This is a genomic window from Clostridium hydrogeniformans DSM 21757, assembly GCF_000686705.1.
In the GTDB taxonomy this organism is placed as follows: Bacteria; Bacillota; Clostridia; order Clostridiales; family Clostridiaceae; genus Clostridium_Z; species Clostridium_Z hydrogeniformans.
On the sequence record NZ_KK366004.1, the window covers coordinates 368364 to 426034 of the forward strand.

At 29.6% G+C, this 57671-nt stretch carries 55 protein-coding genes (1 of these 55 only partly in view); 53 read left to right on the forward strand and 2 right to left on the reverse strand.

The annotated features are described in order from the left end of the window. Positions 1–22 precede the first annotated feature (22 nt). The 46 genes from BR69_RS0114965 (at position 23) to BR69_RS0115200 (ending at position 46538) form a co-directional block, all read left to right on the forward strand. Entirely contained in the window at positions 23–841 is an 819-nt protein-coding gene (locus BR69_RS0114965; RefSeq protein WP_027633903.1) for a flagellin N-terminal helical domain-containing protein, read from the forward strand. 125 nt (positions 842–966) lie between these two features. Then, complete coding sequence (locus BR69_RS0114970; protein WP_027633904.1) at positions 967–2712, forward strand: motility associated factor glycosyltransferase family protein; 1746 nt, start codon at positions 967–969, stop codon at positions 2710–2712. 4 nt (positions 2713–2716) lie between these two features. Beyond that, positions 2717–4465, forward strand: a complete 1749-nt coding sequence (locus tag BR69_RS0114975; protein ID WP_027633905.1) for a motility associated factor glycosyltransferase family protein — start codon at positions 2717–2719, stop codon at positions 4463–4465. Positions 4466–4481: 16 nt separating this feature from the next. Continuing rightward, positions 4482–5558 carry a nucleotidyltransferase family protein gene (locus BR69_RS0114980; protein ID WP_242840702.1) on the forward strand — a complete coding sequence of 359 codons (1077 nt, stop codon included), beginning with the start codon at positions 4482–4484 and terminating at the stop codon, positions 5556–5558. A 1-nt stretch (position 5559) separates the two neighbouring features. Then, positions 5560–6264: an acylneuraminate cytidylyltransferase family protein gene (locus BR69_RS0114985; protein ID WP_027633907.1), complete on the forward strand. Its 705-nt coding sequence runs from the start codon at positions 5560–5562 to the stop codon at positions 6262–6264. Then, positions 6261–7292: an N-acetylneuraminate synthase gene (neuB, locus tag BR69_RS0114990; protein WP_027633908.1), complete on the forward strand. Its 1032-nt coding sequence runs from the start codon at positions 6261–6263 to the stop codon at positions 7290–7292. The genes BR69_RS0114985 and neuB overlap by 4 nt, the downstream gene beginning before the upstream one ends. Before the next feature lie 4 nt (positions 7293–7296). Then, positions 7297–8448: a UDP-N-acetylglucosamine 2-epimerase gene (gene neuC / locus BR69_RS0114995; protein WP_027633909.1), complete on the forward strand. Its 1152-nt coding sequence runs from the start codon at positions 7297–7299 to the stop codon at positions 8446–8448. A gap of 18 nt (positions 8449–8466) precedes the next feature. Continuing rightward, on the forward strand, positions 8467–9114 hold the full coding sequence (locus BR69_RS0115000) for an acetyltransferase (protein ID WP_027633910.1): 648 nt from the start codon (positions 8467–8469) through the stop codon (positions 9112–9114). A 21-nt stretch (positions 9115–9135) separates the two neighbouring features. Continuing rightward, positions 9136–10128 (forward strand): NAD-dependent 4,6-dehydratase LegB, encoded by a 993-nt coding sequence (locus BR69_RS0115005; RefSeq protein ID WP_027633911.1) that lies wholly within the window; start codon positions 9136–9138, stop codon positions 10126–10128. Positions 10129–10152: 24 nt separating this feature from the next. Continuing rightward, positions 10153–11253, forward strand: a complete 1101-nt coding sequence (locus BR69_RS0115010; protein WP_027633912.1) for a LegC family aminotransferase — start codon at positions 10153–10155, stop codon at positions 11251–11253. A gap of 73 nt (positions 11254–11326) precedes the next feature. Beyond that, entirely contained in the window at positions 11327–12574 is a 1248-nt protein-coding gene (locus BR69_RS0115015) for a motility associated factor glycosyltransferase family protein (RefSeq protein WP_027633913.1), read from the forward strand. Positions 12575–13061: 487 nt separating this feature from the next. Continuing rightward, positions 13062–15080: a sulfatase-like hydrolase/transferase gene (locus BR69_RS0115020; protein WP_027633914.1), complete on the forward strand. Its 2019-nt coding sequence runs from the start codon at positions 13062–13064 to the stop codon at positions 15078–15080. Between the two features lie 281 nt (positions 15081–15361). Then, the gene (locus BR69_RS0115025; protein WP_027633915.1) at positions 15362–15721 is read left to right on the forward strand and encodes a DUF8042 domain-containing protein; all 360 of its coding nucleotides are present in this window, start codon (positions 15362–15364) and stop codon (positions 15719–15721) included. A 222-nt stretch (positions 15722–15943) separates the two neighbouring features. After that, entirely contained in the window at positions 15944–18028 is a 2085-nt protein-coding gene (locus tag BR69_RS0115030) for a glycosyltransferase (RefSeq protein ID WP_027633916.1), read from the forward strand. A 112-nt stretch (positions 18029–18140) separates the two neighbouring features. Continuing rightward, a complete protein-coding gene (locus BR69_RS0115035; RefSeq protein WP_027633917.1) occupies positions 18141–19214 on the forward strand; it encodes a DegT/DnrJ/EryC1/StrS family aminotransferase in 1074 nt (357 codons plus the stop codon). Between the two features lie 218 nt (positions 19215–19432). Continuing rightward, on the forward strand, positions 19433–20002 hold the full coding sequence (locus BR69_RS0115040) for an acyltransferase (protein ID WP_027633918.1): 570 nt from the start codon (positions 19433–19435) through the stop codon (positions 20000–20002). Positions 20003–20569: 567 nt separating this feature from the next. After that, positions 20570–21424 carry a flagellin N-terminal helical domain-containing protein gene (locus BR69_RS0115045; RefSeq protein ID WP_027633919.1) on the forward strand — a complete coding sequence of 285 codons (855 nt, stop codon included), beginning with the start codon at positions 20570–20572 and terminating at the stop codon, positions 21422–21424. A gap of 1014 nt (positions 21425–22438) precedes the next feature. Next, positions 22439–22849 carry a flagellar basal body rod protein FlgB gene (flgB, locus tag BR69_RS0115055; RefSeq protein ID WP_027633920.1) on the forward strand — a complete coding sequence of 137 codons (411 nt, stop codon included), beginning with the start codon at positions 22439–22441 and terminating at the stop codon, positions 22847–22849. A 6-nt stretch (positions 22850–22855) separates the two neighbouring features. Next, positions 22856–23284, forward strand: a complete 429-nt coding sequence (gene flgC, locus BR69_RS0115060; RefSeq protein ID WP_084315526.1) for a flagellar basal body rod protein FlgC — start codon at positions 22856–22858, stop codon at positions 23282–23284. 10 nt (positions 23285–23294) lie between these two features. Then, complete coding sequence (gene fliE / locus BR69_RS0115065) at positions 23295–23597, forward strand: flagellar hook-basal body complex protein FliE (protein WP_027633922.1); 303 nt, start codon at positions 23295–23297, stop codon at positions 23595–23597. A 16-nt stretch (positions 23598–23613) separates the two neighbouring features. Next, positions 23614–25197, forward strand: a complete 1584-nt coding sequence (gene fliF, locus BR69_RS0115070; protein WP_027633923.1) for a flagellar basal-body MS-ring/collar protein FliF — start codon at positions 23614–23616, stop codon at positions 25195–25197. A gap of 17 nt (positions 25198–25214) precedes the next feature. Continuing rightward, entirely contained in the window at positions 25215–26231 is a 1017-nt protein-coding gene (gene fliG, locus BR69_RS0115075; protein WP_027633924.1) for a flagellar motor switch protein FliG, read from the forward strand. Next, complete coding sequence (locus BR69_RS0115080; RefSeq protein WP_027633925.1) at positions 26215–26997, forward strand: FliH/SctL family protein; 783 nt, start codon at positions 26215–26217, stop codon at positions 26995–26997. Before fliG ends, BR69_RS0115080 begins: the two co-directional genes overlap by 17 nt. Positions 26998–27000: 3 nt before the next feature. Continuing rightward, on the forward strand, positions 27001–28305 hold the full coding sequence (gene fliI / locus BR69_RS0115085) for a flagellar protein export ATPase FliI (protein WP_027633926.1): 1305 nt from the start codon (positions 27001–27003) through the stop codon (positions 28303–28305). A gap of 14 nt (positions 28306–28319) precedes the next feature. Next, complete coding sequence (gene fliJ, locus BR69_RS0115090; RefSeq protein ID WP_027633927.1) at positions 28320–28757, forward strand: flagellar export protein FliJ; 438 nt, start codon at positions 28320–28322, stop codon at positions 28755–28757. A gap of 4 nt (positions 28758–28761) precedes the next feature. Further along, positions 28762–30108 (forward strand): flagellar hook-length control protein FliK, encoded by a 1347-nt coding sequence (locus BR69_RS21250; protein WP_027633928.1) that lies wholly within the window; start codon positions 28762–28764, stop codon positions 30106–30108. Between the two features lie 11 nt (positions 30109–30119). Further along, entirely contained in the window at positions 30120–30971 is an 852-nt protein-coding gene (locus tag BR69_RS20670) for a flagellar hook assembly protein FlgD (protein ID WP_051623639.1), read from the forward strand. A 1-nt stretch (position 30972) separates the two neighbouring features. Further along, positions 30973–31356 carry a TIGR02530 family flagellar biosynthesis protein gene (locus tag BR69_RS0115105; protein WP_027633929.1) on the forward strand — a complete coding sequence of 128 codons (384 nt, stop codon included), beginning with the start codon at positions 30973–30975 and terminating at the stop codon, positions 31354–31356. 78 nt (positions 31357–31434) lie between these two features. After that, positions 31435–32409, forward strand: coding sequence for a flagellar hook-basal body complex protein (locus tag BR69_RS0115110; protein ID WP_027633930.1), 975 nt, complete (start codon positions 31435–31437; stop codon positions 32407–32409). Between the two features lie 63 nt (positions 32410–32472). Further along, positions 32473–32676, forward strand: coding sequence for a flagellar FlbD family protein (locus BR69_RS0115115; protein WP_027633931.1), 204 nt, complete (start codon positions 32473–32475; stop codon positions 32674–32676). After that, positions 32676–33485, forward strand: coding sequence for a motility protein A (locus tag BR69_RS0115120; RefSeq protein WP_027633932.1), 810 nt, complete (start codon positions 32676–32678; stop codon positions 33483–33485). Before BR69_RS0115115 ends, BR69_RS0115120 begins: the two co-directional genes overlap by 1 nt. Continuing rightward, positions 33478–34209 carry an OmpA family protein gene (locus BR69_RS0115125; RefSeq protein ID WP_027633933.1) on the forward strand — a complete coding sequence of 244 codons (732 nt, stop codon included), beginning with the start codon at positions 33478–33480 and terminating at the stop codon, positions 34207–34209. The genes BR69_RS0115120 and BR69_RS0115125 overlap by 8 nt, the downstream gene beginning before the upstream one ends. After that, entirely contained in the window at positions 34209–34661 is a 453-nt protein-coding gene (locus tag BR69_RS21255; RefSeq protein WP_051623640.1) for a flagellar basal body-associated FliL family protein, read from the forward strand. Before BR69_RS0115125 ends, BR69_RS21255 begins: the two co-directional genes overlap by 1 nt. A gap of 8 nt (positions 34662–34669) precedes the next feature. Beyond that, entirely contained in the window at positions 34670–35038 is a 369-nt protein-coding gene (gene fliO, locus BR69_RS0115135) for a flagellar biosynthetic protein FliO (RefSeq protein WP_027633934.1), read from the forward strand. A 40-nt stretch (positions 35039–35078) separates the two neighbouring features. Continuing rightward, positions 35079–35798, forward strand: a complete 720-nt coding sequence (fliP, locus tag BR69_RS0115140) for a flagellar type III secretion system pore protein FliP (protein WP_242840709.1) — start codon at positions 35079–35081, stop codon at positions 35796–35798. Between the two features lie 12 nt (positions 35799–35810). After that, entirely contained in the window at positions 35811–36080 is a 270-nt protein-coding gene (fliQ, locus tag BR69_RS0115145) for a flagellar biosynthesis protein FliQ (protein WP_027633936.1), read from the forward strand. Between the two features lie 12 nt (positions 36081–36092). Further along, on the forward strand, positions 36093–37919 hold the full coding sequence (locus tag BR69_RS0115150) for a fused FliR family export protein/FlhB family type III secretion system protein (RefSeq protein WP_027633937.1): 1827 nt from the start codon (positions 36093–36095) through the stop codon (positions 37917–37919). Between the two features lie 39 nt (positions 37920–37958). Further along, on the forward strand, positions 37959–40028 hold the full coding sequence (gene flhA / locus BR69_RS0115155; protein ID WP_034849987.1) for a flagellar biosynthesis protein FlhA: 2070 nt from the start codon (positions 37959–37961) through the stop codon (positions 40026–40028). Between the two features lies 1 nt (position 40029). Then, positions 40030–41196 (forward strand): flagellar biosynthesis GTPase FlhF, encoded by a 1167-nt coding sequence (gene flhF, locus BR69_RS0115160; protein WP_027633939.1) that lies wholly within the window; start codon positions 40030–40032, stop codon positions 41194–41196. Further along, positions 41190–42050 (forward strand): MinD/ParA family protein, encoded by an 861-nt coding sequence (locus BR69_RS0115165; protein ID WP_027633940.1) that lies wholly within the window; start codon positions 41190–41192, stop codon positions 42048–42050. Before flhF ends, BR69_RS0115165 begins: the two co-directional genes overlap by 7 nt. 21 nt (positions 42051–42071) lie before the next feature. Beyond that, positions 42072–42701, forward strand: coding sequence for a flagellar brake protein (locus tag BR69_RS0115170; RefSeq protein ID WP_034849990.1), 630 nt, complete (start codon positions 42072–42074; stop codon positions 42699–42701). Between the two features lie 2 nt (positions 42702–42703). Next, on the forward strand, positions 42704–43429 hold the full coding sequence (locus BR69_RS0115175; RefSeq protein WP_027633942.1) for a FliA/WhiG family RNA polymerase sigma factor: 726 nt from the start codon (positions 42704–42706) through the stop codon (positions 43427–43429). Positions 43430–43440: 11 nt separating this feature from the next. Then, positions 43441–43899: a DUF6115 domain-containing protein gene (locus BR69_RS0115180; RefSeq protein WP_034849993.1), complete on the forward strand. Its 459-nt coding sequence runs from the start codon at positions 43441–43443 to the stop codon at positions 43897–43899. A gap of 196 nt (positions 43900–44095) precedes the next feature. Further along, positions 44096–44869 (forward strand): flagellar hook-basal body complex protein, encoded by a 774-nt coding sequence (locus BR69_RS0115190; protein ID WP_027633944.1) that lies wholly within the window; start codon positions 44096–44098, stop codon positions 44867–44869. 16 nt (positions 44870–44885) lie between these two features. Further along, entirely contained in the window at positions 44886–45674 is a 789-nt protein-coding gene (locus tag BR69_RS0115195) for a flagellar hook-basal body complex protein (RefSeq protein ID WP_027633945.1), read from the forward strand. Between the two features lie 201 nt (positions 45675–45875). Beyond that, positions 45876–46538, forward strand: a complete 663-nt coding sequence (locus tag BR69_RS0115200; protein WP_150112284.1) for a hypothetical protein — start codon at positions 45876–45878, stop codon at positions 46536–46538. A 119-nt stretch (positions 46539–46657) separates the two neighbouring features. Here the strand turns inward: BR69_RS0115200 and BR69_RS0115205 are convergent, their stop codons facing one another. Continuing rightward, on the reverse strand, positions 46658–48298 hold the full coding sequence (locus BR69_RS0115205; protein WP_027633947.1) for a putative manganese-dependent inorganic diphosphatase: 1641 nt from the start codon (positions 48296–48298) through the stop codon (positions 46658–46660). 242 nt (positions 48299–48540) lie between these two features. Between BR69_RS0115205 and BR69_RS0115210 the strand changes: the two genes are divergently transcribed. Then, complete coding sequence (locus BR69_RS0115210) at positions 48541–51078, forward strand: calcium-translocating P-type ATPase, SERCA-type (RefSeq protein ID WP_027633948.1); 2538 nt, start codon at positions 48541–48543, stop codon at positions 51076–51078. Between the two features lie 104 nt (positions 51079–51182). Here BR69_RS0115210 and BR69_RS0115215 read toward each other — a convergent pair whose 3' ends face one another. Next, positions 51183–51587 (reverse strand): hypothetical protein, encoded by a 405-nt coding sequence (locus BR69_RS0115215; protein ID WP_027633949.1) that lies wholly within the window; start codon positions 51585–51587, stop codon positions 51183–51185. 205 nt (positions 51588–51792) lie between these two features. On the opposite strand from BR69_RS0115215, the gene deoC reads away from it, so the two are divergent. From deoC to BR69_RS0115245, 6 genes are all read left to right on the forward strand, one after another. Continuing rightward, positions 51793–52467 (forward strand): deoxyribose-phosphate aldolase, encoded by a 675-nt coding sequence (gene deoC / locus BR69_RS0115220; protein ID WP_027633950.1) that lies wholly within the window; start codon positions 51793–51795, stop codon positions 52465–52467. A gap of 544 nt (positions 52468–53011) precedes the next feature. Further along, entirely contained in the window at positions 53012–55315 is a 2304-nt protein-coding gene (locus tag BR69_RS0115225; protein WP_027633951.1) for an AAA family ATPase, read from the forward strand. Between the two features lie 526 nt (positions 55316–55841). Continuing rightward, the gene (spoIIAA, locus tag BR69_RS0115230) at positions 55842–56177 is read left to right on the forward strand and encodes an anti-sigma F factor antagonist (RefSeq protein WP_027633952.1); all 336 of its coding nucleotides are present in this window, start codon (positions 55842–55844) and stop codon (positions 56175–56177) included. 13 nt (positions 56178–56190) lie between these two features. Continuing rightward, entirely contained in the window at positions 56191–56622 is a 432-nt protein-coding gene (gene spoIIAB, locus BR69_RS0115235) for an anti-sigma F factor (protein ID WP_027633953.1), read from the forward strand. A gap of 9 nt (positions 56623–56631) precedes the next feature. Continuing rightward, positions 56632–57387 (forward strand): RNA polymerase sporulation sigma factor SigF, encoded by a 756-nt coding sequence (sigF, locus tag BR69_RS0115240; protein ID WP_027633954.1) that lies wholly within the window; start codon positions 56632–56634, stop codon positions 57385–57387. A gap of 222 nt (positions 57388–57609) precedes the next feature. Then, on the forward strand, positions 57610–57671 hold the 5' end (the start) of the coding sequence (locus BR69_RS0115245; RefSeq protein WP_027633955.1) for a hypothetical protein. The gene runs 124 nt beyond the window's last position; only the first 62 of its 186 coding nucleotides appear in the window; the start codon lies at positions 57610–57612; its stop codon lies beyond the right edge, outside the window.

The window sequence follows — 57671 nt, forward strand, 5'->3', positions numbered from 1 at the left end:
AAAATTCAAGGAGGAAAACACAATGATAATTAATCACAATATGAACGCTATGAATGCTCATAGAAATATGGGAATAAACACAGTTAATTCTGGAAAGGCTATGGAGAAGCTATCTTCAGGTCTTAGAATAAACAGAGCAGGAGATGACGCTGCAGGTCTTTCAATATCTGAAAAGATGAGAGGACAAATCAGAGGATTAAATCAAGCATCAAGAAATGCTCAAGATGGAATATCATTAATCCAAACAGCAGAAGGTGCATTAGGAGAAACTCAAAACATACTACAAAGAATGAGAGAGTTATCAGTACAAGCAGCTAACGACACTAACGTTTCTGTTGATAGAAGTGCTATAGCATCAGAAATAAAATCTTTAAACACAGAAATAGACAGAATAGCTAGCACTACTCAATTCAACGAAAAGAATTTATTAAATGGTTCATTAAATGGAGCTAAATTACAAATAGGTGCAAATAAAGATGCTAATTTATCTTTATCTATAAGTATAGGAAATATGGGAACTGGATCTTTAAAAGTTGACAAGATAGCAGTTGATACACATGATAATGCACAATCAGCTATAAGCTCAGTAAATGCTGCTATAAAAGCAGTTTCTAGCCAAAGATCAAGCTTAGGAGCTCTTCAAAATAGATTAGAGCATACTATATCTAACCTTGACAATGCATCAGAAAATTTACAAGCAGCAGAATCAAGAGTAAGAGACGTTGATATGGCTAAAGAAATGATGAACTTCTCTAAGAACAACATATTAAGCCAAGCAGCACAAGCTATGCTTGCTCAAGCTAACCAACAACCACAAGGAGTTCTTCAATTATTAAGATAATAATTGGGAAGGAAGGGATTTCCCTTCCTTTTTATAGGTTAAGTGTTTTAAACACTTAACCTATTTTTTATATTCAAGTTAAATAGAAACTTATACGATAATTATAATATATATTGAGGTGGATTATGATTTTTGATAAGGAATATTTAATTAAAACTTCTAATGATAATATTGATATACTTATGGTTAAAGATGAAAACAAATTCGTTTATTTAGGAAGTAAATATAATGAAGTTAACAATATAAAAAGATTTATAAATAATATAAAATTAGAAGACGGTGAAAGTATAATAATAATTATAGGATTATCTTTAGGACAATTTCTTGATGAATTGATAAATTTAATAGGAGAATATAACAAGATTATAATTATAGAACCTGATAAAAATATATATAATTATAATTTAAATAATAATTATATATGCAATAAGCTTGAAGAAAATAATATAACTTATATATTATATAAAGAAAAATTAATTCTAAAAGAAATGTTAGAAAGTTTAATTAATAACAGTTATATTCCTGTTATTAATATAAGTACTTACACAAACTATGAAAAAATATACTTAAATGAATGTAATGCTATTGTTTCATGTATAAATGAATATATAGATTATATAAAGTTAAGCAGAAATAGTAACCTATTATTAAAGGATTCTATTATAAAAAATTATATTGAAAATCTTATAAAATTAGAGGACTATATTAGTGTAGGAACTTTTAAAGATTTATTTAAAGACAAGACAGCAATAATAGTTTCCTCTGGACCTTCTTTACATAAAAATATAGAAAATATAAAGAAGTACACTGAGCATGTAGTAATAATTTCGGTTATAAGAAGTATGAATGAACTAGAATATTATAATATAGAACCAGATTTTATTTGTGTATTAGATCCTATAGACAAAATGAGTAAACTAATGAAAAAACATATGAAAAAAAATATACCTATAATCTGTACAGAACAATCTAATTCAGATTTACTAAAAGAATACAAAGGGAAAAAAATAATAGCATTAAATGCTTTTAGAGAAACTATAAGAACGTTTAATGAAAAAGAATATGTATCTTTACCAGAAGGAGGCTCTGTAGCTCACTTAGCTACAAGTTTTGCCGTTAATTTGGGAGTAAAGAATATAATATTTACTGGACAAGACTTAGCATTTACTAATATGGAACTACATTCTAAGCTTTCATCAGATGAATCTGTTTTAAATTTACAACAGAAAATAAATAGTAATGATATATTTTATGTTGAAGGAAATAAAGAGGAGTATGTACCTACAAATAGTTCTTTAAATTCCTTTAAGAATTGGTTTGAAACATTAATAATAAATAATAAATTAATTAATTTTATAAATGCAACAGAAGGTGGAGCTAGAATACATGGTACTAAAATTATGAATTTATTTGATGCATTAAAAGAATACTCTATTGAAGTACCAGATAAACATAAAAAGATAGAGGAAATACTTAAGATTAGTAAAGAAACTAAGAAGGGAAATATTGGGATAAGGATTTTAGAAGAATTAAATTATTTAAAAGATATTACTTATAAAGGAGTAAAGTTAAGTGAAAAACTTTTAGATTATTATATCTACAATAAAGATACAGATATTTGTAAAATTATTAAGGAATTAGACTCTATAGATATTAGAATTAATAAATTTAAGGAGATAAAAAATTTTATAAATTTTGTAGCTTATGATAATCTTGAAACTATAGAATTAGGAAAAGAATTTAGAGTACCTATTAAGGAAAAGGAATTGGATAAATATATTAGAATAAGTAATAGAAATATAAGAACTTATGATGCTTATTACAAAGCTATAATAGAGCTTATAAGATATATTGAGCAAGGAGAGAGTTAATAATATGCATGGTAACTTTATTGTAGAGAAAAGTAAGGATGGTAATGAAGTCATTAAATTAAATAAGGATAATAAATGGATATACCTAGGTAGTAAGTTTAGAGCAAATGAAGAAATAGATAAAATGCTTCAAAAGTTAGATGATATTAAAGATACAACTAATTGTATAATATTTGGATTGGGAGCAGGAGCATATTTAAATAAGCTAGATGCTAAATTAAAAGAGAAGAATAAATGCCTTATAATAGAACCTAATAAAGAGCTTATAGAGTATGTGAAAGATAATAATGAACTAAATAATAATATACATGTAACTTCATTAAGTGAAGATAAAATTATTTTTGCTCTTGAAAATATAATAGAAGAAATTGATTTTACTAATTTTAAAATTTTGACTGCACCAGGATATGAAAAAGTATATAAAGAAGAAATAAATTATATTGTTACACTTATAAGAGAAGAGTTTTATAAGAAGGCTATAAATCATTTTACTAATATATTTTTTAAGGAGCTATGGACTGAGTCCTATGTTAAAAATTTAAAATCCTTATATAATAGTTATGATATTGAAGAATTAAAAGATAAATATGTGGGCATACCTGCAATTATTGTATCAGCAGGACCGTCCTTAGAAAAAAATATAGATTTATTAAAATGTGCGAAAGATAAATTTTTAGTGCTTTGTGGTGGAAGAACCATTAAGCCATTGAAAAACATAGGAGTTACTGCAGATTACGTAAGTGTAATAGATGGATCAGAGGCTATGTATGATTTAGTAAAGGACTATTTAGATTATGAAGTTCCTTTAATATGTACTGATGCAACTAATAGTAAGGTTTTAGAAGAGTATAAAGGAAAAAAGTTATTTTATAATAATTTTTTATATACAAAAGATCTTGTAGGTAAAGACTTACCCATTATGAGTTTGGGCGGATCAGTAGCACATGCATGTACGGCAGCAGCACTTTATTTTGGATGTGACCCTATAATATTTATAGGACAAGATTTAGCATATACTAATGAGAAACTACATGCCAATATAGCTCTTGATAAAAAGTATGAAAATTTAACTTCAAAAGAGTTAAATGATATTTTTAAAGATAAATCTGGAAAGGTTATGTGGGTAGAGGATATTAATGGATTACCTGTTAAAACTAGTGTTAATTTAAATGATTTCAGAAGAGATTTTGAAAAGATAATAGAAGTATATAATGATAGAGTATTTATAAATGCCACAGAAGGTGGAGCTAATATAAAGGGAACAAAGGTTAAGACTCTAAGAGAAGTTATTAAGTTATATGGAGATAAAGAAAAACCTAATATATCTATAACAAAAAAGCTATTTAAAAATAAAGAAGATGAAGATAACTTCAAAAAATATCTTTTAGATCAAATTCAGATAATAAAAGAACTTAAAAAGAAATGTAATGAATTATTAGTTGTTAATTTAAAGTATAAGATGCATTTTATAGACAATAAAAATATACCTAATTCACAAGAGGTAATTGAACAACTTAATAGTGGAGAAGAATATATTATGGAGACACAAAATAAAACCCAATTCATGTATAATCAAATATATCCAATAGTACATAGAATTTCTGTAGATCCAGAATTTACTTTAGATAAAAGTGATAATACAAATAAAAAATATATAAAAATATATAAAAAATCACAAATGCTATACAAGGAAATAATAAAATCTTGCGATAAAATTTTAAATTTATTTTCTGAAATTAAATTTATAAAATAAATTGATTAAAAGTTAGGTGATAAATTTGAATAAGATAAAAAATATAACTATAAATGTGAAAGAAACTATAATTAATTCTTTAAAAGTAATTGACCAGGCTGCTAAAGGAATCGTATATGTAATAGATAATAAAAATAAACTTTTAGGTACATTGACAGATGGAGATATAAGAAGAGGATTAATAAAGGGTATAGCTTTAGATGCTTGTGTAGAAAGTATAATGAATAAGACTCCTATTAAAATAGAAGAGAGTGCATCTAAAGAAAAACAAAAACAACTTATGATAAAAAAGGCTATAAGAGAATTACCAATAGTTGATTCTAAAGGACATCTTGTAGATACAATATCTTTAAGTGAACTACTGCTACCTAAAGGCAAAGAAAATTTTGTTGTTGTAATGGCAGGGGGATTAGGAACTAGACTTAAAGAATTAACAAAAGAGATACCAAAGCCTATGTTAAACTTAGGGGACAGACCAATAATGCAACATATAATAGAGCAATTTAAGGTTAGTGGATTTAATAAGTTTTTGGTATCTGTTAATTATAAGTCAGAAATAATAGAAAACTATTTTCAGGATGGTTCAAATTATGGATGCACAATAGAATACTTAAAAGAAAAAGAAAGGCTTGGTACTGCTGGGGCAATAACATTAGCAAGTAATAGGATAAAAGAAGATTTTTTTGTTATAAATGGAGATATATATTGTACAGTGAATTTTAATAAGATTATGGATTTTCATAAAAAAAATCAAAATGATGTTACTATTGTATCAGTTAAAAAAAGCATTAATGTACCATATGGTGTTTTAAGTACATCAGGTAATGATGTAGAGGCAATAATTGAAAAACCTAATTATGACTTTTTAATAAGTGGAGGAATATATTGTTTAAGTCCGGATGTAATAGAATTAATACCAAAAGGTCAATATTATGAGATTACTGAACTATTTGAACAATGTATAAAAAAAGGGCTTAAAGTAAAGCAGTATATGGTTGATGATTATTGGATTGATATCGGAAGGATGGAGGATTACAATAAAATAAATAATGACATATATGATTTAGTATGTTGTTCAGAAGCGGAGGCATAAAATGAATAAAAAAATATTAGTGATAATCCCCGCTAGAGCAGGGTCGAAAGGGTTATATAGGAAAAATACAAAAAATTTAAATGGTAATCCTCTAATTTCATATACTATAGAAGCTGCAAAAAAAAGTAAATATATAGATAAAACTATAGTATCTACTGAAGATATTGAATTTGCTGAAATTAGTAAGAGGTATGGGGCTGAAGTTCCATTTTTAAGACCTATTAATTTAGCTCAAGATGATACTCCAACTATAGATGTAATACTACATTGTATAGAATACTTAAGAAGTGAACAAGAGTATATTCCGGATTATATATGCTTGATGCAATGTACTTCTCCATTTAGAGATGAGAAGTGCTTAGATGAGGCTATAGAAAGACTAATTGAAGAAGATGTAGATTCTATAGTTAGTGTATGTGAAAGTGAAACAAATCCTTATTGGCTAAAAGAAATAGAAAATGGTAAATTAGTAGATTTTATAAGTTCTAAAAACAAAGCAACAAGAAGACAGGACTTACCTAAGGTATACAAATTAAATGGAGCCATATATATTTGTAAAACTGATATATTAATTAAAAATAAAAGTTGGTACACTGAAAATACAATTCCATATGTAATGGATAATATATCATCCATTGATATTGATACAATTTTAGATTTTAAGTTTGCTGAAGTTGTCATGAAGGAGAGAAGAGATAATTTATGATAGAGAATTTTATTATTAACAAAAAAACATTCATAATAGCAGAAGCAGGTGTTAATCATAACGGGAGCATAGTTTTAGCTAAAAAGTTAATAGATAAGGCAGTAGATGCAGGAGTAGATGCAATTAAGTTTCAAACCTTTAAATCAGAAAATTTAGTTACAAAAAATGCACGGAAGGCAGATTATCAAAAAAAGAATACTGGAAGTGAAAGTCAATATAACATGCTAAAAAAATTAGAGCTTTCTCATGAGGATTTTTTAGAATTATATGCATATTGTAATGAAAAGGAAATATTATTTTTATCAACCCCGTTTGATTTTGAAAGTGTAGATTTGCTGGAAAAAATAAATGTACCATTATACAAAATAAGTTCAGGGGATTTAACTAACACGCCTTTACTAAGATATATAGCTAAATTAAATAAGGAAATAATATTATCAACAGGTATGGCAAGTTTAGGGGAGATAGAAACCGCTATAAATGAAATAAATAAATGTAGTAATAACAAAATAATACTTCTACATTGTACTTCTAACTATCCAACAGATTATATAGATATTAATCTAAATGCTATGATAACATTAAAAAATGCTTTTAATGTTACTGTGGGATATTCAGATCATAGTATGGGTATAGAGGTTCCTATAGCAGCAGTAGCAATGGGGGCAAGTGTTATTGAAAAGCACTTTACATTAGATAAAAATATGGAAGGACCAGATCATAAAGCATCTTTAGATCCTATTGAGCTTAAAAGTATGGTTAAGTCTATAAGAAATATTGAAAATTCTCTTGGAAGTGGAATTAAAAAATGTAATATAAATGAAGAAAGTACTAAAGCTGTTGCAAGAAAAAGTATAGTAGCAGCAAAAGATATTAAAATTGGTGAAGTTATTTCCTATGATAATATAGCATTTAAAAGACCAGGAGAAGGATTAAGTCCTATATATATAGATGAGGTTATTGGAAAAATATGCAAAGAAAATATAGAAAAAGATGAATATATAACCTTTTATAACATAAGTAGGTGATTTTGTGAGAAAAATATTAGTTGTTACAGGAACAAGAGCTGAATATGGTCTATTATATTGGACAATGAAGCGTATAGATCAAGATGATAAATTACAACTTCAATTAATTGTTACAGGAAATCATTTAGCAAGTGATTATGGGTTTACTGTGAGTCAAATTAATAAAGATGGATTTAGGATAGATGATGAAATAGATATGATTATAAATTCAGAGAGCAAAAGTGCAATTTTAAAATCTATGGGACTTGAAATGATTCAGATGGCATCATCAATAGAAAAATTAAATCCAGACTTGTTACTTATATTAGGTGACAGATATGAAATATTTGTAGCAGCAACATGTGCTATGATGATGAATATACCTATTGCACATATTAATGGAGGGGAATCAACCGAAGGAGCAATAGATGAACAAATAAGGCATGCAATTACCAAGATGTCACATATACATTTTCCAGGTTCAGAATATTATAAGGAACGAATTATAAAGATGGGAGAAGAACCTTGGAGAGTACATAATGTTGGGCAAAGTGGGATTGAAAACATAAAAAATTTAGAATTATTAAACAAAGAAGAAATAACTAGTATTCTAAAAATAAATTCTAAAAAGAGAATTTTTTTAATAACCTATCATCCAGTAACATTAGATATAGATAATATAGACTCTCAAATGGATAATCTTTTAAGTGCATTGAAAGAGTATGATGCAGAGCTAATATTTACATATCCTAATGCAGACTTTGGAAATAAAAAGATTGTAGATAAACTAATGGGATTTAAGGATAAATATACAAATGTACATTTATTTTATAGTTTAGGACAATTAAGGTATTTAAGTATAATGAAGCATTGTAATGTAGTGATAGGAAATTCATCTAGTGGAATTTTAGAGGCTCCTTATTTCAAAATTCCGGTGGTGAATATTGGGGATAGACAAAAGGGAAGAATTAGAAGTTCTAACATAATAGATGTTTCTTGTGAGAAAGAAGATATAATAGATGGTATTAATAAGGCATTATATGATGAAGAGTTTAAATTTAAAATATTATCTCAGGTTAATATTTGGGGAGATGGAGACACTAGTTTTCATATAGTTTCTAAACTAAAAGAGTTAGACATAACTAAAAATTTATTAAAAAAGAGGCTTACCTATTAATTTATATGTGGTGATAGAATGAAAAAGATAGTACTTATAGGAGCTGGGGGACATTGTAAGGTAATAATAGATTTAATAAAATCAAAAAAAGAATTTGAAATTATAGGTATTTTAGATAAAGAATCTAATAAAGATATGAATAAGGTTTTAGATATTCCTATAATAGGAACAGATTCTATTCTACAAGATTTATATAATAGTGGAGTAGAGTATGCATTTATATGTGTAGGTGCCATAAATAATATGAATATAAGAAATGTAATTATGAGTAGATTGGAGAGTATAGGTTTTAAGTTTCCAGTATTAATACATAGGGATGCTATTGTATCATCCTATTCTAGTATAGAAGATGGAACATGTATTATGTCAAAGGCAGTTATAAATCCAGATTCTACTATAGGAAGAAATAGTATAGTAAATACTGGTGCCATAATAGAGCATGATTGCAGAATATCTTCTAATTGTCATGTATCTCCTGGGTGTATTTTAGGTGGAAATGTTGAATTAGGAGTAGATACTCATATAGGAATAGGTAGTACTGTTAGTAATGGAGTAAGGATAGGAAACAACGTAACAATAGGAGCCGGATCAGTAGTTGTTAAAAATATAGATATGGACAATGTAATAGCTTTTGGTAATCCTGCAAAGATTAAAAGGTACAAGTAGATCAATTAAGGAGTGATAGATGTGGATTTAAAAGGTAAAAAAGTATTAGTAACGGGTTCAGAAGGATTTATAGGAAGTCACTTAACAGAAAGGCTTGTAGAAATGGGAGCTAATGTTACAGCATTAGTTCAATATAACTCCTTTAATAACTGGGGCTGGATAGACACTTTTCAAAAAGATATAAAGAATAGTATAAATGTAGTTACAGGAGATATAAGAGAATATGATAATATGAAGAGGGTTATTAAAGGACAAGATGTAGTATTTCATTTAGCTGCATTGATTGCAATACCATATTCATATTTATCACCTATGGCATACGTAAGAACAAATGTTGAAGGAACAACAAATGTTTTAGAGGCTTGTAGGGAATATGAAATAGAAAAAATGATACATACATCTACTTCTGAGACATATGGTAGTGCTTTATATGTGCCTATAGATGAGAATCATCCAATGCAAGGACAATCACCTTACTCTGCATCTAAGATAGCAGCAGATAAAATGGTGGAAAGCTTTCAGAAGAGTTTTAATATGCCTATTGCAACAATAAGACCATTTAATACATATGGTCCAAGACAATCTGCAAGAGCAATTATACCTACTGTAATAGCACAAATATTATCGGGTAAAAAAGATATAAAGCTTGGAAGTTTAACACCTACTAGAGACTTTAATTATGTTAAAGACACTACTGAAGCATTTATAAAGATAGCAGAAAGTGATATAACCATAGGTGAGGTTATAAATTCAGGTTCCAATTCTGAAATTAGTATAGGGGATTTAGTAAAAAAAATATCAAAGATTATAGGAAGTGATATTAATATTATTACTGAGGAAGAAAGGCTAAGACCAGAAAATAGTGAAGTTAATAGGTTATGGGCAAATAATACAAAGATAAAAGGCTTAACAGATTGGAAACCAAGATATAGTTTAGATGAAGGGTTAGAAGAAACAATAAGTTGGATAAAAGATAATATAAATTATTTTAAAACAGATATTTACAATGTTTAAATATATAACAGAGGAGGAAATGATATGATACCATTATGTATACCTCAAATTGAAGGAAATGAATGGAAGTACATAAAAGAATGCTTAGATACAAATTGGGTATCCTCCGTAGGTGCTTATGTTGATAAGTTCGAAAAAGACTTTGCAGATTATGTAGGTGCTAAAGAAGCAGTAGTAACTATGAATGGAACAGCAGCTTTAGAATTAGGACTGAGAACTTTAGGTATAGGGGAAGGGGATGAAGTTATAGTTCCATCTTTAACTTTTATATCACCAGTAAATGCTATAAAATATGTGGGTGCAGAGCCAGTATTCATAGATGTTTGTAGAAACTCATATGTGTTAGATACAAATAAAATAGAAGAACTTATAACACCTAAAACTAAGGCTATTTTACCAGTACATCTTTATGGGAATTCAGTAGAGATGGATAAAGTAATGGAAATAGCAAATAAATATAATCTATATGTAATAGAAGATGCTACGGAAAACCTAGGAGGATTATATAAAGGAAAGCATGCAGGTACTATTGGACATATAGGATGTTATTCATTTAATGGTAATAAAATTATAACAACTGGATCAGGAGGAATGCTTGTAACTAATAATGATAGTGTGGCTAAAAGAGCAAAGCATTTATCTACTCAAACTAAGACAGTTCTAGATAATGGTGGATTTTATCATGATGAGATAGGATATAATTTTAGAATGCCTAATATATTAGCCGCTATGGGATGTGCACAATTAGAAAAATTAGATGAGTATGTTAGTATAAAGAGAAAAAATGCTAATATATATAATGCAGAGCTTAAAGATATTAAAGGTGTTACAATACATAAGGAAAAAGAGTGTGAAAAAGGTTCATATTGGTTATATTCTGTATTAATTGAGGAAGAATATGGGTTATCAAGAGATGAGCTTATTTTAAGATTAATGGAAAATAAAATTCAATCAAGACCATTTTTTATGCCTATACATGAAATGCCAATGTATAAAAAATGTAGGCATGGAAATATGGACAATACTATTGAGCTTTGCAGTAAAGGTATAAATTTACCAAGTTCAGTAAGTTTAGAGAAAGATGACATTATAAAGATAGTAGATATAATTAAAAGATACAGATAACTTTTTAAAAGTCTTAATTTTAGGTTAGTAGATTTGGTCTAATTCAAAAATTAAGTTATGGAGTTTTGGTGCTATGAGAGAAATAGAATTTGTGAAAACGAAAGAAAAAATAGATAATACAATATTAAATACTATAAAAATAAATAACACCTTAATACATAGTAAATATTATCCATTAAAGGAAGCTGAAAAAACTATATCATCTAGGAATTTAGTAAATGCAAAAACTATAGGAGTACTAGGTTTAGGACTAGGATATCATATTTATGAAATATTAAAAAAAAATGAAAACTGTTTTATATATGTTTTTGATGTTTTAAGTGATTCTGATAAAAGTAAGTTATATAAAGATAAATTTTTAAAAATGGTAATAGATGATGAGAGGGTTAAACTTAAAATAACCTCAAGTTATTCAAGACTAGTAAGTTATTTAAAAGAAAGTCTAAATCAATGTGATGAAGTTTTTATACTAAAGTCATATATGAACATATTAAAAGCAGAAAATTTAGATTTATATAATATATTTATGGATTTTGAAGCACAAAGAATAACAAATACAAAATTTAAAAGAGAGTTAGAATACAATATTATTAATAATGAAAGTCTCAATATGAAAAGTATAAATGAGTTTTATAATGCTTATATGAAAAACTATGAAAATATTTTTATAGTAGCCGCAGGACCATCCTTAAATGAGTGTACTACGTATTTAAAAGAAATAACTAAGAGTAAAAATAATTTTATAATAGCTGTTGGAACGGCTGTTGGAACCTTAAAAAATCAGGGGGTTAATCCTAATGCAGTTTGCATTTTAGATCCTTTAGAAATAATTTATAAACAATTAGAAAAAATAAAAGACTCTAAAATACCATTACTAATGGCTTATAGTGCTTCTCATAGAGCGGCTAAAGAGTACAATGGTCCTAAATATATTTATTATAACTACATAAAAGATAATAATATAGTGATAGAATGTACTAATTCTGTTGCTACAGCAGCACTAAGCATTGCAATTAAGGCTAATCCTAAAAGAATATTTTTTATAGGTCAAGATTTAGCTTATGTAGACAATAAAGTTCATAGTGATAATACTATAAATGGAGAAGAACATATTTATGTGAAATCTGATAATGACTTTGTTACACAAGATGTTTTAGGAAATTATATATACACAAGTAAGTTTTATTTAGATATAAAAAAATGGATTGAGAGAACAATTGTAATAAACTCTAATATAGAGTTTATTAATACTGGAAGAGGTGCAAATATAATAGGCTGTAATAATATTGAAATTCATAAAATATTAGAGTATTTAATATAGCAGTAGATTTAGATAAAATTAATAAAAAATCCTAAGATATTTGTAACTAATAGCATCAGAAATGTTATCAAATGGTAGGAAAAACTATAAGTATTTATTATCATTCGAAATTTATATATAATATTTGAAGACTATAAGTTTAAATATCTTAATTTAGTCATTTATGAAAAGTAAAAATTTTATGGATATTTAAGTGAATGAGGTTACTTTAAATTATATGGTTTACACAGTAGATTATTAGATAGATTTTTAGTTAATAAATAAAAGCTAGTTTGGTTACTAGCTTTTATTTATTATTGATATAGTTTGTTAGGTTGATTAAAAAATTAGTTAAGGAATATTAATAAAATCATATAAAAAGTCGATAAAGTTAGTAGTGTATTATATAAGTTTAGATATAAAATACATTTTAACAATAAACAAAGTATATTTTTAACTGTAATTTTAAAAGAAATTATAAGTTTATAATTCAAGGAGTTAAGTATTTATGAAAGAAATAGAAAAAATAATCGAAATAAAAAATGAATTACAGAAAGCTTTAGAGAATGGAGATTTACATAGGGCTGAAGAATTAATTGATATATATGATAACTATGGTATAAAGGATGTAGAATATTATAATATAAAATCAATATTAATGTTTTTTAAGGGTAATTATAAAGAAGCTATAGATATGTTAATGAATATCTATCATAAATTTGAATATAATTCAGATATAAATTATAATTTAGGATTACTTAATGATAAACTTAAAAACTATAAAGAAGCCTTATATTATTTACTAAAATCTAGTGCTTTAGATGAGACTAAGTCAGAACTTGTTAATGATATGGTTAAATCTTGGGGAAGCGCTAATATAGGTAAATTAAATTTTAATGAAGTTAAAGAAAGTGTAATGAATATATTTTATAATATAAATAAAAACTTTCCACTAAAAAACAATAGTATAACTTATGTAGAAAATAACTTAATGAGTATAGATAACCATAGAACTTATGGAGTTGGAGTGTATGATTATTATTTTAAAGAAAGAGATGGCATTGATATTAGTTTAAATAATGGACAAATAGATATGGTGAAAACTGAGACATTACCAGCTAAAATCACTAAGAATTATAAAGCCATAACAAATCATAAGAGTATTTTTCCAATTATGATTTTAAATGACAAACAAAAAATAGATTTTAAAATAAATGAAAAAGGTAGTTTTCAGTTAAATAAATTATTACCCAATAGATTTTACTATTATCCAGTAGAAAAAAATAGTATGGTAGAGTTGAATTCAGAAAAAGATTTTATATTAGGTGATATTATAGAAATGGATTGTGATAAAAGTAAGCCTAAACTTATTTTAAATATATTTGTAGATGGTTTAGCTTATAAATTCTTAAAGGAGAACAATTTAGAAAAACTAATGCCTAATACATATGAATTTTTTAAAAATGGTACTATAGTAGAGAACTGTCATTCATCGGGTGAATGGACATATGTAAGTTTAGCTAGTTTTTTTACAGGTATGTTTACTAAAAATCATAGAGTTTATCATCCGAGATACGGTACTGATAATCTTAAGGATTATAAGATGTTTACAGAAGTATTTGAAAAAGAAGGCTATTTTTGTGCTAAAATAGATGGGGACTGGCGTAGTACACCTTCATCTGGATATGTTAAAGGAATGGGAAGAACTTTGTATCAAGCATCTATAAGAGGAATGCATTGTGATGAAGTAATAAATGAGACAATAGAGCACATAGAAGCATTTAAAGAGAAAAATAATTTTATTTGGTTATGTATACCTGATTTACACGATATAGCAGATGAGTTTGAAACAAGAATAAGTACACAAATAAATACTTCTATTAAAGATAGAGTATTTGATAAATCTAATGAAACTAGTGTTAGGAAAGTATTTAGTACATCTAAAATTAATAGATATAGAACACAAATACATAGACTAGATACATATATAGGACTATTACTTAATTATGTTAAGAAAAATTATAAAGAAGATGAGTTTATAGTTAGCTTAATCTCAGACCATGGACAAGGGTATCTAGTGAAATCAGAGGAATTTTTAGATGAAGAGAGAAGTAATGTTGCTATGATGTTAAGAGGAAAAAATATACCAAAGGGAATTTGTCATGAGTTCATACAGGGTCTTGATTTATTTCCTATAATTCTTAATTCAGTAGGAGCTAAAGATTATGAGATGAATGATTCTAACATTCCAAAATGGTTTGGTGGAGATAAAGAAAGAGATTATACATATACAGAAAGTATTTTCCCAGGAAGTCCTTATACTGCCGCTATAAATGATAATATGCATAAGTTCTTTTTTTACAGCAAGAATATGTGTACTGAAGATGGAAGAATTGATATAAGGGATTATGAAATAAAATTAATAAACAAAATAACAAACCAGGATGAAACAATTAAGTTTAATGAAAAAGTTACAAAGTATGTTGAAATAGTATATAATCATATAAAAGATTATGTACTCATATAGGAAGAAAGTCGTGTATAGTATTTAAGTATACACGGCTTTTTTATTAAAGAAATTAAATTATATTACGATAAATGAATAATATAATTATTTTATTCAAAGAGTTAAACATGAATAATTTCTTGGAATATGATAAAGGCTTATATGCCAATATAAATTAGTTTTATCATAGAATAATTACATTACTTTTATATCTTCATATGATATATGAAAATATTGTGTTAATAAGGTTATAAATAAAGTAAAATATATATTTAATAAGTTAAAGTAAAGGGGAGTTAATAATGACTAGCAGTGAGATAAAAGATATGAAGTTTGAAACTATTGAGACTTTAAAGGAATATTTAGATGCCTTAATTCAGGATGTCAATACTGTTTCAGAGTTTTTTAGAGAGGATAATATAAGTGAAGGGTTAAAATATACGGCCAATATAGCTGAGGCTCTACAAATTGTATGTGAAGCTGTAGGTGGGGTAAATGACATTTTAAAAGAAAAAGTTGATCTTAGTGGGATTAACAATTTAGCTCAGGAAATGGTAGAGTCCTTAGAAAATGAAGATTATGTTCTTTTAGGAGATCTATTAGAATATGAAATAATACCAATGTTAGAAGAAATAAAAGAAAAAGTTTATGATACATTATAATCTAAAGGTATATTTAGAGGTATCATCTCAAAATAAATTTTGAGATGATACCTCTATTTTATTTTATAAGTAATTAATATATTTAAAGGATGTAAATATATTAAATTATTACATTGAGTTAAATTTTTCTATTGAATAGGGATATTGATGTGAACTAAGTTGCTTGTATAGAATATTAATAAAATATATATTAATTTTATTATTTATATTAAGGAGATCGATATGAGTAATATAACTATATTTTTAAAAGAAGATAAAAAGAATAATATAGATGAGATGATTGCATACATTAATAAGCTTAAAATACCATACGGATATTCTATTAGAATTCTAAAAGGTTCTATAGAATATTTAAGGGAATTATACGAAAGTAGAATATTCTTTGATAATAAAGATATACATTTATTTATAAGTGAAGAAGTATTTATAGTAGATAAGGAGTTTTTTGTTGAAATTATTAATGAATTTAATAAAAGGGAAGATTTATATATATGTGGAGTGAAGGGTTCATATATTAATTTGGATACATTAAATATAAAGAAGATTTACGGAAATTACTATGGATATCTAAATAACTCCCTAACATTATTTTCAAACCCTCCATCAGAGGACATAAATTTTATATATGATTCCATAGTTTTTGTGAGAGGGGATTATATATTAAAAAATTTATATGAGCCTTTATATATGTTAGATAATATAAGAAAGGCTAAGGGTGGAAATAAAAAAGTAGGACTATTATTTTTAAAAGAACCTAGTTGTATATTTAATGAGGAAAGTATAATTCTATCTAGGGAAGAAAAACTAGAGTTTATAAGAAGAAATTCTATGGAAAGTGAATACCCATTAGTATCTATATTAATTCCAACCTATAATCAGACTAAATATTTAAAAACTGCATTACAAAGTGCCATAGATCAAACTTATCCTAATATAGAAATTATCCTAAGTGATGATAGTACAACAGAAGAGGTTAAAAATTTTATTAATCCCTATTTAGATAAATATAACTTTATAACCTATGTGAAACATGACCCCTCTAATGACTTTGGATTAAGCAATACTTTAAGTTTGCCAAGCCTTGCAAAAGGAGAATATTTAAGCTTTTTATTTCATGATGATGTATTTAGGCTAGATAAAATAGAAAAGATGGTAGGAATAATTAAAGATAGAAAAGATATCTCTTTTGTAACATCTCAAAGAGGAATAATTAATAGTAATGGAGAGTTCTTAAGTGGACCAAATCATATTTTTAAAGCCTTTAATGAGGATACGTTAATAACTAGAGACAACATAGGAGATTTATTAATAGACTCAAAGTGTAATTTTTTAGGAGAACCAAGTGTATTCTTATTTAAAAAGAGTTTAAAAGATAGATTATTTAATTTTAATAATAATAAATATATAAGTAATGGAGACCTAGCTTCTTGTATTAATTTTTTAATAGAAGGAAATGGGTATTATATAGGTGACACATTAAGTTATTTTAGATATCATTCAGAGCAAAACACCCATAATATAAATTTAGAAAAACTAGGAAGAATAGAATGGAAAGAACTTTACCTAGATATGTTTTACAGTGGATTATTGAGTTTTAAGGAAAAGTTTTGTATAAATTGTTCTAATAGAGTTAGTAATTTTAACCCCTTTGGTGGAGTGATAACTCAAAAGGTTGAAAGTTTTAATATAATCGGTAGTGATGTTATAAATCATAGTTGTCCACATTGTAGATGTCATGATAGAGAAAGGCATTTACTTTTATATATTTATAAGCTTGATTTAGTTAAAAAATATATGGAAGGTAAAAAAGTTCTTCATATTGCACCAGAAGTTTATATTAGGTCTTATTTAAATGATTCTAATTTAGATGAGTATGTATGTGGAGACTTAAATCCTATTTATCCTGGAATGATTAATATGGATATAACTAATATTCCCTATGAGGATGAATATTTTGATTTTATAATATGTAACCATGTGCTAGAGCACATAGAGGATGATATTAAAGCCTTAAAGGAGATTAGTCGTGTTCTTAAAAAAGGTGGACGAGCAATTCTTCAAACACCTTATTCAGAAGATATAGAAGTATCCTATGAAGATAATAAGATAAAGGATCCTTTAAAAAGGCTTTTAGAGTTTGGACAAGAGGATCATGTAAGAATATATGGAAAAGACTTTTTTAAAAGGATAGAGAGTAGTGGATTAAAAAAAGACATATATATTAGTGATGAACTATTTAAAAGTAATGAGGAAAAATTATTTGGGTTTAATAAAAGAGAGGATTTACTCATGTTTTTAAAAGAGTAATAGTATTTGTTTTTTTAGATATAGAATTTCATGATTCTATATAGATAATTGGTACTATCTATTGGGATAAAGAATAAGAATAAAGAGACTGATTTTATTTAGGAGGAAAGTTATGATTAATGTAACTAAGACTTATCTACCTTCTAAGGAAAAGCTTCTAGAAAAGATAGATAGAATATATAAAAAGGGTTGGGTAACTAATAATGGGGAGCTTACCTTAGAGCTTCAAGAAAGATTAGAAGAATTTTTAGGCGTTAAAAATCTTCTTTTAGTCTCAAATGGAACTTTAGCTCTTCAAATAGCATATAAAGTTTTAGGTGTTAAGGGGGAAGCGATAACATCTCCATTCTCTTTTGTAGCAACAACAAGTTCTATGGTATGGGAAGGGATAAAACCCAAATTTGTAGATATAGATAAAGATACTTTAAATATAAATATAGATAATATAGAAAGATCTATAAATAAAAATATTAGTGCAATAGTTCCTGTTCATGTGTTTGGAAATCCTTGTGAGATAGAAGAAATTCAAAGTATAGCTAGTAAAAACAATTTAAAAGTTATATATGATGCATCTCATTGTTTTAATGGTAAGTTTAATGAAGAGAGTATTTTAAGCTTTGGAGATATATCTACATTAAGTTTTCATGCTACAAAAATTTTTCATACCATAGAGGGTGGAGCTCTTGTAATAAGGGATGATGAAGTTTATGAAAGAGCTAAACTTATGATAAACTTTGGCATAGCGGGAGTGGATAGTATTAAAACATTAGGGGTAAATTGTAAAATTAATGAGTTTCAAAGTGCCATGGGGCTTTGCGTACTAGATGAATATGAGGAAATTAATAGTAAAAGGAAAAGAGTGTACCATAGATACTATGAAAAGTTAAGAAGTAGTAATAAAGTTACTCTTCAAGAAAGAAATCCTAAGGGAAGCCTTAATTATTCCTATTTTCCTGTATTATTTAAAACAGAAGAGGCTTTATTAAAGCTTCAGAGGATTTTAAAAGAAAAAGGAATAAATGGACGTAGATATTTTTATCCCAGCCTTAATACCTTAGAGTATTTAAAATATGAAAAAATGATTATTTCAGAAGATGTATCAAAAAGAGTTTTCTGTCTTCCACTATATGATTCTTTGGATATGAAGGTTGTAGATGAGATTATATGGGACATAGAGTCTATTTAAAAGTAGGGTAATAGATAATAAGTTTAAATTTCATCAAAAATATAATCAAAGGATTTTAAGCTCAAAAGTTAATTTCTATATATTGATAAAGTAATAAAAAAATTAATGAATAGGGTAGATTTACTCTAAAAATCCTATAGAAGGGGTAGTTTAAAGAAATATTATAGATTTTAGTAAATTTAATAGTTTAGGTAATTACAGGAAGGGGGAATAGATTTATGAATAGTTTTTATAGTGAAGAGGAGCTTAAAAAAATAGGTTTTAAATCCTTAGGAAAAAATATTCTTTTAAGTAGAAAGACAAGCATCTATGGTGCAGAAAATATAGAATTGGGGAATAATTGTAGAATTGATGATTTTACCATACTTTCAGGAAGTATATTAATAGGAGACTATGTGCATATAGCAGCATTCTGTGGAATTTATGGTGGGGATGCTGGTGTTATATTTGAGGATTTTGTTGGACTCTCAGCTAGGTCCATAGTCTATGCAGTAACAGATGATTATGGTGGAGAAGTTTTAACCAACCCTAATATTCCTATGGAGTATAAAAATATTATAAAAGGAAAAGTGGTATTTAAGAAACATTCCTTAATAGGGGCGGGGGCAATTGTACTTCCAGGTGTTAAAGTAGGGGAAGGAACTTCTGTTGGGTCTATGGCTCTTATAAATAAAGATTTACTTTCATGGAGCATATATGTAGGAATACCTGCAAAGAAAATAAAGGATAGGAGTAGAAAACTTTTAGACCTAGAAAAGAAGTTTCTAGGAGTAAATATCCCTATCTAAGGGTTAAGGGCAAGAATAAATAATACCTTAATATAAAAGTTATAAAGTCTATGGAAGACTTAAATTTAAAGTAAAAGTTAAGTTTTAAAACCTACAGAAAATAGATTTCCTTCCTTATATGTAATGTAAGGAAGGATTAAACTTTGAGTTTCCTTTAAATCTATGGATATAAAGGAATGTATTTTGTTATTTGTCCATGGTTTTTAATTTTTACAAAATGAGTATCTATTGTAGAGTAAAAGCATTAAGTCTATAATTTATCATAAAGTAAGAAAATATTATAACGATATATTAGAAATAAGGTAAGAGTCAGTGAAATATAGAAGAGATACTGATTAATTACAGGAATTATAAATATATAAATTATGATTAAGTTTCTATGGAAAATTAAGAAATTCTTATTATTAATAATAGCAATAATAAATTTAGGAAAATAAATTATAATTATTACAGTATATCATTGATATGAAAAGTAAATGATGGAATATAAAATGGAACTTAATTTATAGTAACTATTACAATTGTTAGTGAGGAATAAAAGGAAAAATAATAAAGGAGGGGAAGTAAATGAGGATAGCTCATAACATAGCTTCTTTAAATGTTTATAGAAATTATTCTAGTAATTTAGAAAAGCAATCAAAGATATTTAACAGAGCTTCTACTGGTCAGAAGATTAATGGGGCAGGAGATAATCCTAACGCTTTAGGAAAAAGTGAGCTTATGAGAATACAGATAAGAGGACTTCAAATGGCACAAAGAAATGTTCAGGATGGAGTATCTATGCTTCAAAGTGCAGATTCATCTTTAAGTACTATAAATGGATATTTAAATAGGATTAAAGAGCTTACAATTCAGGCAGGTGGAGTTGGTGATGATGGTGATAGGGAAGTTATACAAAATGAAATAAATCAGATGATAGAAGGTATAGGTAATGTAGTAGATGGTTCTGAGTTTAATGGTGTTAAGTATTTAAAAGAAGATACTACAAAGGATAATAATAATCCTACCTTAGTTTCTATGCTTGCAGGGGCTAATAGTGGAGAAGAGATAAATATACCATTTTTCAATCTTTCTCCTGAAAACTTAAAGGATACTAGTGGTAAATCTTTAAAAGATTTAGATATAAGTAAAGGTAATATAGACGAAGCTTTAAGTGTTATAGATGCATCTATAAATATGATTATAGATGCTAGGGGACAATACGGGGCTTTATGCAATAGACTTGAAACAGCTTTTGATAGTGCAGGAGATATGGGACTTACCCTTGAAAAGGCAGAGTCTTCTATAAGAGATGCAGATATGGGATTTGAAATCATGGAACTTTCAAAGCATAGTTTATTAATAGAAGCTGGAAATGCTATGATGGCACAAACTAATAATTTTCCTCAGGATGTACTTAGAATTTTAGAAAGAGTAAAATAAAAGCTACTATATGGCATCAACATAAATTAACCTTAAATATATTTACTAATACATTTAAGGTTAATTTAATAAGGGATATAAAAAAGCCTTGGAGATAATCCAAGGCTTTTTATTATTACAATATACATTAAAATATGGAATATAATGCTATAAATAATTTATATTATTCAATAGAAGTTTATATATTGAAACAATATGTATTATAATGTCATTATTATGAATAAAAAATGAATGAAAGTTTAATGAATTATTTAATAATAATTATTATTATTAAGCAGGGAAGGTAGTAAATACCAAAAGTTTATTAATTTAATTAATAAAAATTAATAAAAATTATAAGATTTTTAAAAAAGTAATTATGAAAGGTCTTGTTTTATACATGATAAAATATGGATTAAGAAATTGTTAAAAAATCATATGAAACAACAATAAATAAGCCATATGTATTAAAATTAAATAAGAGTATTTTAATAAGAATTAAAAAATATTTTGCATAAGCTCTGGGAGTATTTTTTTTAGGGCAAAATATAATTGGGCACAACTCTTAATTGGTTATAATAGATTTAAGTTTAAAATAAATTTATTGAGTCAGGGTAAGGATGATTTAAATTATAAAGTAATTCATATTCGCATAAATACTATACAAAAAGTTAATTTGGAATAATAAAAACAACTGTAAAATTTGGAATAAAACAAGAAAAATGTCGAATGGGCTAAAAGGATATAGGAGCTATTGTTTAAATAATGGATTATATTCAAAAAAAAGGAGTGGTATATGGTGATAAAAAGACGAAAAACATAAAGTTAAATAAAAAAATAATTAAAATTAAAAAATAGACTAGAAAATCATTGGGAATTGTCTTATAATATAATATATATTTGGTAGTATTTACATATGATTTAAAAAAATAGATGGAATTAATAGTTTTAGCTATTAAAACATAGAATAAAAGGAAAATTGTTTTAAATTTGGAGAATCTTCAGATTTAACTTACTGGATAAGGAGTTGAGTAAATGAAAATAGGAGAAGGAACTTCTTTAGATAGAAAGGTTTATGATCTTATAAAGAAGGATCTTAATGCCACCTCTATAAGAGGGAAAACCATAGCTAATAATATAGCTAATGTTAATACAAAAGATTATAAGAGATTTGATGTGGTTTTTGAAGAAACCTTAAAGAATGAAGAAAAAGGATTAAATCTTAGGAGAACTCATAAAAAACATATAAAAGATAATGACTTTGAAAATGGAGTTAAGGTTACAGAGGACAAGTCATCAAGTATGAGAAGCGATGGGAATAATGTAGATTTAGATGTAGAAAAAGTAAATCAAGCGGCAAATACTCTTTTATATAACACTCTTATAACTAATTATAATAATAGAATTAATTCTACAAGGTATGTAGTAACATCTGGTGGGAGGTAGTGAATAATGTATAGTTTTAGATCAATGAGAATAAGTGCTAGTGGTCTTTCAGCGGAGAGGCTTAGAATGGACACCATAGCTTCAAATATATCCAATGCTACAACTACAAGAGGGGAAAATGGAAGACCCTATGTAAGAAAGGTAGCAGTTTTTCAAGAGCACTTAGATAAATCTTTAGATAAGACAAATAAACCAGGAGATAATCTTATGGGAGTTAAGGCAGTTGGAGTTAAAGAGGATCAGTCCCCTTTAAGGAGAGTTTATGATCCCTCCCATCCAGATGCGGATAATGAAGGTTACGTAATGATGCCAAATGTAAACATTTTGAATGAAATGGCAGATATGATAGCTGCTACAAGATCTTATGAGGCTAATGTAGATACATTAAATTCCATGAAAAGTATGTTTTCAAAAGCTTTAGAAATAGGAAGATAGGTGGATGTTTATGAAGATAAATAGTTTTGTACCAAACAGAGAAATTTTTGATAATATGAATATAAATAAAGAGAATAAAAAGTCAACATCAAATATTACCTTTGGAAATGTTTTGAAAGAAGAGTTACATAGGGTTAATGATTCCCAAATTGCTTCAGAGGAGATTACTGGAAAGTTTATAAAGGGTGAGGATGTTGAGATACATAATGTTATGGTGGCAGCAGAGGAAGCAAAGCTTTCGCTCCAAATGGCAGTACAAGTAAGAAACAAGCTTGTAGAAGCTTACCAAGAAATAAACAGAATGCAGTTATAGGATAGGAGTGCTATAGATGGGAAAGCTTAAGGAAGGCTTAAGTAAAATTAAAGATAAGTTTATGTCCCTGTCAAAAAGTCTTAGAATAGGAGTCATTGTATTAATATCTGGAATAATAATTTCTTTAATATTTTTAGGAGTTTACCTTCAAAATAATAAGTATGGTCTTCTTTTTTCAGGACTTGATGGAAATGATGCTAAATCAGTAACTGAAAAGTTAAAAGAAAAGAAGGTTGAAACTAAGGTTAAGGGTGACTCTATATATGTGCCTAAGGATAAAGTAGACGAGCTTAGACTAGAACTTGCTACAGACATAACAAATGGTAGTAAGGGATATGAACTCATGGACAATAGTCAATCCTTTGGAATGACAGATGAGGAATTTAAAATAAAGAAACAAAGGGTTCTTCAAGGGGAAATAGAGAAAACTATAAAGAGTTTTCCACAAATAAAAAATGCTAGGGTACATTTAACACCACCAGAAGAATCAGTATTTGTTAAAGAGAGTAAGCCAGGAAAGGCTTCAGTATATATTGAAATGAAACCAAGTAGTAACCTTTCTAAGGAACAGGTTAAATCCATAGTTTCATTAGTTGGAGGTGCAACATCTAATACTCCAAAGGAGAGTATTGAGGTAATAGATGAGAAGATGAACCTATTGTCAAGGGATTTATTTGAAGATGATAAGAACTTTTCGTCTTCATCTCTTGAAAAACAGAAGAAGGTAGAGGAAGAGTTCGAGAATAAGCTTCAGACTAATGTTTTAGAGATGCTAGAGCCTGTAGTTGGAAAAGGTAAGGTTAAGGTTAAGGTTAACTCAGAGTTAGATTTTGATGCTAAAGAGAAAACAGATGTAGTGGTAAATCCACAAAGTGTTGTGGTAAGTGAAGCTACTTCTAAGGAAACATCTAGTGAGAATGGTGGGCGTAACAATACTCAAAGTCCTGTAGACAATAACATGACCAATGCTATAAATAATAACAATGGAAATGCTACTTCTTCAAAGGAAGACAAGAAAACTAACTATGAAGTTGGCAAAAGTGAAACAAAGGTTATAAGTGCTCCAGGAGCTGTTAAGAGGCTTACTGCATCAGTGGTTGTGGATGGAAACTTAGATATAGGAACTCAAGAAACCATAAAGGGAATAGTTTCAAATGCTATAGGCTTTAAGCAAGATAGAGGCGATGAAATAAGTGTTGCTAGTATGGCCTTTGACCCTCAATCTAAGGATGCAGCTAATAAGGCTTTAGAAGAAATGAAGAAGGAAGAAGAGCAGGCTAAAAAAATGAGACTTTATAAGATAATAGCTCTTTCAGTTGGAATATTAATACTAGTAATAACAGTTATAGTGGCTTTAATCATTAAACATAGAAGAAATAATGAAGATGGTGATGAGGAAGAGTTAGATGAAGAAGGTAAGCTTAATGTGCTTATTGGAGATAATATAGAACCTAAGGAACAGATAAAACTTGATCCAATAGACTTTGAGGTAAGTAATGAAAAAATACATCTTGAAAATGAAGTTAAGCGTTATGCAAAGGATAAACCAGAGCAATTTGTTGATATAGTTAAGGCTTGGCTTGCAGAGGATGAGAGGTGATAACTATGGGTAATGATATGACTAAAGAAATGGAAAAATTAACAGGAGTTCAAAAGTCCGCTATATTGTTTATAACTTTGGGACCGGAGATATCAGCTAATATAATAAAAAAGCTTCCAGAAACAGAAATTCAAAAGATAACCTATGAAATAGCTAATACCACTCATGTAAACCAAGAGTTTAGACAAAAGATTTTAGAAGAGTTTTTAGAGATGAATAAAGCAAAGGATTATCTTCTAGAGGGTGGAATTGAATATGCCAAGAGTCTTCTTGGAAAAGCTCTAGGACCTCAGAGGGCAAAGGAAATCTTAGATAAGGTTGTAGAGGTAAGTCAGCAGTATAGGCCTTTTGCTATAGCAAGAAAAGCTGATGCTCATCAACTTATGAATGTAATAGCTAATGAGCATCCTCAAACCATAGCTTTAATTCTTTGTTATCTTCAACAGGATAAGGCAGGTCAAATACTATCTGCCCTTCCAGAAGAACTTCAAAGTGATGTAGCTTACAGGCTTGCTACTATGAAGAATACATCACCAATGGTGGTTAAAGAAATAGAGAAGGTTCTTGATGGTAAGCTATCATCAGTTATTAAGTCTGATGTAACTGTAATTGGTGGAGTTGAAACATTGGTAGGTATATTAAACCAAGTAGATAGAACTACAGAAAGAAACATTACAGAAAGTCTAGAAAGAGAAGATGCAGAGCTTGCAGAAAGAATAAAGGAATCTATGTTTGTATTCGAGGATGTATTAACTTTAGACAGCTTATCAATACAAAGAGTATTAAGAGAAGTAGATCCAAAGGATTTAGCATTAGCATTAAAGGGTTGTTCAGAAGATGTTTCAAATATAATCTTCAAGAATCAATCAAAGAGAGGGGCAGCTGCTTTAAAAGAGGACATAGAATTCTTAGGACCTGTTAGACTTATTGATGTAGAAAAGGCACAACAAAAGATTGTTGGAATAATAAGAAGACTGGATGAAGCAGGAGAAATAGTGATTTCAAGAGGTGGAGAAGATGCCATCGTTTTATAATATTATAAAAAATAATAGTAGTGAAGAAAATGGTAAGAGAGTAATAAGTACAACCTATACCATTGAAAAGAAAAAAAAGTCAGAGGGAATAGGAGAAGTTACTAATAAGGATATTGTTGTTCCAGAATACAATCCCTTAGAAGAATATGAAGCCTTGAAAAAGACTATTTTAGAAGAGGCTAGAAGAGAAGCAGAAGAAATAAGAAAAAAAGCCATGGAAGAAATAGAAGAAATAAAATCTAGTGCCTATAATGAGGCTTATGATATTGGGTATAAAGAAGGCAAGGATATAGGCCAGGAAGAGGGATTTAAAAAGGCTTATGAGGATACTGTTGAAAAAGCTAAAGAGGAAAGTAACCTTATTATAAGTAGTGCAAATAATGTACTTTTTAGTGCTAAAGAGGAATATGAAGCTTATCTAAAAAGAAAAAAAGATGAGATTTTAGATTTATCACTTCATATAGCATCTCAGGTATTAAATACTGAGATTAAAAAGCCAGAGGCTTTAGATGAAACAGTATTGAAATTAATTAGGGAATCATCAAGGGCTAAATCTTATATTATAAGATGCAGAGAGATATATAGGGATAATATAAATGAAAAAATCTTAAATATGAAAGAAATTTTAGGACTTTCTAATGGGGAGATTTTTGTGGTTAAAGACAACAGTGTTGAAGAAGGCAAAGTTATTATAGAAAAAGATAACGGTAAGATTGAATCTTCAATAGATAAGGCTTTAGAGGAGATTAAAAAGGAGTTGTTCTAGTTAATGGACATAGATTTTCAAGGAATAAAGGAGAGGGTTTCTAAAGCAGCTTTATATTATAGTGAAGGAAAAGTTAAAAAAGTAATAGGACTTACAGTAGAAGTGGAAGGAATAAAATCCTTTGTTGGAGAGATATGTACTATATACAATAACAAAAACAATGAGATTCTATGTGAAACTGTTGGTTTTATGGAAGATAATGTAATATTAATGCCTCTTGGAGAACTCATAGGGATTTCTCCAGGGTGCATTGTAGTACCTAGTGGAAAACAACTTCATGTAAAGTGTAGTGATGATCTTTTAGGAAGCATACTAGATGGACTTGGAAATCCCCTTAAGGGGGAAGAAAAGAAAAAGGGAGTAGTATATGAGCTAGATAAAGATCCTCCAGATCCTCTAAAAAGAAGAAGAATAAAGGAAGTACTTCCAACAGGGGTAAGGGCTATAGATGGATTTTTGACCTGCGGAGAAGGTCAAAGGATAGGAATATTTGCAGGAAGTGGAGTAGGAAAAAGTACTACCCTAGGAATGATAGCTAAATATGCAGAAGCTGATGTGAATGTAATTGCTCTTATAGGGGAGAGAGGCCGTGAGGTTCTTGATTTTATAGAAAGAGATCTAGGAGAAGAGGGGCTGAAAAAATCAGTGGTGGTATGCGCAACTTCTGATAGACCAGCTCTTGTAAGACTTAAGGGAGCTTTTACAGCTACAGCCATAGCTGAGTACTTTAGAGATCAAGGTAAAAAAGTAATACTTATGATGGACTCTGTTACTAGATTTGCCATGGCACAGAGAGAAGTTGGACTTGCTATTGGAGAACCTCCTGCAACTAAAGGATATACTCCCTCAGTTTTTGCTATGCTACCAAGACTTCTTGAAAGGTCAGGAATGTCTGATAAGGGATCTATAACTGCATTTTATACAGTCCTAGTAGATGGAGATGATTTTAATGAGCCTATAGCAGATGCTGTTCGTGGAATATTAGATGGGCATATTGTTTTATCAAGAGATTTAGCTCATAAGAATCACTATCCAGCCATAGATATTTTGAATAGTGTATCAAGACTTATGCCAGATATTGCAGAGGATAATCATAAAGATGTAGCATCCTTTGCAAGAGATCTTCTTTCAACCTATAGAGATTCAGAGGATATGATAAATCTAGGAGCCTATTCAAAGGGATCCAGTAAAAAAATTGATATGGCTATAGAGTATATAGATGTTATTAATGGATTTTTAAGGCAAGGTGTTAATGAGAACTCCTCCTTTAATAATACATTAGATGATATAAATGCTATGTTTAGGTAAGGGAGAATATAAGATTGAAGGGATTTAATTTTAAGCTTCAAAAGCTTTTAGATATAAGATTAGATAAGGAAGAACAATGTAAGATAGGGTTCCAGGTAGCAGAGAGAGAAAAGAGTAAAGTAGAAGATAGTCTTAAAACCTTAAATGGCGAATACTCCAAATATAATGTTTTAAAAAAACAGGAGACATTAATAGAGCAAAAGATAAGAAACAATTATTTAAATGTTTTATCTTTTAAAATTGAAGATACAGAAGAGGTTCTTAAGGAAAAGGAAGTTATTCTCATTGAAAAAAGAGGAGAGCTTATTGAAAGTCAGATAGATAGAAAGACTGTAGAAATTTTAAAAGAGAAAAAGAAAAAAGAGTTTATAAAAAATGAAGAGAAAAAGGAGCAGAATTTTATAGATGAATTGGCTCTTTATAGTTACATAAGAACTCATGAAAGGAGGTGAGAAAGTGAGTAATATAGACGCTAATTTTAAGATTCAAGATATTCCTAAAAGAGATTTTTCAAAGGATAAGTTAGGTGGGAATAGAGAGGGTGACAAATTCACAGACTTTAAAAACACCTTAAATAGTTCATTAAGGAAGAAAGAAAATTCAAGTGATTCTTCAAAAGAAGTAAAGAGTTCATGGGAAAGTAAATTAGATAATAAGATTGACAAGGAAAGTAGTAAAGATGTAGAAGTAATAGGTGAAAACGAAGATAAGGTAAAAGAAGAATCTAAGAATTCAGATTTACTTAATATACTTCAAACCATTTTAGCTTCTTTAGGATATGAAGAGCCAGTGGATTTTAAAAATAATGAAAATCTTAACTTAGATGAAAAGATAAATATGTTAAAGGAAGTTTTAATAGATATTAAAACTACAGATGCTTATGGAAATAAGGAGAACTTATCTACTATCATAGCTTCTATAAAAGAAGGGTTAGGAAAGAGTGATATTTCCTTAGAGGAAATTAAGAATTTTTCAAAGGAATTAGAAAGGTTTAATATGTTAGAAGTCAATGGTTTAGAGAAAGACCATGAGACTAAAAATTCTATAAAGAGTCCTTTAGAAGAAATTAAAAAATCCTTTTATGGTAAAAGTGAAGAGGAAAAGCCATTAGATACTATGGATTCCCTAAAGGTATATAAGCCTTTGAATACGGATTCTAGTAAGATAGAAAGAAATCTAAGTAAGGAAGAGAGAATATTAAAGTCCATAATTGGAGATATGGAAAAGGATAGTTCCATTAAACCATTTGGGGATAAGGATACCAATAATAAGATAGAGGGTGAAAAGTCATCTTTAGCTTTAGGGAATATCAATGTTACCAATGTAGTAGAGGGTGAAAATATAGAAGGTATTTCCAAGGAAATAAATATTAATAGTACTACATTCACTAAGGATGTAGTTAAAAGTATAAAGTACATGGAAGTAAATAATATTAAAGAACTAACCCTTAAAATTAATCCTAAGGAATTAGGAGAAGTTATTATAAAGTTATCTATGGAAGGAAACATTATGAGAGCTAGAATTATGGCAAATCATAAGGATACCTATAATGTTCTAAACTCTAACTTAAATGACATAAAGCAAAGTCTTGTAGCTCAAGATTTTAAGGTTCAAGAGATTTCAGTAAATATATACTTTAGTGATGCCACAACCTATGGAGAGTTCCAAGGAAGAGATGGAAATCAAAGAGAGTATAGAGAAGGAAATGAAATGAGTTCAAGAGATGGAGCCCTAGATGATGCTGTGGAAGAAGGCTTAGAAGAAGAGATATATAAGGATAGTAATATAAATATGTTAGCTTAGAAGGTGATAGAGTGAGTGAGATAAATGGAAAGGTTCCTTCTTATAATACAGGGGAAACCAATAAAAAGAATTCTAATGTAGGATATAAAGTTAAAAATGATGAAGACTCTAGAGCTACAGACAGAGGAACTAGGATTATAAAAAAAGGACAGGAAATGGATAAGAACTCCTTCCTTAAAATATTATCAGCACAGCTTAAGTACCAAGATCCTATGTCAGGTGGACAAGACCCCTCAGCCTTAGTTGCACAACTTGCTCAATTTGCATCCATGGAGCAAATGAGTAACTTAAATAAAACTGTTACAGGACTTTCAGGAAATGCCATAATAGGTAAGGGTGTAAGCTTAAAGCTTGTAGATGATTCAGGAAAACCAGTAACAGGTATAGTAAGGCTTTCAGAGGTAAAAGGTGGAGAAGTGGTCTTAGGAGTTGAAATCAATAATAATGGAAAGTCAGAAGTTATTGATGTATCCCTTAGAGATGTAGCTGCCATAATAGAGGTGCCGGATTACAACCTAGAAAGTATTAATGTGAATATGGCATTACTTCAGGCTTCTTCTATGATAGGTAAAAAGGTGGAGATAGAAACCTATGAAGAGGAGAAGACAGAAGAAGGAAAAACACCTGAGGTATCTTTAGAAAAGGACGTTCAAAAGGCTAAGGATAGTAAGACTAAGGAAACAGAGGAAACTAAAGAACCAGATAAAAAGCCAGATAAGGAAGAAAAACCTAAGGTTATAGTAACTGGAGTGGTAACAGGGGTTATAAAGGAGAATGGTGGTATTAACATAACAGTAAGACTGGAAAATGGAGAAATTAAAAAGTATCCATATAATTCTATAACAAAGATCTTAGAGAAATAAGATGACTTTTAGAATTATAAATGGGAAAGTATACTCTGCACCAGCTTTTCCTCAAGACACTGGTAATAAACCACTGGATAAAAGAGAGAATCTTAAAGGTAAGTCCTTTAAAGATATATTTAGTGAAAAGATAAATGAAGATTTTAAAATTTCTGCTCATGCCATGGAAAGAATGAGAAGATTAAATCTTACTAGAGAAGATAATTTAAAACTTAATGAAGCCTTTAATAAAGCTGAAAAAAAGGGATGTAAGGATTCAGTTTTTATATATAAGGATACAGCTTTTATAGCATCTATAGAAAATAGAACTATAATAACAGCTGTAGACAAGGAAAGGGCAAAGGAAAATGTGTTCACTAACATAGATAGCGTAATTATTTTATAGGCTGGACCTGAATAACAGGAGGCCGAAGCTCTGTGGAATGATAGATACAGGGTAAACTAAGTTTAGGAGGAGAATTTTATGTTAAGATCAATGTATTCAGGTATAAGTGGTATGAAGGTTAACCAAACTAAATTGGATGTTGTAGGTAATAACATAGCTAACGTTGGAACCACTGCTTTTAAAGGGCAAAGAACAAGATTCCAAGATGTTCTAAGCCAAAATGCAGGTCGTGCTATGGCACCAAGCTTAAATCTTGGAGGGGTAAACCCAAGACAAGTAGGACTTGGAGTTCAATTAGCAGGAATAGATACTTTAGTAACCCAAGGAATGATGCAGCCAACAGGTAGAAACCTAGACCTTGCAGTGGACGGTGAAGGATACTTTATGGTAGCTAGAGGAGAAAAGGCTTTTGGTGGAGAGATAACTGTAGTTAATAATACCATAGGGAATTCTAATGGCCGTGACATAATGTTTACAAGAGATGGATCCTTTGGAACAGATCATGAGGGAAACTTAGTAACTGCTGATGGATATAGGGTATTAGGATATAGCGTAGGTGGATCTATTGAAGGAAATGGAAATTTAAAGTATGTTGATGCAGATTCTAAAACTCTACAAGCAGATAATGGTTTAAAAACTCTTAAAATTCCTGAAAAAATAAATGATGGAGGAAAAGATGTTAGAATAATATCCTTCTCTATAGATAAGACAGGACTTATTAAGGGGGTTTGTGAAGGAGGAAAGATAACAGTACTTGGTCAAGTAGCAATGTCATCCTTTAGAAATCCAGCAGGTCTTGAGAAAATGGGTGGTAACCTTTATAGAAACTCATCAAACTCAGGAGAGCCAGTAGTTAAGACTGGAATTGGGGCAACCAATGATAACTCTAAGGGTTATGGTGATATGCTTCAAGGAATGCTTGAAATGTCAAATGTAGATTTAGCAGAGCAATTTACAGATATGATAGTTACAACAAGAGCATTCCAAGCTAGTGGAAAAATGATTTCCTCAGGAGATGAAATACTTCAAGATATAATAAACTTAAAGAGATAGTTATTTTAAATTAGGATAGGGTAGAATTTCTACCCATCCTATAATAAATAAGGTGGGATAAAAATGATAACCGTAAGGGCTATGACAGGAAAAGATTTTATACTAAACTGTGATCATATCGAAAAAATAGAAAGTGTCCCTGAAACTTTAATTACCTTAATCAATGGGAAGAAGTACATAGTTATGGAGACTCCAAGTGAAGTTATAAAAAGATCCATAGAATATAAAAATAAAATGTTTTACTTTAAGGGACAGGGGGCAGAGTAATGAAGAAGCTTGATTTAATGACTGTAATAGGACTAATTTTTGGTGTTACAGTGATTTTATATGGAATACTTGTTGGTGGAAGCATAATGAGCTTTTGGGATTTTGGATCAGTTCTTATAACAATATGTGGTTCCTTCGCAGCATTAATGATAAATTATCCAATTGGCGAATTTAAAAATATATTTAAAGTTATGGCACAAAGTTTCACAGAAACTACTTTCTCTAAAAATGAAATAATAAATAATTTTATAGTTTTATCAAGGAAGGCTAGAAGAGAGGGATTACTTTCCTTAGAGGATGAAACAAACTCCATTGAGGATCCTTATTTTAAAAAGGGACTTCAAATGGTTATAGATGGAGTAGAACCAGAAAATATAAAAGAAATATTAGAGCTTGAGATAACAGAAATGGAAGCTCGTCACAGCACAGGATACTCCATGGTAAGATCATGGGGAGGGTATGCACCAGCTTTTGGTATGATAGGTACCTTAATAGGATTAATACAAATGCTTGTAAACCTAGATGATTCCTCAAAAATAGCCTCAGGTATGGCTGTAGCTCTTATAACAACTTTCTATGGAGCATTTCTTGCCAATATGCTATTTAATCCTATGGCATCAAAACTACAAGTTAAGAGTAATAAGGAAATAGCTGTAAAGGAAATGATTCTAGAGGGGGTACTTTCTATACAATCAGGAGTTAACCCTAGAATAATAGAGGAAAAGCTTTTATGCTATCTTTCACCAAAAGAGAAGGTTAGCTACTATGCTTCAAGTCCTAAGGAAGAAGGTGTGGCAGTAAATGGCTAGAAAGAAAAGAGGCAGTGGTGATAATGGACAAGGTATTGATGAATGGATTCTTACCTATTCAGATACTGTTACTCTTTTACTAACCTTTTTCATATTATTATATACATTTTCTACAGTAGATAATCAGAAGCTTAAAAGTATATCTCAAGCCTTTCAAGCTATGTTTACAGGGCAGCCGGGTCAAAGCATAATAGAGGGAAGTGGTGTAACGCCAGATGCTCCATTAGAGTCAGAGGTGAATCCAGAAAATATGAATGGAGAGCTTTATAATGTTTATGAGCAGGTTAAAGCATTTATAGATGAGAATCAGTTAGATGCATCTCTTCAGATTAAAGAGGATGAAAGAGGCATTATACTTCAAATGAAAGATAGTATCCTCTTTGAGTCTGGAAAGGCAGAGCTTAAAGAGGAGAGTACACCTATGCTCTCCAAAATAAGTGGACTTATAAATAGTCTTAATAACCCAGTTATTGTGGAAGGACATACGGATAATGTACCAATAAGTAATTATATATTTAAAAGTAACTGGGAGCTATCTACTGCAAGATCTGTAAGTGTGGTTAGATATTTCATTGAAGGCAAGGGACTTAAGCCAGAAAGATTTACTGCTGCTGCTTATGGCCAATATAAGCCTATTGCTCCTAATGATAATGATGAAAACAGGGCTAAGAATAGAAGGGTTAATATATTACTAGTGGTGTCAGAAAAGGAGAAGAAAAAGTAATGAGTGAGGTAAAGACTGAAAATAAAAAAAGTAAAGTTGGGGTAACTATTATAGTTGTACTACTCCTAATAATTATAGGTGGGGGAGGCTTTATGTGGTATAAGATGCAAGCATTAAATGCCGGGGCCTCACAAAATTCTAAGATAGAAGAAGGTAAGTTTGGATTAAATGAAATAATTGTAAACTTAGCAGATGAAGGTGGAAAAAAATATATAAAAATAAAACCTGTTCTTGGGTATAATTCTAGCAATAAAGAGTTAGAAGGTGAGTTTGCAACAAAGGATCATGTGCTTAGGGATATAACTATAGCAATTTTAAGAGGGAAGACATCTAAGGATTTAAATCCTAAGGGAGAAGAGGAGCTTAAAAAAGAAATGCTTCAAAAATTAAATCCAGTTCTTGATAAGGGAAAACTTACTAATGTTTATTTTACGGACTTTCTAATTCAGTAGGTAAAAGAATGAATTATACATTTGAAATATTAAAGGTATTACTTTCCCTAAGCTTTATAATATTATTACTTTTTTTAACCCTAAGGCTTGGGGAAGGTAAGTTTAAGTCCCTTCAAAATAATAAATTTTTAAAAGTTTTAGATAAAACTTCCCTTTCAAAAGAGGCATCCTTATCTGTAGTTAAAATAGGTGATGAAGCCTATGTATTATCTGTAACCCAAAGAGAGGTTAAAATAATAAAAGAGCTTTCAAAGGAAGAGTTAAAGAGTCTTGAAGAGAGCAAGGAAAAGAACTTAGAAAATCTTAAGAATACTCATTTGGCTAAGCTAATAGAGGAGAAATTAAAGATAAAAGGAAGAACAAGGAATGATAAATAAAAAAAGAGCATTAATAATATTTATGGCTATCTTTGTATTTATGTGTGGAGTAACCACAGTGGCTAAGGCTTCTCCAGGGGGACTAGATATTCCAAAGGTTAATATAACAGTAGATGGTAAAAGCTCTCCTAAAGAATTTGTAGATAATATAAAAATACTTATATTATTAACAGTACTTACTCTTCTACCTTCATTTATTATAATGATGACCAGTTTTACAAGAATAGCTGTGGTATTTTCATTTTTAAAAGGAGCTTTAGGGGCACAGCAATCTATACCAAATCAAATTCTTATAGGACTAGCTTTATTTCTTACCTTATTTATAATGGCACCTGTGTATAATGAGATTAATGATAAAGCACTAAAGCCTTATATGGAGGGAACTATCACCCAAGAGGTGGCGGTTAAGGAAGGGTCAAAGCCTATTAGAGAGTTTATGTTAAAACAAACAAGGCAAAAGGATTTAAAGTTATTTTTAGAGGCTGCAAATATTGAAGAGGCTACTAAGGAAGATGTACCCTTATATGTAGTGGTACCAGCTTTTGCAATAAGTGAGCTTAAAACAGCCTTTCAAATCGGATTTTTATTGTACATACCGTTTTTAGTTATTGATTTAGTTGTGGCAAGTGTTTTAATGTCTATGGGGATGTTTATGCTTCCACCAGTTATGGTATCACTACCATTTAAATTATTATTATTTGTAATGGTAGATGGGTGGTATCTTTTAGTTAAATCAATGATATTAAGTTTTGCAAGATAGGAGATATAAGCTATGAGTGAAAATATGATTATAGGAGTTATAAAGGATGCCATACAAACAGGGCTATTAATATCAGCTCCTATATTAATATCGGCAATAGTTGTAGGACTTTTAATAAGTATTATTCAAGCTACCACTCAAATTCAGGAACAAACTCTAACCTTTGTACCAAAGCTTATAGCTATAGCTTTGATTGGAGTAATAAGTGGCAGTTGGATGCTAAGAAATTTAGTAGCATTTACAGAAAGAATTTTTACATTAATATCTAACATAGCTAATTAGGGGGAGAAGGTATTGGCAATATATTTTCTAGGAATATTTTTCGTATCTATAAGATTATTAACATTTTTAATAACAATGCCGGCTTTCTTTCCAAGTGGGACACCAAATATATTTAAGGTTGCATTAAGCCTTATAATATCATATATGATACTGCCAGGAATAGAGTATTCCTTGGTTTCGGACCTTGCTGTAAACTGGTATGGGGTTATGTCTATTGCTTTAAATGAAACAATGACAGGTTTATTTTTAGGATTTGTTACATCCCTTGCCTTTAATGCTATAAGTATGGCAGGGGCCCTTATAGATTTCCAGATAGGTCTTTCCATGCTGTCAGCCTTTGACCCAAATAGTAAGAAATCATCCACTTTGGTGGAGAGACTTATGTTTTTTTCAAGTATAGTGATTTTTTTTATAGTAGATGGACATCATATACTTCTTAAAGCACTTATGGAAAGCTTTCAGGTAGTTGGTCTTGGAAAGTCTATAGTATTCTCAGACACCATAATGACTGTGGCTGAAAGCTTTATAAAATATTTTGTTATAGGATTGAAAATAGCAATACCAATAGTATTGATAATAATAATAACAGAGTTAACTATGGGACTTGTATCAAGAACAGTTCCTCAGCTTAATATAATGATTTTAGGACTACCAGTTAAGATCTTAGTTGGACTTACAGCTTTTACTTTTGCTCTGCCAATGATAATAAGGGCAATGGAACATGCAATAGAGGGTATTCCTAATATCGTAAAAGAACTTTATAAGTTTATACCTCTAGTATTTATTTTTTCTGATGAAAAGACAGAGGAGGCTACTCCTAAAAAATTAAGTGATGCTAGAAAAAAAGGAGAGGTGGCAAAAAGTAAAGAGGTGAGCCTTGCTCTTACTCTTATGACTTCAACCCTTATCTTATTAGTTCTTGGTTCCTATGTATTTAAGCAATTTAGTGAGAGTTTAACATTTTCTTTAACTAATGGATTCCAAGGAGAAATTGATTATCTTTCAGTGAGAAAGAAATTTTTAAAGGCTATTTTGGACTTTATGAAGATATATCTTCCAATAGCTGTGCCTATTATGGTTATGGGTGTATTTTCACATTTTGTGCAAACAGGGTTTATGTTAACATCTAAGCCATTAAAGCCGTCTTTATCTAAGCTAAATCCTTTAAATGGATTTAAAAGAATGTTCTCTTTAAAAAGCCTTGTAGAGCTTAGTAAAAACTTATTAGTAATAATAATTGTGGGATATGTAGGCTATGACTTTATAAAAAGCAATTATGTGTTAATATTAGACACTATAAATATAAATATAAATGGAGTTCTTCCAAAACTTATGAAGCTTATAGTATCTATATTTTTTAGGGTAACCTTAGTGAGTATAGTAATAGCTCTTGTAGATTTTGTTTATCAAAAACTTAGTTATAAAAAGGAAATGAAGATGACAAAGCAAGAGATAAAAGATGAATATAAGCAGGCAGAGGGAGATCCTCAAATTAAATCCAGAATAAGACAAAAACAAAGGGAGATTATATCAAAAAGAATGATGCAAGCTGTTCCAGATGCTACGGTAATAGTAACAAACCCAACTCATTTGGCAATTGCATTAAAGTATGAAGAGGGAGGAGAGAGTGCACCAAAGGTTATAGCAAAAGGAAAAGATAATATAGCTCTTAGAATAAAGGAGAAGGCAAAAGAACATAATGTGCCTATTCTTGAAAATAAGCCTCTTGCAAGACTTATTTATGAAAAAGTAGATATAGATAAGGAGATACCAGAGGATATGTATGTGGCTGTGGCGGAGGTACTAGCTGTAGTTTACAAATTAAATAAGAAAAAATAAAAAGTACTAAAAATTTAAGACTAAAGGGTGATTTAGTTGTTGTTAGAAGGAAAAAATGGCAAAAGTTTATTAAAAGGAAGACATGATATTTTAATAGCATTTTCTATTATAGGCATAGTACTTATGATTATAATACCAATGCCAACCTTTATATTGGATATACTTTTAGCTATTAATATAACAATCTCCGTAATTATAATATTAATTACTATGTTTACAACAGAGGTACTTCAATTTTCAGTGTTTCCTACACTTTTATTAATTACCACTCTTTTTAGACTTGCACTTAATATATCATCAACAAGACTTATCTTGTCAGAAAGATATGCAGGAGAAGTTATAGAAGCATTTGGAAGTTTTGTTGTAGGGAATAATTACATAGTTGGAATTATAATATTTTTAATTATAGTTATTATACAGTTTATAGTTATTACTAATGGTGCTGGTAGAGTATCAGAAGTATCAGCAAGATTTACATTAGATGCTATGCCAGGAAAGCAAATGAGTATAGATGCAGACTTAAATGCAGGACTTATAGATGAGCTTCAGGCTAAGGATAGAAGAACAAAGCTTCAGTTAGAGGCAGATTTTTATGGAGCTATGGATGGAGCATCAAAGTTTGTAAAGGGAGATGCAATAGCAGGAATAGTAATTACTCTTATTAATATTATTGGTGGAATAATAATAGGGGTTGTCATGTTTGATATGGATATAAATATGGCAGCTACAACCTTTGTAAGACTTACTGTAGGTGATGGTCTTGTAGGTCAGATACCAGCACTACTTATATCAACAGCATCAGGTATACTTGTTACAAGATCAGGAAGTAAGAATAACCTTGGAACTGATTTAAGTAATCAACTTTCAGGTTTCCCAGTGGTATTTGCTATAGCTTCCATGGTGTTATTTACTTTAGCAATTATTCCAGGGTTACCAACAACAGCTTTTCTTACATTATCTATAGCTCTTGGATATTTTGCATATGCTTTATATAATAACCAAAAGAAAGAACTTATAGAGGAAATAGAAAGAGAAGAAGCAGAAATAATAGAGACAGAGACAAGAGAGCCAGAAAATGTTATGAATTTAATTCATGTTGAACCTATGGAGGTTGAGATAGGTTATGGACTTATACCACTTGCTGATGATAATAGTGGAGGGGATTTACTTCAGAGAATAGCTTCTGTAAGAAGGCAGTGTGCTATTGAAATGGGGATAGTTGTACAACCTATAAGAATAAGAGATAATCTTCAATTAAAAAACAATGAATATTTAATAAAAATTAGAGGAACCATGGTGGCTAGAGGAGAACTTATGGCTAATATGATTCTTTCAATGGATCCTAGTGGAGATGACTTGTCTATGGAAGGTATTAAAACCATAGAGCCAACCTTCGGACTTCCGGCATTATGGATTAATCACGATCAAAGAGAGGAAGCTGAAATTAAAGGTTATACTGTGGTTGATCCAACAACAGTTATGGTTACCCATCTAACAGAGACAATAAAACTTCATTGTTATGAACTTCTTGGAAGACAAGAGGTTAAGGTTATTATAGATTCTCTTAAAGAGAAGTATAGTGCTGTTGTGGAAGAACTTATACCAGATCTTATGACTATAGGAGAGGTACAAAAGGTACTTCAAGGACTTCTAAAAGAAAAGGTACCTATAAAAGATATGGTAACTATTCTTGAATCTTTAGCTGATAACTCAAGGAACACAAAGGATATAGAGCTTTTAACAGAGTATGTTAGATTCTCCCTTGCAAGAACCATATGCAATGGACTTATAAATGAAGATGGAGCTATTGTAGTTGCTACCCTTGATCCAGAGGTTGAGAATATTATTGGAGGAAATCTTCAAAAATCTCCTCAAGGAACATTCCCAGCAGTGGACCCAGATACTACATCTCAAATATTAAATGGAATAAGATATGTATTAGATACAGTATATTTTAATGATAATATACCAGTTATCCTTGTTTCTCCAAGAATAAGACCAGCTTTTAAGAGGCTTATAGAAATGGTTTATCCTCATGTGGTAGTTTTATCATTAAATGAGATACCAAATGATGTGGAGATAAGAACAGAAGGAGTGGTTTCTTTATAATATGATTATTAAAAAATTTATTGCAAGAAATATGAACGAAGCCATGGCTAAAATAAAACAAGACCTTGGACAAGATGCCCTTATATTAAGTCAAAGGAAGATTAGGCAAAGTGGTATAAGAGGTATCTTCTTAAAAAAGGTATTTGAAGTAACTGCTTGTGTTGATAATGGGGGAGAAGAAGAAAACTCTACAGAAGCCATAGAAAATCTTAAAAAGGCTATGGCTATAGCTAAGTACAATATGGAAAATAACAAAGCCAAAGAAGAGTTAGGGAGTAGAGAAACTAATAGAGGGTATGCTTCTAAGGAACCAGTAGGAGATTTAGATAATAAGAAGGTATTATATGAAGTTAAGGAAATGAAAAGTTTAATAGCTTCTTTATCTAAGGATATTGGAAAAGAGAAAAATAATGATAATAAACTAAAGGAAGATTTGCTATCTTATATGGAAGAGTTAGATATAAGTAAAGATTTATATAATAATTTTTTTACCACATCTATGGAGCTTGAAGAAGGAAAAATAACTTTAAAACAAGGGTTAAATAAATTAATAGATATAAAAAATGAAAATAAAAGTGGGGTTTTAGTTTTGGTTGGACCTACAGGAGTGGGGAAAACTACTACCATAGCAAAACTTGCAGGAAAGCTTTCCTTAATAGATAAGAAAAAGGTAGGACTTATAACCATAGATACCTATAGAATAGGGGCAGTAGACCAGTTAAAAACCTATGCAGATATAATAAACATCCCATTTAAGGTGGTAATGAATCCAAAGGAAATAAGTGAAGCATTAAATTCTATGAAGGACTGTGATGTTATTTTAGTTGATACAACAGGAAGAAGTAGTAAAAATTTAATGCAAATATCTGAACTTAGATCTTTTATAGATAAAATAGAAAGTAAAGAGGTATCTCTTGTTATAAGCTCTACAACAAAGAATAGGGATGTAGACACTATATTAAGAGGATATGAAAATTTAAATTATTCTAGCGTAATTGTAACTAAGTTAGACGAAACCTCATCTTATGGAGCTTTAGTGAATATAACTTATAAGGGAAGAAAACCAATTTCATATATAACTACTGGCCAAAGTGTCCCGGATGATATAAGAGTACCTAATAAGGAAGAGATAATAAAACTTATACTAGGAGAAGAGAGTATATGTTAGATCAAGCAGAAAGACTTAGAGAGCTTGCTTATGGTAATAAGGGGAGAAATAAACCAAGAATAATAACCATAACCTCTGGAAAAGGGGGGGTTGGTAAGAGTAACTTTGTAGTAAACTTAGCCATAAGCCTTAGGCTTATGGGAAAGAAAGTTATGATTTTTGATGCTGATATAGGCATGGGTAATGATGACATATTAATGGGGTGTAACGCAAGATACAATGTTTTTGATGTTATTTTAAACAACAAGGATATAAGGGAAGTTATTGTAGAGGGACCTTTAGGGGTTAAGCTTTTACCAGGAGGCTCTGGACTTAACAATGTAGAGGATTTAAAGGAAGAAGAGAGGAGAGAGTTTTTAAATAAATTAGAATCTCTCGAGGACTTGGATTTTATACTAATGGATACTGGGGCGGGTATAAATAGGAGTGTTTTAGCTTTTATATCAGCTTCAGATGATACAATTGTTATTACAAATCCAGAACCTACAGCTCTCACAGATGCTTATAGTTTAATTAAGGCTATAAATCATTTTGATTTAAAGAGTGAAGTAAATTTAATTGTGAATAGGATAATGGATGAAGAGGAAGGTAAATTAACCTTTAGAAAATTTCATGGAGCTGTAAACAGATTTTTAAATATTAATATTAAACTTTTGGGATTTATATGGGAGGACAGAAGGGTTATGATGTCAGTTAGAGATCAAAAGCCCTTCATAATGAAGTATCCAAACTGTCATGCTTCTTTGGATATTAAGGCAATAGCTAAGTCTATATTAAACAATGGGGCAAGAGAAAATAACAAAGGCAGTGGAATGAAAGAGGTTTTTAAAAAGATTTTTAATATTTTTTCATAATAGATATGGGGTGTATATTTAATGGAATTAAATTTAAGTATCAATGGAAAGATAGATTTATATTGGAAAGAAAGGGTATTCAAAAGCAATATACAAGATATTAAAAAGGATTATGTTGTAATAGGAATGCCAATGATAGGTGGAGATTATCTTCCTTTAGCTAAGGGAGATACTATAGAGATAGTTTACTATGATTCCCTATCTCTATACCATTTTCATACAGAAGTTGTAGGAAGAACAAAAGAGGGGGATGTTCATCAAATATTTATAAATCATCCTAAAACTTACAAAAAAATCCAAAGAAGAAACTATGTAAGAGTTGCTACCGTAGAATATATAGAATATACACTTGATAAAAAAGATGAAGAAGACTGTACTAGAGCTTTAATGCTTGATTTAAGCGGCGGAGGACTTAAGTTTAAAGATAGTAGAAAGCTTAGAATGAAAGACACTATAAAAATTATTATAAAAAATTCAGATATTCAGGAAAAAATAAATGGAAAAATTGTAAGAATAGATAAAGATGAAGATGGAAGATATATATATGGAGTAGGGTTTTATAATACAGGCAATGTGTTAAGAGAAAAAATCATACAATATGTTTTTAATATAATGAGAAAACAAAGGAAATCGGCTTTAAAGGAGGAATAATTTTGTCTACTGTTAGTGCTTTAGATATAAGGGAACAAGTAATAAAAAAGTACATACCCTTAGTTAAATATATAGCATCAAGGGTAATTGTTGGAAAAACTAAATATATAGAATTTGAAGATTTAGTAGGTTATGGAATGCTAGGGCTTATGGATGCTCTAAGTAAGTATGATAAGGAAAAGGGAATGAAGTTCTCAACTTATGCCTCCATAAGGATTAGGGGATCTATGATTGATGAAATAAGAAAAATAAGTCCAATTTCAAAGGGAGCCATGGATAAATTAAATAAGTACAATGAAGCAGTAGAAATCCTACAAAACTCTTTGATGAGAGAACCTACTAAGGAAGAAATTGCTAAAGCGCTAGGGGTGTCAATTAAGGATGTAAGTGATATAGAGCAGTATATAAACTATATTTCCATATCATCCTTAGAGGATCTAATATTTTCTGAGGATGATGATGTTACATTAATTTCAACTATTGAGGATAAAAATAGTCCAAGCCCTGAGAAGTCCTATGAAGAGAAGGAACAATTAGAAATATTAGCAAAGGGAATAGACCTACTAAATGAGAAGGACAAGCTAGTTTTATCTCTATATTATTATGAGGAATTAACACTAAAAGATATAGGAAAGATACTAGAAGTTTCTGAGTCAAGGGTTTGTCAAATACACTCTAGGGCTATTATAAACTTAAGAAAGGCTATAAAGAAACTAAAGTATGAATAGGAGATGGATTTATGCCATTTTTATTATTAATAATAGGAATAGTTTTAATTGCTATTAATATAAGAACTATAAAGGCCGATAACAAAGATAATCATAGTTTTGAAACTATATTATCTAATAGACAAGAGAACATAACCTCTTTAGAGGTAGAAATGGGTGCTATAAGAAAAGATATGGCAGAAACTATTTTGGAACTTCAAGGGGAAATAGAGGATTTAAAAGGAATCATTAAGAATTATAATATTTATAATAATGTAGACAAGGTTATAGAGGATGATAATATTGTAATTAAAAGTAAAGAAAAACATAAAAATATAAATATAAATGGGGATAGTAATGCTAGTTTTAAAGACAAAAATGAAAAGGTAATAAAACTTATAGAAGAAGGACTTTCAGAGGATGATATCTGCACTACACTTAATATTGGAAAGGGTGAATTACAATTAATAAAAAAATTATTAAAGAATTAAAAAAGATTTTTGCCTTATTTTCTGATAGGAAAATACTATTTGGGATAGGTGTAGGTATTGTAATTGCTACCTTATTTATGTTTACTTATAAAATCAATGTTTCTTTCACTGATAAGGATATAGAGAGTAGGGCAAGAAGCCTTGGAATGGAGTACCCTTCAGAGTTTAAAGTAATAAATAAAAAGGATGTGAAGTAATGATTAGAGGTATTTATACAGCGGTATCAGGACTTATTACTCAAGAAGCAAAACAGGATGTGGTAACTAATAATTTAGCTAATGCTAATACTATAGGATACAAAACAGAAAACTTAGCTACAAAAAAATTCGAAGATGTTTTACTTTCAAATTATGATAAAAAAGTTTTAGGTAAGAATGTTAAAAATAACATAGGTAGCATAAGCCTTGGAAGTAAAATAGATGAAACATTAACCTATTTTTCTCAAGGTAACATTATAGATAGTGATAGAGAGACGGACTTTGCTATAAATGGAAGAGGATTTTTCACTCTTCAAGGAGAAAATGGAAGGAATTACTATACAAGAGATGGTAAGTTTAATGTGGATATTCAAGGATACCTAGTTGGAAGCAATGGAAATAGGGTTCTTGGGGAAAACTTATCTACAGGTCAAAGGGAACCTATATATGTGGGCAATGGAAAACTTTCTGTGGATAAGGAAGGTAATATTGCAATAAACAATAATGTTTCTCATAGGTTTTTAATGTCTGATTTTGAAAATTATAATAGTTTACATAAGGTAGGAGATAATCTTTACCAAGGAGAAAATCCTAATTTTCAAGGAGCCTTTCATATAAAACAAAATGCCTTAGAAGCCTCTAATGTAAATGTGGTTAATGAAATGGTAAATATGATGACAGTTATGAGACATTTTGAAACTAATCAGAAGATGATTCAAATGATGGATGAAACTTTAGGGAAAGCGGCTAATGAAGTAGGAGCTTTAAGATAATATAGGAGGATAAACTATGCTTAGAATTCTTTGGAATAGTAAAAGTGGAATGGTAGCTAATCAAGATAAGCTAGATTCTATATCAAATAACTTAGCTAATGTAGGTACTGATGGATATAAGAGAGTAAATGTTAACTTTAAATCTTTAATGAGTGAAACTTTAAATAGACAAGGTTACCCTATAACTGAAAATGGAGGAAGAGCTCAAGACCCTTATACGGGTACTGGAGTTAGAAGTGATGTTTGGACTCGTGAAAACACTCAAGGACCGCTTATAGATACAAAGAAGCATACAGATTTAGCTATTGAAGGAGAGGGGTACTACAGAGTTGTAAGAGGAGATGGAAGTGAAGCTTATACAAGAAGCGGTGCTTTTATAGTAGATGAGGCAGGAAGGCTTGTAGATAGCAGAGGAAATCTTCTTTATGTAGAGTATAATGATGGATTTAACAGTAATAATGTGAATTTATCAGAAAATAATCTTACTGTAGATAAGAATGGAAACATATTTAAAAATGAAAATAATACCACTGTACAGGTAGGGAGAATACCTGTATTTAATGCCTTTGGATCTAATGGAATGATGCCAGTTGGGGAAAGTCTTTATGAAACTTCAGAAGGGGCTAACCTATATGAGGTACAAGATTCTTTAATACATCAAGGATTTTTAGAGGGATCAAATGTGGATATGGGAAAAGAATTTACAGATATGATATTAACTCAAAGAGCCTTTGAATTAAGCTCTAGAGGTCTTAGAACAGCAGATGATATGTGGGGCATGGTTAATAATCTAAGAGGTAGATAAGGATTATATATAATAAATACAATAAAAAATTTTAATATAACTGGTAATCCAAGCATATAATTTATTAATATTAATTATATGGGAGGGAGAGAACTTGGGGTAGGGTATATTGTTGGATGTTTATTTAGTATATTATTTTGGAAGATTGATAGACAAAAAATATTCTTTATTATCAATAATAAGCTGAAATCCATAATCCCTATGAAAGTAATCATAGAAGTTTTATATTTAGCTTTTATAGTGATTTTATATTTTTTCTTTGATCTTATAACATATAATTCAGAGGTGATTAATGCCTTAGTAGCCTTTGTGATTTTAGATATAAGTAATAGTGAAAGACATAATTTAGGTCTTAAGGATAAAATAAAATTTTATGAATCATTGTCTATTATGACTAAAAGTCTTTTATGTGGTTTTATTGCACCCTTAGTACTTATTATTATATTTGATAGTAACTATGTTGGACTTATATATTTTATTATATATAATCTAAGGGAACTTGAAGAATATTGGATTTTTAATAGGGTATTTGCCTTAATTACCTTAATACCATCTATGGTTCTTCAAGTGCTTTACTATATAATATATATTTTTAGAAATAAGAAATTTAATATTGATTTTAAGGGAGATTATTTTAGAAATCTTTTAAAGGACCCCATATTAAATTTAGAGATAATGGGTGCATATATAGAAAGTATAAACTTTTATTATTATTTTACCTTTAATGATGCCAGATATATAAAGAGCTATGGAAGTTATAATAATAGAATAGATGAAGCTTGTATTCGTGATTATTTATCCATAAGCTATGGAATAGCTTTTATATTTTTTATGATTTTCATAACCATAAATTTTCTTAAATAATATAAATTCTAAATTGAATTCTAGATAAGAGAGTGTAGAATTTTAAGTGAAAAAGTAGGATGCCTTACATTTTAGTGTAAGGCATCCTTTTTGTTATTTGTATCTGAAACTTTTTTTAGTTATTTTGTATTTGAAATTGTTGCTGTTATTGGTGGAATAACTTGTTTCTTTCTTGAAAGAACTCCAGGAAGATACATAGAGTTATTCTTAAGCTCCTTATCGTAGGTTCTAGCAACTACCTCTTTATCAGGACCAGCTACAAACATTTCAGTACCTTCATTTAATATATCTGTAAGCATGAATCCAATAAAGTTAAAGTTTTCTTCTTTAACCTTGTTTTCCATAAGCTTTATCATATCTTCTCGCTTAGAATCAAAGCTTTCAAGGTCCATAGTGTTAACTTGGGCAACACCTATCTTCATTCCGTTTATATTAAATACCTTAAAGTCTTGATAAAGAAGTTGATCTACAGTTCTATCACTAAGAGATGTACTAGCCTTAAACATTTCCTTAGCAAACTTTTCAAGATCTATATCTGCTATCTTAGCAAGTCTTGTAGCTATCATTTTATCAATTGAAGTACAAGTTGGAGATCTAAATAGTAAAGTATCAGAAATTATAGCAGCACATAATACTCCAGCAGCCTGTCTAGAAGGTCTTATTCCATTCTCGAAGAATATGTTAGCAACTATAGTTGATGTACTTCCAAGAGGCTCATTTCTAAAGTATATAGCATTTCCAGTTTGGATATCCGCTATTCTATGGTGATCTATGATTTCAAGAATCTCAGCATCCTCAAGACCATGAACTGATTGACCACGTTCATTATGATCTAGAAGTATTACTTTTTTCTTGTTCTTAGATATTAAGTGATATCTAGATACACATCCAACTACCTTGTGGTTAGCATCTACTACTGGATAACTTCTGTATCTTGTTTCAAGCATTACATCTTTTAATTCATCAACAAAATCATCCTCTGAGAAGTAAACAAGGTTATCTTTAGTCATAACATAACCAACAGGTATACTTTGAGTTATAAGTCTTGAAGCTGTGAAAGAATCATATGGAGTTGATACTAAAGAACAACCATTTTTCTCTGCCATATTTATTATGGCGTCTGAAAGGCTGTGACCTCCAGTTATAACTAAACATGAAGCACCAGCCTTTATAAGCATCTCTTGAGCATCTTCTCTATCTCCACATATAGCTATGTCACCCTTTTCTGCTATGGTCTTAATACTTTCAGGCTGCATAGCTGAAACTATTATTTTTCCTTCACAATTAGAATTCTTTTCATTTAGGTATATAGCCTTTCCGGATAATGTTTCTATTAAGTTTTCAAGGCTTGTGTTACTTTTTGATAAAATATCATTATCCCAAACATCCATATAATTAGAAGTTAGATTAGAGACAGAAACAATACCTATTAATGTTTCATTTTCATCTACTACAGGTAAAGTTTTAACATTATTCTTTTTCATTAAACTCCAAGCTTTTTTTAGAGTTATATCTTTAGATATAGGAGCTATATTATCAATATCTAAATCAGATACTTGTTGCTTAACAGTTTCTATAAGTAGAGGAGCCTCTACTCCAAAATAATCAAGTACAAATTGAGTTTCACGATTTATTTTGCCAAGTCTTGAAGCTACGGCTTTTATTCCAAGTTTATTTTTAAGCTCTGTATATGCAATAGATGCACATATGGAATCAGAGTCAGGGTTTTTATGCCCTGTAACATATACTATATTTTTCAATTGTTACCCTCCTTGTTACTGCAAAAAAAGTATATAGAAAATTTTAAATATTATAATAAAATTTTGTTGTAATTTATACTTTATATTTTTACTTTATACCACAAATTATACTATATAATCAAGGGTTAGTAAGGAAAAAATTCTTTTAATAAGTTACATATTCTTTTAATAAGTTAGTATAGCATTGAATATATTTAGATAGAGAATTTCTTTTCAATTTTTTAAAGAGAGAGGTGAATTAGGTGGTTGAAGAGAAAGAGCTAAATTTAGGATTAAGTAAAGAGGAGGCAGAGAAAAGGTTCAGAACTTATGGACCTAACAGATTACAGGAAAAAAAGAAAGTTTCTCCTATATTAATTTTTTTATCACAATTTAATGATTTTATTATATGGGTGCTTATAGGGGCAACAGTAATATCTTCTTTTATGGGAGATATGGCTGATGCTATAACCATAATAATAATAGTCATTATAAATGCCATACTGGGTTTTGTACAAGAGTTTAGAACAGAGAAGTCTTTAGATGCATTAAAGTCTTTAGCAGCACCAACTACTAAGGTTATTAGGGATGGGAAAATAGAGGTTATAAATGCAGAGTATTTAACCCTTGGAGATCTTGTGGTTCTTGAAGCAGGAGATAGGATACCAGGAGATGGTATTGTTATGGAAGGAGGAGGAGTTGTAGATGAATCCCTTTTAACAGGAGAGTCCGTTGGGGTGAGCAAAAGTACTCTTTCTAGAGAAAATGGAATGTTTATGGGAACTATAGTTTTAAAAGGAAAATGTCTTATGAGGATTACAGAAGTAGGTATGAACACAGAAATGGGTAAAATAGCTCATATGTTATCTTCGATAGAAGAGGAGAAATCTCCGTTAAAAGAAAAGTTAGATAGTCTTGGTAGGGTTCTTGTGGTGGTATGCTTTTTTATTTGTGCCATAGTAACCTTTGTAGGAATAGCAAGAGGACAAAAGGCTACAGAGATGTTTTTACTTGGAGTCTCTCTTGCAGTAGCAGCAATTCCAGAAGGGTTAGCGGCAATAGTTACTGTTTGTCTTGCACTTGGAGTTTCTAGGATGCTTGAGAGGAATGCTTTGGTTAGAAAGTTACCAGCAGTAGAAACTTTAGGATGTACTTCTGTTATTTGTAGCGATAAAACAGGAACTTTAACAGAAAATAAAATGATAATGAAGGCCTTATATTTTAACGAAAATATATTTGAAATAGATAAAGGCAGGGTACCTGATAATATATTGTTAAAAAAGGCATTTATTTATTGTAATGATTGTAATTATGATTACTCTAAGAAGAATATTAATGAAGGGCTTATAGGAGATCCTACAGAGACTGCATTAATTAAAGGATATTTTAAGGATTTAAACTCTCTTAAAGATTTTAATATAAAAGGAAAAAGAACTTTTGAATTACCATTTGATTCTACAAGAAAGATGATGTCTGTTGTGGTTAATGAAATGAATAGGGAAGTATGTTATGTAAAAGGAGCACCAGAAAAACTGCTTGCTAACTGTACTAAAATTCTTATAGAAGGGAATATAGTTCCATTCACATATTTATTAAAAGAAAAGGTAGCAAAGGCTATAGAGGATATGTCTTCCAAGGCATTAAGGTGTATAGCAGCTGCTTATAAAGATAAAAACATAACTAAAAATAACTCTCTTGAAAGAGATCTAGTATTTTTAGGAGTAGCGGGAATTATTGACCCACCAAGAAAGGAAGTAAAGGATGCTGTATTAAAATGTAAAATGGCGGGAATAAAGCCTATAATGATTACAGGAGACCATAAAAATACAGCTTTTGCCATTGGACGTGACATAGGAATGTGTAATTCTATGGATGAAGTTTTAACTGGAGATGAGATTGAAGGCTTAAATGATAAGGAACTTGAAGTAAAGATAAAAAAGATAAGAATATTTGCAAGAGTTAGCCCCAGTCATAAACTTAGGATAGTAAGGGCTTATAAAAGAAGGAATAATGTAGTAGCGATGACAGGGGATGGGGTTAATGATGCTCCTGCTATTAAGGAAGCTGATATTGGAATAGCAATGGGTATATCAGGTACAGATGTTTCTAAAGAGGCATCTTCCATGATTCTTATGGATGATAATTTTAAAACTATAGTTTCTGCTATAGAAGAGGGAAGAGTTATATATAATAATATAAGAAAGTTTATAAGATATCTTCTTTCTTGTAACTTAGGGGAAGTTTTAACCATGTTTTTAGCTTCGCTTTTTTACCTAGAGAATCCATTAACACCTATTCAGATTCTATTTGTAAACCTTGCAACAGATGGTCTTCCAGCTATAGCCCTTGGAGTAGACCCTCCAGATAAAGATATTATGGATGAAAAACCAAGAAAGAAAAATGAAAGTATATTTGCAAGGGGGCTTATGGAAAAGATTATAATTAGGGGAAGCCTTATAGGAGTATGTACGCTACTAGCATTTATAGGAGGTAAATACTATGGATATGATTTAGCTACTTGTAGAACTATGGCTTTATCAACCTTAGTATTATCACAGCTGATTCATGTATTTGAGTGTAGATCAGAACATCACTCTATTTTTGAGATTAAGTTGTTTACCAATCCTTATTTAGTAGGAGCAGTAATTGTCTCTATATTAATGCTTTTAAGTGTAATATATATACCTTTCTTTGGGGGAATATTCCACACTACAACCCTAAACTTAGGTCAATGGCTTATAGTTGTATTCTTTTCTGGAATAATAGGGCTTATAAATAGCTTATATCTATATGCTAAATAATAAACTTATGCTAGAAGTTTTATATATGGGCTTATAAAAACTCATATTAATAAAAGAGAAATGTAAAAAAAGCTTTTAGAGCACTAGGCTCTAAAAGCTTTTTTTTACATTCTTTGAATTTTTCTAACCTGTTTTACCTGACCTTGATCCATAGGTATTAAATCCTTCTTAGTGGTAAGGTTTCTTATGTTCATTATATCTATAACTTCTCTATTTTCTTTACCCTTCTTACCCTTTAATCCTTGGATAAGAACAGAATGTCCCTGAGAAACTGCTATAAATTCAGGTTTTTTAAACCATTTCTTTTTATTAAACACACATTTTGTAATATTTTTACTTCCAACAGGCCTCACTATTATAGTTGCAGTTATTTTATGGAATATCCAAAGTATAGTTTTTTCTTCTACCTTTGCAGATATTACATTTCCTTGAACTTGAGCGAGTCTATCTCCATACTTTTTCAAGTAAGATTGCGTATAATGTTTAGATAACTTTTCTTTCCATCCCATAATAAATTACTCCTTTGCTCTATTAAACTAAAGTAAAATATATTTAATATATTATAATTCCCGATAAATTGTATTATAACATAGTATATTTTTTTATAAAATAGCAAAAAAGAAATTTATCTTAAAATTTGTTGTATAATACTTGTCCATAATATAAAATAAAGGTATTATGAACTTTATTGTTTAAAACATAGGAGGATTTTTCATGGATAAAATGTCGATATCAAAAATCATAGATCATACTTTATTAAAGGCGGATTCTACTAAAGAAATGATAGAGAAGCTTTGCAAAGAGGCTGCAGAATACAAATTTGCATCTGTATGTATTAATCCCTGTTATGTTTCTTTAGCAGCAGAACTTTTAAAAGATAGTGAAGTAAAGGTTTGTACTGTTATAGGATTTCCTTTAGGAGCTAGTACAAAAGAAGTAAAGGCTTTTGAAACAGAGAATGCCATAAAAAATGGTGCAGATGAAGTTGACATGGTTATAAATGTAGGTGCTTTAAAGAATAAAAATTATGATTATGTAAGGGAAGACATTAAAGCAGTGGTAGATGCTGCAAGTGGAAAAGCTTTAACCAAGGTTATAATAGAAACTTGTCTTTTAACTGATGAGGAGAAGGTAATAGCATGTAAATTATCTAAAGAGGCAGGAGCAGATTTTGTTAAGACTTCTACAGGATTTAGTACTGGAGGGGCTACAGCAGCAGATATAAAACTTATGAGGGAAACAGTTGGAGAAAACATGGGAGTTAAGGCATCTGGTGGAGTAAGAAGTACAGAAGATGCCATAAGTGTTATAGAAGCTGGAGCAAGTAGAATAGGGGCATCTGCATCTATATCTATATGTGAAGGAACAGAAAGCAATTCAACATATTAAAATGTAATAAAATTTAATTCAAGCTGGATAAATTAATATCATTTGAATTAAGTTGAGATAATAGAGGATTTTATAATTATAAATCTTAAGAGTATATAAATTATAGTTATAAGGTTATGAAAGAAAAAAGGTTTAGCTTAGAGCTAAGCCTTTTTTTATTTATATTAGAGATATTATTTAAGAAAGATAATTACTATAGGGTTTTACATAAACACTTAACTTATCCCTTAAAAATATCTTTAATTTATATTTCTTTGGATAGATATATAAATTAATTTTAAAACTTAAAACCCTATAAGAGTAAGTAATTTAACTAGAATATCTATTTAAACTAGGGGGCAATAATACTTAAATATAGATAGCAAATGAATTTATAGATAGTGATTACTTTTGAAATATAAGGATATAAGATACCTTTACTAAAAATTAATATATAAAAATCTACTTTGGTAAAAAAAGTGTTACTAAATTATGGTAAGGAGAATATTATTATAATAGTAATCTTTTGAAGGGAGGACTTCTCTTAGAAGAAGTATTTAATAATATGAGAGTTTTAAAACAAGAAGATGTTATATACGATTTTCAGTTAAATGGTTTAGATTTAAATAAAAGAGGAGATATAATTTGTGAATATAAGGATATTTATAATAAAATTTCTGATATATTAGCTATAAATAGTGATAATTTCAATATATATTTAATTGATGATTATTCTAAGGATAAAATGATTCATTTAAAAAGCTATATAGAGAATATATATAAAGAAAAGGAAAGTCCAAAGGATATATGTTATGTAATTTATGAAGATGATAGAAGTCCAAGGGTTTTATATTTAAATAATGGTATGGGGAAAAGGCTTCAAAAATCTTTGGAGACTCTTCAAAGTAATTTAAACCAAAGTCTATATAGATTTTATAACAGTACCACATTTCAAGAAAAAGAAAATATATTAGATAATCTTCATAAAAAAAGAGCAGAAATAGTGGAAGAGCTAATGGAAAAAGCTAAAACAGATGGATTTGATATAAAAGCCACTACCCATGGGTTTGCATTTTTACCTTTAAAGGATAAAGGCGAAAGTATGAGCACTAAGGAATATGATGACTTAGACTTATTAATTAGAGAAGATATACTAAATAAGGTTGGAAAGTTAAAGATTATGGCTGAGGAGGTTCTTGAAAACCTAAAGAAATTAGAATCCACATCCATAGAAAAAATAAAAACAATCCTTAATAATTATTTAGAAGAAATTATTGAGGAGGAGAAGATTAACTTTCATAAGGAGTTAGAAGAAGATTTAGAAAGTATTAAGTACTTAGAATATGTTACTGATTCCTTAAGGAATAGTCTAATAGAAATTTTTACAGGTATATATGAAGAAGATGAAGAAAAAATAACTAATATTATATTTAAATATAATGTTAATGTTCTTGTAGACAATGGTGATAGATCACATCCTATGGTATATTTTGAGGAAAACCCCACAGTAGATAATTTAATTGGAGAAATAGAATATGAGAACCATAATGGTACCTATATAACAGATGTTACAATGATAAGAGCAGGCTCTATTTTAAAATGTAATGAAGGGGTCATAATTCTTAGACTTATAGATCTAATAAATAATCCAGGGGCATACCAATATCTAAAAAAATCTTTACTAAGAGGAAAAGCTAATTTCAATTATCATAGGGGGTATTTAGATCTTTTATCTATAAGTGGACTTAAAACAGAGGATATAGATATAAAAGTTAAGGTTATAATAGTTGGAGATATAGAAGGGTATGATATACTTTATAGTTACGATGAAGACTTTAAAAAGGTATTTTCAATTAAAACAGAAAGCAATCCTTTAATATCTATAAATAATGAAGGAAAGATAGAATTTCTAGAAAGAATAAATAGGATAATTGATAATTATAACTTATTTGATTTAACATCTAAGGCTGTAAAGGAGATGGCTAAGCTTTCCTCAAGGAAGGCAGAGCATAGAAAAAAACTTTTTATTGATGAGAGTGAAATAAGTAGAATTTTAAATTTAGCACAAGTAAAAGCTATAAGGGATACTAGAGCTTTTATAGATCATGAGCATATTAGAGAAATAGCTTATGAGAAAGATATTATAGAAAAGGAAATTTTAAAAGTATATGAAGAAGGAAATATACTTTTAAATGTAACAGGAGAGAGAGTTGGAGCAATAAATGCATTATCAGTGGTAGGAACTGAATATTATTCTTTTGGAAGACCTATGAGGGTTACCTGTGTATGTTATAAAGGAAGTGGACATATAATAGATGTTCAAAGAGAAAGTAAGTTAAGTGGAAGTATCCATGAAAAGTCTTTAAATATACTAAGAGCTTATTTAAATGAAATAACTAACCCTTATAAGGAGCTTCCAGTTGATTTTCATTTAAGTTTTGAGCAAGTTTATGGAAAAGTAGATGGAGATAGTGCATCAGTTTCAGAAACCATATGTATGCTATCAGCGTTAAGTAAGATTCCTATAAGGCAAAATATATCAGTTACAGGATCTATAAATCAATTTGGAGAAGTACAACCTATAGGGGGAGTTAATGAAAAAATAGAAGGCTTTTTTAATGTATGTAAGCTTCTCCATGAAGTAGATGGAAAAGGTGTATTAATTCCAGAGATTAATTCAAATAATTTAGTTCTTAATTATGAGGTAGAAGAAGCAATAATCAGTGGAAAATTTAAAATATATACTATGAACTCAATTAATGATGCCATAGAGGTGTTAATGGGAAGTGATGAAAACTCTGTAGAAAATATATTTGAAAAAATTAATGAAGAAATAAATAAATATTATTCTAAGGAGGAAAAGGAGTAAAAAATAGAAATATAATTTATATAGCCACTTATGTAGGTTATAAATTAAGAACCATAGAACCCTTTAAGTTTTTCTTTAAAGCCTTTGAATAAGATATAATATAATTACTGTGGGAATACGAAGTTTTCCTACTTAGAAGATTATGATTATTAGAAGTCATAAAGAGTCAATAAAAGCCCTTTAAGTATGTAGTAAAAATTACTTATATACTTAAGGGGCTTTTATATAAGCAATATTTACGATAATATCTTAAATAGATTATTTTTTAAATATTAATCTCACTAAGGAGTAAGGGAAAATTATTAGACTCCAAAATAAAAGTTTTATTGTATTAGAAGGTTAAAGAAATTTTATGATTATTTTAACATTTCACTAGTATAATAGGTTGATTTATAAGATTTAAGAAAAGAAAAATAAAAAAACCTTGGAAAAAGAAGGAAAAGCAGCTTGGGTGTAGAATAGAGATATATGTAAATTTATGTAAGGAGGTGAACTGCTCTTAATATTATTTAAGGGTGGATATTATATGTATGTAAAATTTGATAAAATTAGTGATAAACTTGTGGTTACCCTTTTAGGAGAGCTTGACCATCATAGTTCCGAGGAAGTAAGAAATAAGATAGATAATAATTTAGATGAGGATAATATTAAAAAGCTTATATTAAACTTCTCAGGGGTTACTTTTATGGATAGCTCAGGCATAGGAGTAGTAATAGGGAGATATAAAAAGCTTCAGCCTAAAAATGGAGTGGTTTGTGTTACAGAGGTTAATAATAGAGTCAAGAAGGTATTTGAGATTTCGGGGATGTATAAAATAATTCCTGGATTTGAAACTGTAGAGGAAGCTTTAAATAGTATTTAATGGAGGGATAGAAATGTTTAATAACAGTATGAAAATAGAGTTTTTAAGTAAGTCAGAAAATACAGCTTTTGCAAGAGTTTCTGTAGCTGCTTTTGTATCACAACTGGACCCAACCATAGAAGAACTATCGGATTTAAAAACAGCAGTTTCTGAGGCGGTAACCAATTCTATAATTCATGGATATGAAAATAGACAAGATGCTTGGGTTAAAATAGAAGCTATAATTGAAGGGAAAGAGGTCACTGTAATTGTAGAAGATGAAGGAGTAGGAATAGGAAATATAAAAGAAGCTATGGAACCTCTATATACCTCGAGGCCAGATCTTGAAAGATCTGGTATGGGATTTACTGTTATGGAAAGCTTTATGGATAATTTAAAGGTTAGCAGTGAAGAAGGAAAGGGAACTAGGGTTATAATGAAGAAAAATTTTTATAGCTTAAGTTAGGTGAAGTTTATGGATGACGCAATCTTAAAAAAAGAGTCCTATAACTATGACGATAATGAAAAGCTCCTAGTTCTTGCTAAAAAAGGAGATAAGGCTGCTCTTGACATATTGATAGAAATGAACCTTCCCTTAGTTTCTTCCATAAGCAAAAAGTTTTCAAATAGAGGCTATGATTACGAAGATATATATCAGATAGGCTCTATGGGCCTTGTAAAGGCTATAAATAACTTTGATAATTCTTATAATGTAAAATTTTCTACCTATGCAGTGCCCATGATAATAGGAGAAATAAAAAGATTTTTAAGAGATGACGGAATGATAAAGGTCAGTAGAGGAGTTAAAAATACTGCAAGAAAACTTCACTATGACAGGGAACATTTAACAAAAGAGTTAGATAGGGAACCAACTATAGAAGAACTTTCGGAGTATTCAGGGATAGATAAGGAAGAGATTGTGTTTGCCCTTGAATCTATAAATAATATAAATTACTTATATGATACCATTCATCAGGATGAGGGCGCTCCAGTAATGCTTATAGATAAGCTTAGTGAGAAGGCTAATGAAGAAACCTCTGTGGTGGATAGGATAGCATTAAAAGAAGCCTTAAGAGATTTGGAACCTAGATCTAGACAAGTTATAATGCTTAGATACTTTAAAGATAAAACCCAAGTTCAAGTAGCAAAAATTTTAGGAATAAGTCAGGTTCAGGTATCTAGGATTGAAAAAAAGGTGTTAATAAAAATGAAAGATATGCTGACAGAATAGAGCATTTAATTAAGTGCTCTATTTTTATTTTGAAAAAAATTGGGTATAATAAAATAGAAGGAATCTACCTTCAGATTGTGTTCTTTCCACCACCTGAAGGTTAGATAAGCTCATCTAGGGTTGTGGCAACTGTTATCCACCACCTTTTAGAGGATGGGGGCGTTACAGTTAGTAGCCATGAGATAAATGGACAGTATAAGCAGGAAAACAGGAGGATGACATATGGAGGTAAAGATTTATTTAAAAGGACAAAACGCTCCTATTACCTATATGGGAGATAGGAT

What these genes read in the sequence shown, in the direction of transcription:
- BR69_RS0114965 (WP_027633903.1), top strand. Translation starts at nt 23, where the DNA reads ATGATAATTAATCACAATATGAACGCTATGAATGCTCATAGAAATATG.
- BR69_RS0114970 (WP_027633904.1), top strand. Translation starts at nt 967, where the DNA reads ATGATTTTTGATAAGGAATATTTAATTAAAACTTCTAATGATAATATT.
- BR69_RS0114975 (WP_027633905.1), top strand. Translation starts at nt 2,717, where the DNA reads ATGCATGGTAACTTTATTGTAGAGAAAAGTAAGGATGGTAATGAAGTC.
- BR69_RS0114985 (WP_027633907.1), top strand. Translation starts at nt 5,560, where the DNA reads ATGAATAAAAAAATATTAGTGATAATCCCCGCTAGAGCAGGGTCGAAA.
- neuB (WP_027633908.1), top strand. Translation starts at nt 6,261, where the DNA reads ATGATAGAGAATTTTATTATTAACAAAAAAACATTCATAATAGCAGAA.
- BR69_RS0115000 (WP_027633910.1), top strand. Translation starts at nt 8,467, where the DNA reads ATGAAAAAGATAGTACTTATAGGAGCTGGGGGACATTGTAAGGTAATA.
- BR69_RS0115010 (WP_027633912.1), top strand. Translation starts at nt 10,153, where the DNA reads ATGATACCATTATGTATACCTCAAATTGAAGGAAATGAATGGAAGTAC.
- BR69_RS0115015 (WP_027633913.1), top strand. Translation starts at nt 11,327, where the DNA reads ATGAGAGAAATAGAATTTGTGAAAACGAAAGAAAAAATAGATAATACA.
- BR69_RS0115020 (WP_027633914.1), top strand. Translation starts at nt 13,062, where the DNA reads ATGAAAGAAATAGAAAAAATAATCGAAATAAAAAATGAATTACAGAAA.
- BR69_RS0115025 (WP_027633915.1), top strand. Translation starts at nt 15,362, where the DNA reads ATGACTAGCAGTGAGATAAAAGATATGAAGTTTGAAACTATTGAGACT.
- BR69_RS0115030 (WP_027633916.1), top strand. Translation starts at nt 15,944, where the DNA reads ATGAGTAATATAACTATATTTTTAAAAGAAGATAAAAAGAATAATATA.
- BR69_RS0115035 (WP_027633917.1), top strand. Translation starts at nt 18,141, where the DNA reads ATGATTAATGTAACTAAGACTTATCTACCTTCTAAGGAAAAGCTTCTA.
- BR69_RS0115040 (WP_027633918.1), top strand. Translation starts at nt 19,433, where the DNA reads ATGAATAGTTTTTATAGTGAAGAGGAGCTTAAAAAAATAGGTTTTAAA.
- BR69_RS0115045 (WP_027633919.1), top strand. Translation starts at nt 20,570, where the DNA reads ATGAGGATAGCTCATAACATAGCTTCTTTAAATGTTTATAGAAATTAT.
- flgB (WP_027633920.1), top strand. Translation starts at nt 22,439, where the DNA reads ATGAAAATAGGAGAAGGAACTTCTTTAGATAGAAAGGTTTATGATCTT.
- flgC (WP_084315526.1), top strand. Translation starts at nt 22,856, where the DNA reads ATGTATAGTTTTAGATCAATGAGAATAAGTGCTAGTGGTCTTTCAGCG.
- fliE (WP_027633922.1), top strand. Translation starts at nt 23,295, where the DNA reads ATGAAGATAAATAGTTTTGTACCAAACAGAGAAATTTTTGATAATATG.
- fliF (WP_027633923.1), top strand. Translation starts at nt 23,614, where the DNA reads ATGGGAAAGCTTAAGGAAGGCTTAAGTAAAATTAAAGATAAGTTTATG.
- fliG (WP_027633924.1), top strand. Translation starts at nt 25,215, where the DNA reads ATGACTAAAGAAATGGAAAAATTAACAGGAGTTCAAAAGTCCGCTATA.
- BR69_RS0115080 (WP_027633925.1), top strand. Translation starts at nt 26,215, where the DNA reads ATGCCATCGTTTTATAATATTATAAAAAATAATAGTAGTGAAGAAAAT.
- fliI (WP_027633926.1), top strand. Translation starts at nt 27,001, where the DNA reads ATGGACATAGATTTTCAAGGAATAAAGGAGAGGGTTTCTAAAGCAGCT.
- BR69_RS0115105 (WP_027633929.1), top strand. Translation starts at nt 30,973, where the DNA reads ATGACTTTTAGAATTATAAATGGGAAAGTATACTCTGCACCAGCTTTT.
- BR69_RS0115110 (WP_027633930.1), top strand. Translation starts at nt 31,435, where the DNA reads ATGTTAAGATCAATGTATTCAGGTATAAGTGGTATGAAGGTTAACCAA.
- BR69_RS0115115 (WP_027633931.1), top strand. Translation starts at nt 32,473, where the DNA reads ATGATAACCGTAAGGGCTATGACAGGAAAAGATTTTATACTAAACTGT.
- BR69_RS0115120 (WP_027633932.1), top strand. Translation starts at nt 32,676, where the DNA reads ATGAAGAAGCTTGATTTAATGACTGTAATAGGACTAATTTTTGGTGTT.
- BR69_RS0115125 (WP_027633933.1), top strand. Translation starts at nt 33,478, where the DNA reads ATGGCTAGAAAGAAAAGAGGCAGTGGTGATAATGGACAAGGTATTGAT.
- BR69_RS21255 (WP_051623640.1), top strand. Translation starts at nt 34,209, where the DNA reads ATGAGTGAGGTAAAGACTGAAAATAAAAAAAGTAAAGTTGGGGTAACT.
- fliO (WP_027633934.1), top strand. Translation starts at nt 34,670, where the DNA reads ATGAATTATACATTTGAAATATTAAAGGTATTACTTTCCCTAAGCTTT.
- fliP (WP_242840709.1), top strand. Translation starts at nt 35,079, where the DNA reads ATGTGTGGAGTAACCACAGTGGCTAAGGCTTCTCCAGGGGGACTAGAT.
- fliQ (WP_027633936.1), top strand. Translation starts at nt 35,811, where the DNA reads ATGAGTGAAAATATGATTATAGGAGTTATAAAGGATGCCATACAAACA.
- flhF (WP_027633939.1), top strand. Translation starts at nt 40,030, where the DNA reads ATGATTATTAAAAAATTTATTGCAAGAAATATGAACGAAGCCATGGCT.
- BR69_RS0115165 (WP_027633940.1), top strand. Translation starts at nt 41,190, where the DNA reads ATGTTAGATCAAGCAGAAAGACTTAGAGAGCTTGCTTATGGTAATAAG.
- BR69_RS0115170 (WP_034849990.1), top strand. Translation starts at nt 42,072, where the DNA reads ATGGAATTAAATTTAAGTATCAATGGAAAGATAGATTTATATTGGAAA.
- BR69_RS0115180 (WP_034849993.1), top strand. Translation starts at nt 43,441, where the DNA reads ATGCCATTTTTATTATTAATAATAGGAATAGTTTTAATTGCTATTAAT.
- BR69_RS0115190 (WP_027633944.1), top strand. Translation starts at nt 44,096, where the DNA reads ATGATTAGAGGTATTTATACAGCGGTATCAGGACTTATTACTCAAGAA.
- BR69_RS0115195 (WP_027633945.1), top strand. Translation starts at nt 44,886, where the DNA reads ATGCTTAGAATTCTTTGGAATAGTAAAAGTGGAATGGTAGCTAATCAA.
- BR69_RS0115200 (WP_150112284.1), top strand. Translation starts at nt 45,876, where the DNA reads ATGAAAGTAATCATAGAAGTTTTATATTTAGCTTTTATAGTGATTTTA.
- BR69_RS0115215 (WP_027633949.1), bottom strand. Translation starts at nt 51,587, where the DNA reads ATGGGATGGAAAGAAAAGTTATCTAAACATTATACGCAATCTTACTTG.
- deoC (WP_027633950.1), top strand. Translation starts at nt 51,793, where the DNA reads ATGGATAAAATGTCGATATCAAAAATCATAGATCATACTTTATTAAAG.
- BR69_RS0115225 (WP_027633951.1), top strand. Translation starts at nt 53,012, where the DNA reads ATGAGAGTTTTAAAACAAGAAGATGTTATATACGATTTTCAGTTAAAT.
- spoIIAA (WP_027633952.1), top strand. Translation starts at nt 55,842, where the DNA reads ATGTATGTAAAATTTGATAAAATTAGTGATAAACTTGTGGTTACCCTT.
- spoIIAB (WP_027633953.1), top strand. Translation starts at nt 56,191, where the DNA reads ATGTTTAATAACAGTATGAAAATAGAGTTTTTAAGTAAGTCAGAAAAT.
- sigF (WP_027633954.1), top strand. Translation starts at nt 56,632, where the DNA reads ATGGATGACGCAATCTTAAAAAAAGAGTCCTATAACTATGACGATAAT.